Annotated in this window: 47 protein-coding genes (1 of these 47 running past the window's edge); 22 read left to right on the top strand and 25 right to left on the bottom strand. The window is 62.8% G+C overall.

All coding sequences use genetic code 11. From position 1 onward, the window contains the following. Nucleotides 1–128 precede the first annotated feature (128 nt). On the top strand, nt 129–932 hold the full coding sequence (locus AAGS40_RS25870) for an FCD domain-containing protein (RefSeq protein WP_345817332.1): 804 nt from the start codon (nt 129–131) through the stop codon (nt 930–932). Between the two features lie 269 nt (nt 933–1201). Here the strand turns inward: AAGS40_RS25870 and AAGS40_RS25865 are convergent, their stop codons facing one another. From AAGS40_RS25865 to AAGS40_RS25840, 6 genes are all read right to left on the bottom strand, one after another. Next, a complete protein-coding gene (locus AAGS40_RS25865; protein ID WP_345817330.1) occupies nt 1202–2662 on the bottom strand; it encodes an FAD-dependent oxidoreductase in 1461 nt (486 codons plus the stop codon). Between the two features lie 18 nt (nt 2663–2680). Beyond that, nucleotides 2681–3391: an ABC transporter ATP-binding protein gene (locus tag AAGS40_RS25860; RefSeq protein ID WP_345817328.1), complete on the bottom strand. Its 711-nt coding sequence runs from the start codon at nt 3389–3391 to the stop codon at nt 2681–2683. After that, a complete protein-coding gene (locus AAGS40_RS25855; protein WP_345817327.1) occupies nt 3378–4199 on the bottom strand; it encodes an ABC transporter ATP-binding protein in 822 nt (273 codons plus the stop codon). The genes AAGS40_RS25860 and AAGS40_RS25855 overlap by 14 nt, the downstream gene beginning before the upstream one ends. Continuing rightward, nucleotides 4196–5218 carry a branched-chain amino acid ABC transporter permease gene (locus AAGS40_RS25850; protein WP_345817326.1) on the bottom strand — a complete coding sequence of 341 codons (1023 nt, stop codon included), beginning with the start codon at nt 5216–5218 and terminating at the stop codon, nt 4196–4198. The genes AAGS40_RS25855 and AAGS40_RS25850 overlap by 4 nt, the downstream gene beginning before the upstream one ends. Continuing rightward, entirely contained in the window at nt 5215–6096 is an 882-nt protein-coding gene (locus tag AAGS40_RS25845) for a branched-chain amino acid ABC transporter permease (RefSeq protein WP_345817325.1), read from the bottom strand. Before AAGS40_RS25845 ends, AAGS40_RS25850 begins: the two co-directional genes overlap by 4 nt. 89 nt (nt 6097–6185) lie before the next feature. Further along, on the bottom strand, nt 6186–7421 hold the full coding sequence (locus AAGS40_RS25840; protein ID WP_345817324.1) for an ABC transporter substrate-binding protein: 1236 nt from the start codon (nt 7419–7421) through the stop codon (nt 6186–6188). A 227-nt stretch (nt 7422–7648) separates the two neighbouring features. On the opposite strand from AAGS40_RS25840, the gene AAGS40_RS25835 reads away from it, so the two are divergent. Then, the gene (locus AAGS40_RS25835) at nt 7649–8734 is read left to right on the top strand and encodes an alcohol dehydrogenase catalytic domain-containing protein (protein WP_345817323.1); all 1086 of its coding nucleotides are present in this window, start codon (nt 7649–7651) and stop codon (nt 8732–8734) included. Between the two features lie 56 nt (nt 8735–8790). On the opposite strand, the gene AAGS40_RS25830 is transcribed toward AAGS40_RS25835, so the two are convergent. The 7 genes from AAGS40_RS25830 to AAGS40_RS25800 all read right to left on the bottom strand — a co-directional run bounded on the left by AAGS40_RS25830 (nt 8791) and on the right by AAGS40_RS25800 (nt 17480). After that, the gene (locus tag AAGS40_RS25830; protein ID WP_345817321.1) at nt 8791–10521 is read right to left on the bottom strand and encodes a GMC oxidoreductase; all 1731 of its coding nucleotides are present in this window, start codon (nt 10519–10521) and stop codon (nt 8791–8793) included. Nucleotides 10522–10604: 83 nt separating this feature from the next. After that, nucleotides 10605–12101 carry an aldehyde dehydrogenase family protein gene (locus AAGS40_RS25825; RefSeq protein WP_345817319.1) on the bottom strand — a complete coding sequence of 499 codons (1497 nt, stop codon included), beginning with the start codon at nt 12099–12101 and terminating at the stop codon, nt 10605–10607. A 32-nt stretch (nt 12102–12133) separates the two neighbouring features. Next, a complete protein-coding gene (locus AAGS40_RS25820; RefSeq protein WP_345817318.1) occupies nt 12134–13354 on the bottom strand; it encodes an FAD-dependent oxidoreductase in 1221 nt (406 codons plus the stop codon). A gap of 144 nt (nt 13355–13498) precedes the next feature. Next, nucleotides 13499–13693, bottom strand: a complete 195-nt coding sequence (locus AAGS40_RS25815) for a ferredoxin (protein WP_345817317.1) — start codon at nt 13691–13693, stop codon at nt 13499–13501. A 72-nt stretch (nt 13694–13765) separates the two neighbouring features. Then, a complete protein-coding gene (locus AAGS40_RS25810) occupies nt 13766–14980 on the bottom strand; it encodes a cytochrome P450 (RefSeq protein ID WP_345817316.1) in 1215 nt (404 codons plus the stop codon). A 17-nt stretch (nt 14981–14997) separates the two neighbouring features. Further along, the gene (locus AAGS40_RS25805) at nt 14998–16275 is read right to left on the bottom strand and encodes a CoA transferase (RefSeq protein WP_345817315.1); all 1278 of its coding nucleotides are present in this window, start codon (nt 16273–16275) and stop codon (nt 14998–15000) included. Between the two features lie 8 nt (nt 16276–16283). After that, nucleotides 16284–17480, bottom strand: a complete 1197-nt coding sequence (locus AAGS40_RS25800; protein WP_345817313.1) for a CoA transferase — start codon at nt 17478–17480, stop codon at nt 16284–16286. Nucleotides 17481–17700: 220 nt separating this feature from the next. Between AAGS40_RS25800 and AAGS40_RS25795 the strand changes: the two genes are divergently transcribed. After that, nucleotides 17701–17952, top strand: a complete 252-nt coding sequence (locus tag AAGS40_RS25795) for a hypothetical protein (protein ID WP_345817312.1) — start codon at nt 17701–17703, stop codon at nt 17950–17952. Between the two features lie 98 nt (nt 17953–18050). Here AAGS40_RS25795 and AAGS40_RS25790 read toward each other — a convergent pair whose 3' ends face one another. Then, on the bottom strand, nt 18051–18329 hold the full coding sequence (locus AAGS40_RS25790) for a hypothetical protein (protein ID WP_345817310.1): 279 nt from the start codon (nt 18327–18329) through the stop codon (nt 18051–18053). A 340-nt stretch (nt 18330–18669) separates the two neighbouring features. Here AAGS40_RS25790 and AAGS40_RS25785 point away from each other — a divergent pair, with 340 nt between their 5' ends. Continuing rightward, nucleotides 18670–19329 (top strand): TetR/AcrR family transcriptional regulator, encoded by a 660-nt coding sequence (locus AAGS40_RS25785; RefSeq protein ID WP_345817309.1) that lies wholly within the window; start codon nt 18670–18672, stop codon nt 19327–19329. A 97-nt stretch (nt 19330–19426) separates the two neighbouring features. Here AAGS40_RS25785 and AAGS40_RS25780 read toward each other — a convergent pair whose 3' ends face one another. The 10 genes from AAGS40_RS25780 to AAGS40_RS25735 form a co-directional block, all read right to left on the bottom strand. Then, a complete protein-coding gene (locus AAGS40_RS25780) occupies nt 19427–20758 on the bottom strand; it encodes an MFS transporter (RefSeq protein ID WP_345817308.1) in 1332 nt (443 codons plus the stop codon). An 84-nt stretch (nt 20759–20842) separates the two neighbouring features. Beyond that, nucleotides 20843–21751: a dihydrodipicolinate synthase family protein gene (locus tag AAGS40_RS25775; RefSeq protein WP_345817306.1), complete on the bottom strand. Its 909-nt coding sequence runs from the start codon at nt 21749–21751 to the stop codon at nt 20843–20845. Nucleotides 21752–21777: 26 nt separating this feature from the next. Further along, nucleotides 21778–22875, bottom strand: coding sequence for an Ldh family oxidoreductase (locus tag AAGS40_RS25770; protein WP_345817305.1), 1098 nt, complete (start codon nt 22873–22875; stop codon nt 21778–21780). A 4-nt stretch (nt 22876–22879) separates the two neighbouring features. After that, complete coding sequence (locus tag AAGS40_RS25765; RefSeq protein ID WP_345817303.1) at nt 22880–23842, bottom strand: D-glycerate dehydrogenase; 963 nt, start codon at nt 23840–23842, stop codon at nt 22880–22882. 11 nt (nt 23843–23853) lie between these two features. Further along, on the bottom strand, nt 23854–25224 hold the full coding sequence (locus tag AAGS40_RS25760; protein WP_345817302.1) for an MFS transporter: 1371 nt from the start codon (nt 25222–25224) through the stop codon (nt 23854–23856). Nucleotides 25225–25356: 132 nt separating this feature from the next. Then, the gene (locus tag AAGS40_RS25755; protein ID WP_345817301.1) at nt 25357–26544 is read right to left on the bottom strand and encodes an enolase C-terminal domain-like protein; all 1188 of its coding nucleotides are present in this window, start codon (nt 26542–26544) and stop codon (nt 25357–25359) included. A gap of 130 nt (nt 26545–26674) precedes the next feature. Further along, nucleotides 26675–27616, bottom strand: a complete 942-nt coding sequence (locus AAGS40_RS25750) for a LacI family DNA-binding transcriptional regulator (RefSeq protein ID WP_345817300.1) — start codon at nt 27614–27616, stop codon at nt 26675–26677. A gap of 346 nt (nt 27617–27962) precedes the next feature. After that, nucleotides 27963–28673 carry an MgtC/SapB family protein gene (locus AAGS40_RS25745; RefSeq protein ID WP_345817298.1) on the bottom strand — a complete coding sequence of 237 codons (711 nt, stop codon included), beginning with the start codon at nt 28671–28673 and terminating at the stop codon, nt 27963–27965. Nucleotides 28674–29444: 771 nt separating this feature from the next. Then, the gene (locus tag AAGS40_RS25740; protein WP_345817296.1) at nt 29445–31061 is read right to left on the bottom strand and encodes a methyl-accepting chemotaxis protein; all 1617 of its coding nucleotides are present in this window, start codon (nt 31059–31061) and stop codon (nt 29445–29447) included. A gap of 447 nt (nt 31062–31508) precedes the next feature. Further along, nucleotides 31509–33203, bottom strand: coding sequence for a methyl-accepting chemotaxis protein (locus tag AAGS40_RS25735; RefSeq protein ID WP_345817294.1), 1695 nt, complete (start codon nt 33201–33203; stop codon nt 31509–31511). 388 nt (nt 33204–33591) lie between these two features. Between AAGS40_RS25735 and AAGS40_RS25730 the strand changes: the two genes are divergently transcribed. The 4 genes from AAGS40_RS25730 to AAGS40_RS25715 are packed head-to-tail and all read left to right on the top strand — an operon-like array spanning nt 33592 to nt 40936. Then, nucleotides 33592–35358 (top strand): ATP-binding protein, encoded by a 1767-nt coding sequence (locus tag AAGS40_RS25730; RefSeq protein ID WP_345817292.1) that lies wholly within the window; start codon nt 33592–33594, stop codon nt 35356–35358. Further along, nucleotides 35355–38921, top strand: a complete 3567-nt coding sequence (locus tag AAGS40_RS25725; RefSeq protein WP_345817290.1) for an amino acid permease — start codon at nt 35355–35357, stop codon at nt 38919–38921. The genes AAGS40_RS25730 and AAGS40_RS25725 overlap by 4 nt, the downstream gene beginning before the upstream one ends. Next, nucleotides 38905–40128, top strand: coding sequence for an EAL domain-containing response regulator (locus AAGS40_RS25720; RefSeq protein ID WP_345817288.1), 1224 nt, complete (start codon nt 38905–38907; stop codon nt 40126–40128). The genes AAGS40_RS25725 and AAGS40_RS25720 overlap by 17 nt, the downstream gene beginning before the upstream one ends. Further along, nucleotides 40121–40936, top strand: coding sequence for a response regulator (locus AAGS40_RS25715; protein ID WP_345817287.1), 816 nt, complete (start codon nt 40121–40123; stop codon nt 40934–40936). The genes AAGS40_RS25720 and AAGS40_RS25715 overlap by 8 nt, the downstream gene beginning before the upstream one ends. A 337-nt stretch (nt 40937–41273) precedes the next feature. Here the strand turns inward: AAGS40_RS25715 and AAGS40_RS25710 are convergent, their stop codons facing one another. Beyond that, a complete protein-coding gene (locus AAGS40_RS25710) occupies nt 41274–41984 on the bottom strand; it encodes an IclR family transcriptional regulator (RefSeq protein ID WP_345817285.1) in 711 nt (236 codons plus the stop codon). Between the two features lie 165 nt (nt 41985–42149). Between AAGS40_RS25710 and AAGS40_RS25705 the strand changes: the two genes are divergently transcribed. The 14 genes from AAGS40_RS25705 to AAGS40_RS25640 all read left to right on the top strand — a co-directional run. Beyond that, the gene (locus AAGS40_RS25705) at nt 42150–42848 is read left to right on the top strand and encodes an RraA family protein (protein ID WP_345817284.1); all 699 of its coding nucleotides are present in this window, start codon (nt 42150–42152) and stop codon (nt 42846–42848) included. Then, nucleotides 42848–43795, top strand: a complete 948-nt coding sequence (locus AAGS40_RS25700; protein ID WP_345817283.1) for an NAD(P)-dependent oxidoreductase — start codon at nt 42848–42850, stop codon at nt 43793–43795. The genes AAGS40_RS25705 and AAGS40_RS25700 overlap by 1 nt, the downstream gene beginning before the upstream one ends. Before the next feature lie 22 nt (nt 43796–43817). Beyond that, the gene (locus tag AAGS40_RS25695; RefSeq protein ID WP_345817281.1) at nt 43818–44747 is read left to right on the top strand and encodes an SMP-30/gluconolactonase/LRE family protein; all 930 of its coding nucleotides are present in this window, start codon (nt 43818–43820) and stop codon (nt 44745–44747) included. A 71-nt stretch (nt 44748–44818) separates the two neighbouring features. Further along, nucleotides 44819–46198 carry an MFS transporter gene (locus AAGS40_RS25690; protein ID WP_345817279.1) on the top strand — a complete coding sequence of 460 codons (1380 nt, stop codon included), beginning with the start codon at nt 44819–44821 and terminating at the stop codon, nt 46196–46198. Nucleotides 46199–46290: 92 nt separating this feature from the next. Beyond that, nucleotides 46291–47394, top strand: a complete 1104-nt coding sequence (locus tag AAGS40_RS25685) for a porin (protein WP_345817593.1) — start codon at nt 46291–46293, stop codon at nt 47392–47394. A gap of 12 nt (nt 47395–47406) precedes the next feature. Continuing rightward, the gene (locus tag AAGS40_RS25680; protein ID WP_345817277.1) at nt 47407–48453 is read left to right on the top strand and encodes an amidohydrolase family protein; all 1047 of its coding nucleotides are present in this window, start codon (nt 47407–47409) and stop codon (nt 48451–48453) included. Further along, complete coding sequence (locus AAGS40_RS25675) at nt 48450–49730, top strand: MFS transporter (protein WP_345817276.1); 1281 nt, start codon at nt 48450–48452, stop codon at nt 49728–49730. Before AAGS40_RS25680 ends, AAGS40_RS25675 begins: the two co-directional genes overlap by 4 nt. Next, entirely contained in the window at nt 49727–50965 is a 1239-nt protein-coding gene (locus AAGS40_RS25670) for an MFS transporter (RefSeq protein WP_345817274.1), read from the top strand. The genes AAGS40_RS25675 and AAGS40_RS25670 overlap by 4 nt, the downstream gene beginning before the upstream one ends. A gap of 12 nt (nt 50966–50977) precedes the next feature. Beyond that, nucleotides 50978–52300 carry an MFS transporter gene (locus AAGS40_RS25665; RefSeq protein ID WP_345817272.1) on the top strand — a complete coding sequence of 441 codons (1323 nt, stop codon included), beginning with the start codon at nt 50978–50980 and terminating at the stop codon, nt 52298–52300. A gap of 2 nt (nt 52301–52302) precedes the next feature. Continuing rightward, nucleotides 52303–53235, top strand: coding sequence for an amidohydrolase family protein (locus AAGS40_RS25660; RefSeq protein WP_345817271.1), 933 nt, complete (start codon nt 52303–52305; stop codon nt 53233–53235). 467 nt (nt 53236–53702) lie between these two features. Further along, nucleotides 53703–54605, top strand: coding sequence for a GNAT family N-acetyltransferase (locus tag AAGS40_RS25655; protein ID WP_345817270.1), 903 nt, complete (start codon nt 53703–53705; stop codon nt 54603–54605). A 68-nt stretch (nt 54606–54673) separates the two neighbouring features. Then, the gene (locus AAGS40_RS25650) at nt 54674–55999 is read left to right on the top strand and encodes an FAD-binding oxidoreductase (RefSeq protein WP_345817269.1); all 1326 of its coding nucleotides are present in this window, start codon (nt 54674–54676) and stop codon (nt 55997–55999) included. A 72-nt stretch (nt 56000–56071) separates the two neighbouring features. Further along, a complete protein-coding gene (locus tag AAGS40_RS25645; protein ID WP_345817268.1) occupies nt 56072–57529 on the top strand; it encodes an aldehyde dehydrogenase family protein in 1458 nt (485 codons plus the stop codon). Nucleotides 57530–57596: 67 nt separating this feature from the next. Beyond that, on the top strand, nt 57597–57671 hold the 5' portion of the coding sequence (locus AAGS40_RS25640; protein WP_345817267.1) for a M20 aminoacylase family protein. The gene runs 1140 nt beyond the window's last position; 75 of the gene's 1215 nt are visible here — the first part of the coding sequence; its start codon is at nt 57597–57599; its stop codon lies off the right edge, out of view.

Below are 57671 nucleotides of genomic sequence, written 5' to 3'. Positions count from 1 at the left end.
GGAGAACGAAGCCGATGTCAAGTCAGGAAATCGCCTGGAAAATCACACGTGATGGACGCGGGTATTGCTCACTTGAAGAATTGGCCGCCGGGGGTTAGCATTCCGGCAAACTGTGAATGGATTAATCATTGAAAACCGCCAAAACTACCGCCCAGACGCCGAAAGCGCAGGCTGCCGTCAGTGCGGCTGACGCACCGCTCGCTCGCGTGCGTCCCACGCCTGCTTACGCGCCGGTGCAGACCCGGCGGGCATTCGAGGCCGTTGCCGACCAGATTCGCGAGCAACTGCAAAGCGGCGCGCTGCAACCGGGTGACCGTCTGCCGCCGGAGCGTGATCTGGCCGAACAGTTCAGCCTGAGCCGCAACACGGTGCGCGAAGCGCTGCGTTCGCTGGAAATGGCTGGCGTGCTCGAATTCCGCAAAGGGGCGACGGGCGGTGCGTTTGTCCGTGAAGGCCGCGGCGACGCCGTCATTGCCGGTTTCGCCGACCTGTTTCGCCTCGGCGCAATCCAGCCGGCCGATCTGACTGAAGCGCGCCTGATCGTCGGCGTGGCCGCCACCCGCCTCGCCTGCGAGCGCGGCACAGAGGAAGACTTCGCCGCGTTGCGCGAAAACGTTCGCGAGAGCGAACTGGCTGTGGCGAATGGCGACGTCCAGGCGCGACTGCGCATCAATCTGGAGTTTCATCGGCTGGTGGCACGCGCCGCCCGCAATCCGGTGCTCGTCATCCTGACAGACGCGCTGGTCGAAATTCATGAGCAGATGCTCGAACTCGTCTCGCCCGCGCCCGATAGCGCGGTAATGCCATCACGCCGCCGTCTGCTGAAATACTTCGCCGCACGCGATGAAGAAAAGGCCGCGGGGGAAATGGAGACGCATCTGCGTTCGTTGCAAAAGCACTATCTCGCGCATCAGAGCGAGTTAAAGCGCTGAAGGTAGCCGCGCCGTGTGAGCTGGCAAGTCCACACAAGGCTTTATGGATTGCCTAGTGAGCGCGACCGTAAGGCGAAGCCGTGGGCGTCATGCGGCCGGGCCACACGGGCGGCCCGGGCCGCTCGTGTCGTCGCCGGGCGCGGCGCGAAGCGCGATGCCGCATGATGGTCGAGCAGAAGCCGCTTGCCAACCTGTTACAGGCGTTTGAGGTTGCAGGCGTTTGAGGTTGCAGGCGTTCGAGGTTGCAGGCGTTTGAGGTTGCAGGCGTTTCAGGTTGCAGCCGGCAACGCCCGCGCCACCGCCTCCGCAGAGCGCAGCCCAAACACCGCGGCTTTCATCAGCCCGCCCACGTACCCTGAATTCGCGCCGCCTTCGATCCCGCCCGTCGTCGCGCCTGCTGCGTACAGTCCGGCAATCGGACGGCCTTCAGTATCGAGCGCGGCGCCGTCGGCGTCGATTGCGATGCCGCCCATCGTGTAGGTGATGCCCGCGCATAGCGGAATCGCGAGAAAGCCCGGACCGGTGAGCGGTGCCGCGCCGGTGGCGAGCGTGGCGGGCTTGACCGTGCGCGGTGGCGACAGGCTGGCAAGACGCCCCTCGGCCAATGCGGCGTTGTATTGGCTGACGGTGTCGCTCAGCACCGCTTCATTCATCCCGATCCGCCCGGCGAGGCTGACGAGGTCCGGCGCCCGGTGAAGGGTCGCCCCGAGCTGTTCCAGTGCCGGATTCGGCGGCAGCAGGAACGCGCGGCCCGCACTTTCCCAGATCGTTTCGTCGATGATCACGAACGAGGACAACGGCTCCTCCAACCTCGCGATCGCATTGGCTACCGCCACGCCGCCGAGCCCTTCGTCGGCGAAACGGCGGCCCGCGCCATCCACCACGATGCCCGACGAGGCCGCGATATCCAGCACCGGATAAGGCCACAGCGACTCATCCGCGAGCGCCTGCGCGTGCTGAACGTGCCCATAGAACCGGTCCATCCCGATGAGCTGTGCGCCAACGGCTTGTGCCATGCGAATCCCGTCACCCTTGCCGGTGCCCGCGCCGCGTTTGCATAGCTGCTCGGGACGCCGCGAGATGAACTGCCTGACCATTTCCGCGTTGCCCGAGAAGCCGCCGTCGGCGAGCAACACGGCGCGCGCTTCGATCATGCGGGGGGCGCCATCCTCGCCTGCCTCACCGTCGTCCGCCTGCACCCACACGCCCGTGCAACGACCGTCGTCCATCCGTAACGCCACGGCGCGCGCGCCCCGCCACAGCCGGCCGCCGGCCGCCAGCAACGACGCTTCCAGCCGCTGGAGCAACAGATCGCCGCCCTTCCCGCGCCAATGATTCTGAAACCCGGTCTCGCGCAGACTATAGGGCTTCAGCATGTGTCCCATGAACGGATATGCTCCGCCGCTGCCGAACTCCGCGCCGTGCTGGCTCAGCCATTCGACGACACGCGGCCCGTCGACCGCCAGCGCGTCCGCAAGCGCTTCGTCCCGCAACCCCGCGCTCGCCTCGACGATCGCGCGCCGCAACGCCTCCGTACCCGCCGACACATCGAGAAATGCGAGGTGCAGCACGCCTCCCGCATAACGCGAGTTGGCGGCGTAACGCTCGTCGCGTCCCGCTTCCAGCAGCGTGACAAACAGCCCCGCCTCGGCAGCCCGGCTAGCCGCCACGAGGCCTGCCAACCCGCCGCCTACGACCACGAAATCCACGCTCGATGTTGCACTCGACATGCCCTTGCCTCCGCAGGCCTAGCCCAGATAAGACTGATGGATGGCTTCGTGCCCGCGCAACGATTCGCCGGTGCCTTGCGCTGCAATGTTCCCGACCGAAAGCACATAGCCGTAGTCGGACAGCGCCAATGCTTCGTCCGCATGCTGCTCGACGAGCAGGATCGTGAGCCCTGTCTGACGCAAGACCTGCAACACGCCGAACAACCGCTCGACCACCAGCGGCGCCAGCCCCAACGACGGTTCGTCGAGCAGCAGCAGCCTCGGGTCCGCCATAAGGGCGCGGCCCATCGCCACCATCTGCTGTTCGCCGCCGCTCAGGCTGATCGTGCGCTGATCGGCGCGCTCCTTCAGTTTGGGAAAAAGCTCGTAGACATACTCGAGCCGGTCGCGATAAAGCGATGCCTCGCGCCGATGGCGCAGTCGATGAAAGCCGAGCCGCAGGTTCTCCGTCACGGTCAGCGCGGTGAACAGTTGCCGTCCTTCGGGTACCTGAACGATGCCTAGCTCCACCACCTCCGGCGCCGAGAGTCTGACGATATCCTCGCCGTCGAACGTGATCGACCCCGCGTTCACGTCCACCAGCCGGGAAATGGCGTTGATCAGCGTGGACTTGCCCGCCCCGTTGGCGCCGACGGCCGACACGATCGACCCTTGTTTGATCTCGAGCGAGAGACCGTGCAAAGCCTCAGTGCCTTTATAGCCGGCCCGCAACCCTTCAATTTTTAGCATGTGCGCCTCCGGTGCCCAGATACGCCTCGATCACTTTAGGATTGCTCTGGATCGACGCGGCATCGCCCTCGGCAATCTTCGCGCCGTGATCGAGCACGACGATGCGATGGCACAAGCCCATGATGAAACCGATGTCGTGCTCGACGATCAGGATCGTCAAGCCGTCGTCGTTCAATTGACGCAGCATGCGCCCGAGGCCGGCGGTTTCCTGATCGTTCAGGCCCGCGGCCGGTTCATCGAGCAGCAGAATGCCGGGCTCGCTCGCCAATGCCCGGGCAATTTCCACCAGACGCTGCTGCCCATGCGGCAAATGCGCGATCAGGTCATGCGCGCGCTGCGCGAGCCCCACGAACTCGAGCAATTCCATCGCGCGATTCGCGCAGCGCCGCTCGTCGGCCGCGACTTTGCGAAAGCGCAGCAGCGAGGGCAGAAAGCCGTCCACCAGTTGCGGATGGAAACCAAGCATGACGTTTTCCAGCACGCTCAGTCCGCCGAACAGCCTGACAATCTGGAACGTGCGCGCCATACCCATGCCGCTGCGCTTATGCAGCGGCTGACGCGTGATGTTCTGCTGCTTGAACACGATCTCACCGGAGGTGGGCGTGTCCACACCGGTGATCAGATTGAACGTCGTCGACTTGCCCGCGCCATTCGGACCGATCAGGCCGATCGCTTCGCCCTGACGCACCTCGAACGACACCTGGTCGACGGCCACGAGGCCGCCGAAGCGCTTCATGCAAGCTTCGACCGCCATGAGTTGCGGCGTGCCGACGAGCGGCGTACGTTGCTGCGAGCTCTGGCCTCTCATTGCCCCACTCCTTTCTTGACGGTCGGATTGGCCGGCACGCGCGGCGGCGTCCGATGGAACAGCCGCAAGCGCGGCAAGCGGCTCTGCGAACCCAGCAGGCCGGACAGACCGTTGGGCAGGAAGATCAGAAATAGCAGCAGGCACAGGCCGTACACCAGCGTCTGCAACTCGCCGAAGCGCGTGAGCAGTTGCGGCGCCGCGACCACCACGATCGAGCCGAGCACTGGCCCATAGCGCGTGCCGAGCCCGCCCACCACCGCGATCGTCAGCATCGACACCAGCACTGGGAACTCGCCCATGCTCGGGCTCACCTGCTGACTGACGACGGAGAAGCCGATGCCGGCCAGGCCCGCGAGCACCGCGCTCAGTACGAACACCCGCAGCTTCTGCACGGACACGTTGACGCCCAGCGCGGCGGCCGCCCGTTCGTCATCGCGAATGGCCTGCAGCGAACGTCCCAGATGGCTCGACACAATGAAGTTCTGCAGGATCAGCACGAGCGCCGTGACGATCACGATCACGTAATAGAGCGTTTGCCGGTCGACGGATTTGTCGCCGATACTCAGCGCGGGTATCAACAGCCCCGCCGTGCCGCCTGTCACGTCGATCCAGCGATTCGCCACGCCCGCGATCACGATGCCGAAGCACAAGGTCGCCATCGCCAGGTAGTGGGTGCGCAGCCGCAAAAGCGGCACGCCGATCAGGAGCGCCACCAGCGCGCAGATCACGAGACTTGCGGGCAACGCGGCCAGCGCGGAAAATTTTGCGTTCAATTGGAGCAACGCATATCCATAGGCGCCGATGGCGAAGAAGCCCTGATGTCCCATTGCGATCTGCCCGGCGTAGCCGTACAGCAGATTAAAGCCCACGCTCAGGATCGCGTAAATGCAGATGAGTGAAATCAGACGCAGCTGGAAGCCCGTGCTCAGCAGCATCGGCGCGACCAGTGCGGCGACGAGCAGGACGAGGAACGGTGCCTTGACCGACCAGAACGTGGATTGAACGGATGCTGTCTTCATCGCCGGACTGCCTCAAAATCGCCCAGCAGTCCATACGGCCGGATCAGCAGGACGAGCAGGATTAACACAAAGATGATCGGCTCCGAGTAGAGGCTGCTGCCATACCCCGCCACGAACGCCTCGAGAATGCCGATGACGATGCCACCGGCCGCCGCCGCGAACGGACTGCCCAGTCCGCCGAGAATCGCCGCCATGAAGCCCTTGACGGTGAGGTCGACGCCCATCGACGCCTGGCCGCCGAGCAGCGGTCCGATCAGCACGCCGGCGATTCCGCTCACGAGCGCGCTGAACAGAAACCCGAAGCGCACGATGCGCGACGAGCGGATGCCCATCAGTTGCGCGATGCGCGGTTGCGCGCCGGTCGCCCGCACGCACAGGCCGAAACTCGTGCGATAGAGCAGGAACCACGTCGCCACGAGAAACACCACGAACGCGACCACGATCGCCAGTTGCTGCTGGTTGGTGGTGAGCGGTCCGAGCATGATCGGTTTCATCGACAGGATGTTGGGCACGAACAGCTGATCCGCGCCCCAGATCAGCAACGCCACACCGCTCGCGATGATCGCCGCGGCGAGCGTGCCGATCATGATCGTGAGCGGTGGCGCACCGCGTTTGACGAGCGGCCGGTAGACGGCGAATTCGAGTATCAGCGCGCACACCAGCACGACAGCGATCACTGCGGCCAGCGCCACCGGCGTCGGCAGATTGCAGGTGACCATGAAGAAGATCGCCGACATCGTGCCGATCATCACAAAATCGCCCTGGGCGAAATTGATGACGCGGTTGGTGCCGTAGATCAGCGACAACGACAGACCGATCAGACCATAGACACTGCCATTGGTCAGTCCGGCCAGCAACAGGACACAGATTTTGTCCATGAGCATGGTCCTCATTCAAACTCAGGTGAAGCATCGGGATACGCGCCCGGCTGCCGCGCGTATCGGCGTCGTCAAAGCGGCATAGGGCGTCAATGTGGCTTGAACTTGCTCAGGTCCGGTTTCACCAGATGCGTACCGTTGTCAGCGACCTGGATGAACACGTACCAGTGCTCATCGGGTGAACCGTGATGCTGTTTCGGAGCGAAGCGATACGACGCGCTCTGCTCGCCCTGCAGACCCTTGAAGCCGTTCAGCTTCTCCGTCTCGTCGCGAAAGGCGGTACGCGCCTGCGCGAGGTTGCCGCCGTCGATCGCCTTCAGCACGGCCGGCGTGGCGATGACCTTTAACGCCGCCTTGCCCGCGTCGTAACCGATCACCGGATAGAGCGTCGGCTGATGCGGCCCGAAGCGCGCGTCGAACGTCTTGAAAAAGGCCTGCACGTCGGGACGCGACGGGTCCACTGTGTTCGGAATCAGCACGCCGTCGCTGGCCGGCCCGGCGAGCTTGCGCAAGGTATCGAGCAGCGCGCTGCGCGAGACGATGATCGGCACGTCGATGTTCAGTTGACGCAGCGTACGCAGCACGCGCGCGCCGTCGGCCGCATACGGGAACACGATCACTACGTCGGGCTTGGCGTCGTGCAGATTAGTCACCTGCGGCGAAAGGTCCGTGGCGTTAATGTCGTAGGTTTGCTGCGCAATGACCGTGATGTTCTTTTTCTTTAACGCGGCCGTGGTGGCCCGCGCGCCGTCGATGCCGAACGGCACCGAGTTGTTGATGATGGCCGGCCGCTTGAATCCCTGCTGCGCGAGCAGATCCGCAATGGCCGCCGCATCCTGGCGATTGGCCGGCCCAAAGCGGAAGTGATAGAGCGCGGACGCATCGACCAGCGAATCCGTGCCCGCCGAAAGCATGTAGTACGGAATCTTCTCTTCGGTCGCGATCGGGATCATCGCCGCGGCCGGCGCCGACGGGTTGCCGCCGATGATCACGAGCCCCTTGTCGTCTTCGGCGCAGCGCGATGCGAAGGTGGCCGTCAATTGCGGATCGGTCTTGCCGTCGTACGCGACGAGTTGCAGCTTGTGGCCCGCCACGCCGCCCGCCGCGTTCGCTTCGTCGAGCGCCATCTGCAAACCCTGGTAGCCCTGAATGCCAGTCTCGGCAGCGGAGCCACTGCGGTCGTCGATCGAGCAGATGACGATCGGCACGGCGGCTCGCGCCGGCAAGGAAAACGCCATCGCCGTGAGAGCCGCCAGCGTCAGTCCCACGACGCCCGACCAGCTCGAAGTTCTTGTTATGTGTGTGGCGCTGCGCTGTTCCATCATGCCTGTCTCCTGAGCCAAATTTGTAAGTGTCTAGTTATATGTTCATTGGATGAACCTTTGAATTATCATAAGCGTGTCGGATTTCCGATGTCAAGAAAGCTCGGCTCGGGGTTTTACCTCGTATGCATCCGAAGCCAGAGCAAGCTCGACTAGGTGAACCATCGCGCGTTGCGCACACTGCAGGCATGAACAACGCGCGTTCGAATCAATCTATTCAGGAGACCCACGTGGAAGACCAACACTGCAATCATTCGATGCAAGGCGTGCAATTGCGCGAACCCGGCAACGTGCAGCTCGCGACGCTGCAAAAGCCCGAGGCCCGGCCGGGCGACGTGCTGTTGCGCGTGCTGGCCGCCGGCCTGTGCCAGACTGACGTGCATATCCGCTCCGCCGCCGATTCGCGCACGCCCGACGGGACCATACTCGGCCATGAGATTGCGGGCGAAGTGGTCGAACTCGGCGCGGGCGTCACGCAATGGCGCAAGGGCGATCGCGTGGTGGTTCACCCGTGCTGGTCTTGCGGCGTCTGCGCCGCGTGCCTGGCGGGCCGTCAGAACGCTTGCCGCCGCACCGGCAGCCGTCTCTCGCCACCACCTACGCCCGGCGTCACCCGCAACGGCGGCATGGCGGAATACGTGTGCGCGCCGGCCAGCGCGCTGATGTCGATCGGCGACCTCGACCCGGAGGTGGCCGCCACGCTCACCGACGCGGCGCTCACGCCCTACCACGCCATTCGCACTTGTGCCGAGCAGTTATATCCGGGCTCGACCACCGTGGTCATCGGCGTGGGCGGACTCGGCAATCTGGCCGCGCAGATCCTGCGTGCGACGAGCGCCACGCGAATCGTCGCTGTCGACATTTCGAGCGACGCGCTCGACGCCGCACGCCCGTGGCTCGACGTGGCCATGCTGTCCACCGAGGCCGACCTGATTGAGCGCGTCATGGCCCTCACCGATGGCTGCGGCGCGGACGTCGTGCTCGATTTCGTCGGCAACGATGCGACCTTGCAACTGGACGCCGCGCTCGTTTGTCGCTCTGGCGCGATCCGCGTCGTCGGTCTGTCCGGCGGCACGTATCCCTTCGTGGCTCGTTCGTCGAACAATCCGCTGCCGCGCGGCGCGTCGATGATGTGCCCGTACGGCGGCACCTACGGCGACCTTGCCGCCGTCATTGCGCTCGCGCAACGCGGCGCGATCAAACCGCTCGTCACACGCTTCGCGCTGCACGACGCCCTGCATGCGTTCGACGCGCTGCAAGCCGGCAAGATTCGCGGTCGCGCAGTGCTGATACCCGGCGGAATTCCTGCGGCCTGAGCGACAGCACGACGCGGCATAAGCCGCGGCGCCGGACCTGGTCAGGCGCCGTCGTGCTACGCCGCGGACACCGATGCCACCTTCATCACCTGTCCCACCATGGCGTCTGCGACTTTTTCGGCGGCCATCATGGTCGGGAAATTGATGTTGCCGCTGGGAATGTGCGGAAAGATCGACGCATCCACCACTCGCAAGCCCTGCACGCCGCGCACTCGCGCCTCGGCATCCGTCACCGCGAGCGGGTCATCGTCGGCGCCCATGCGGCACGTACACGACGGGTGCCACACACCCACGCAGGCGCCCCGCACGAACTCGCGCAGTGCGGCATCGTCGGCGAGCACTTCGGCGAGCGTCGCGCCGCCTGCGATCACCCGCGTCATCAGCAGCTTGCGCAACGGCGCGGGACCGTCGAGCAAACCGGCCAGCACGTCGGTGATGAGTTTGTTGCGGCGGCTCAGCATCGCGACCTGGCGCACCTTTTCACTGTAGCTCGCCGGAAACGGCTCGGCCGTTACTGCGCTGACGGCCGCCAGCGCCTGCACGGCGGCCATCTTGCGGAAGCCGTCGACGAGCCGATCCAGATCGCGTTCGTCAGAGAGAAAGTTGAAATCGATCGAAGGCGCTTCGCGCCAGTCCGTCGAGTTCAAACGGACTTGCCCCAGGTTCGAAAACGGTTTGTTCACGTACATCAACATCGTGCCGATGCGCTCGCCGACCGCATGCCACGAAGTGCGTGTGACCACCGACACAAACATATCGCCCGCGGGCGCGCCGCCGATACCGGACGAGTAACGCCAGCCAAGCATGATGTGACGCCGCGTGGTGTCGTTCACACGGGCCCCCTTGTGGATGAACGAAGCCAGTGCGACCGAAGGATGCTCCATCAGATGCTGACCGACTCCGTTCGATTCGGCGACCACTGCAATGCCGTGTTCACGCAGATGCGCAAGCGGTCCGATACCCGAGCGCAATAGAATGGCCGGCGACTGCAACGCGCCCGCCGACAGGATCACCTCGCCAGCGCGCACTTCTGCGGGCCGGCCTCGCACGTCGAGCCGGATGCCGCAGCAGCGTGTGCCCTCGAACAGCAGCCCCGCCACTTCGGTTTCGGTCCAGATGGTCAGATTGGGACGCTGGCGCGTTGCCGTATCCAGATACGCCATCGACGCCGACACGCGGCGCTCGTTCAGATTGGAGATGGCGATCGGAAAGTAGCCGTCCTTGAACTCGCCGTTCTGGTCCGGCAGATACTCGTAGCCGGACTCTTTCAGCGCCTGGGCGATCGCCGTCGCGTGCTTTGGCCACGTCTCGGGGAAAATCCTCCGCACGGGAATGAGCCCGTCCTTGCCGTGCAGCGGGCCATCGAAATCGAGGTCATGTTCGATCTTGCGAAAATACGGCAGCACGTCCTCCCAGCTCCAGCCCTTCACGCCGCGCGCTTCCCAGTCGTCATAATCGCTCGGCGCGCCGCGATTGAAGAACTGACCATTGATCGACGAGCCGCCGCCCAGAATCCGCGCCTGCTCGTATTTGCGCAGCTTACGAGGACCCTGCTCACCATCTTTCGGCGCGACGGTATGGACTTGCAGTTTTGGCCACAGGTAATTCGGATTCAGATACGCGGTGCCGGGATAACTGTCGAGAATCGAGGCGGGCAGATTCTCGTTGGGCAGGTCGGCGCCGGCTTCGCAGAGCAGCACCCGCTTCGCCGAATTGGCCGACAGACGATTGGCAAGCACCGATCCCGCCGAGCCGCCGCCGACGATAATGTAATCAAAGGATGTCATCGTAGTTCTTCGCTTGGGGGTTGCTCGAACGCCTGCACGCCGTGCCGTCTCCTGAACCTGATCGTGCAGTCCACGCGCGCGGCTCAGTCCAGATTGACCGCCACGCTCTTGACCGACGTGTACAGATCGAGCACTTCGCGGCCCCGCTCACGGCCCCAGCCGGATTGCTTGTAACCGCCGAACGGAAGCGCGGGATCGTTCACCATGTGCGCGTTCACCGACACGGAGCCCGCCTTGATGCGCCGCGCGAGCTTGTGCGCAAGGCTCAGGTTTTGCGTCCAGATGCCCGCGAACAGGCCCAGTTCCGTATCGTTCGCCTCGGCGGCGATGCGCTCGATGTCGGCGTCGTCGAACGGCATCGCGCACACCACCGGCCCGAAAATCTCCTCGCGATAGATCGACATGCTGGAGGTGGTGTCCACGAACACGGTGGGCGGCACGAAGTACCCCGCCTCGTCCGTGCGTGAGGGATTCTGACCCACTCGCCGCGCACCTTCTTCGACGCCGTTGCGGATAAACGATTCGACGCGCTTTTTTTGCTGACTCGATATGAGCGGACCGATCTGGCTGTCGGGCGCGAGACCGTGACCCACTTTTAGCTTGTCGCCATACGCGACCACACCTTCCACCACCTGATCGAACACCTTCTTGTGAACGAAGAGGCGTGAACCCGCCGAGCACACCTGGCCGCTGTTGAAGAAGATTGCATTGGCCGCGCCGGCTGTCGCAAGATCGAGTTTGGCGTCGGGAAACACGAATACCGGCGACTTGCCGCCGAGTTCGAGCGACACCTTCTTAAGATTGCCGAGCGCGGCTTGCACGATCCGCTTGCCGGTTTCCGTCGACCCGGTGAAAGCGATCTTGTCGACGTCGGGGTGCGCGGCGAGCGCCGCGCCCGCGGTTGCGCCAAAGCCGGTCACGATGTTGACCACGCCGTCCGGAATGCCTGCTTCCTGAATGATCTGCCCAAGCCGCAATGCGTTCAGCGGGGTCTGTTCCGCGGGCTTTAACACCACCGTGCAGCCGGTGGCGAGCGCCGGCGCGATTTTCCAGATCGCCATGGAGAGCGGAAAATTCCACGGGATGATCTGGCCCACCACGCCGACCGCTTCGCGCGTGGTGTACGCGTGCCATTCGCCCGGCACGGATACGTCGACGGAATCGCCGTTGTTCTTGGTTGCCCAGCCCGCCATATAGCGCAACATTTCGGCTGTGCCGGCAATGCCGCGTTTGGCGAAGGCGAGCGGCTTGCCGTTATCCACCGCCTCGATCTCGGCGAGTTCGTCGCCGTGATGTTCGAGCAGATCGGCGAGGCGGAACATCACGCGCGTGCGGTCCGCCGGCTTCATCTTCGCCCAGTCGCCAGTTTCGAATGCGCGGCGCGCCGCTCGCACGGCCAAGTCGATATCCGCCGCATCGCCTTCGGCCACTCGCGCGACCACCTCGCCCGTGCCCGGATCGAAGACTTCAAAGGTATTGCCCGACTGTGCGTCGACCCAGCGACCGCCGATTAGCAGACGATGCGTGCCGCGGATAAAAGTCGCGCTCGGCGCGCCCAGCGTTTCGTAAATCGTAGACATGATTGAACCTCTCGATGAGTTCCGATCCGCCGCTAGAGCAGCGTACGCAGATCGAATTGCGGATCGGCGGCATGAGCCGGCGAGACCGGGGCGTTGGCGGCGAGCAGCTTGCGGGCCGCGATGTGATCGGCCGGCCGGTTGACCGATTCGACCGCTGCCAGCCGGCCATTGATAAAGCCATACGCGGAAAATTTCAGCCCCGCAGGGTCGCCGCGCAGCACCACCTCGTCAGCCTGATGCATCGCCATGCCCGCTATCTGCAGCTTGACGCCGCCCTGATCGCTCCAGAACCAGGGCACCGCTTCGAATACACGGTTCTGGCCGGTCAGGCGCTGCGCAAGGTAGCGCGCCTGGTCGACGGCGTTCTGCACCGATTCGATCCGGCACTGGCCGAACGCAAAGCGTGACGGGAATGCCGCGCAATCACCGAGCGCGGAGATGCACGGATCGCTGGTGGCGAGATTTGCATCGACCACGATGCCGTTGCCGGTTTCCAGACCCGCCTCTCGCGCAAGTTCCACGTTCGGAATCACACCGATACTCACCACCACCAGATCGGCTTCGTGGACGCGCTCGTCCATGGTCTGCGCGCCGACCACACGGCCCGCCTCGGTACTGATGTTCTTCACGCCGTTATCGAAACTGAAGGTCACGCCGCTCGACTCGTGATGCGAGCGAAACGCGTCGGCCACCGGCGTGCTGACCGCGCGGCTCATCAGATGCGAGCTCGCCTCGATCACGTGCACGGCCACGCCGCGCGCCGCCGCGACGGCGGCAAATTCCAGCCCCAGAAAACCCGCGCCGATGATCAGCACGCGCCTCGCCTCCAGCAGCGCTTCGCGCAGTCGCCGCGCGTCGTCAAGCGTGCGCAGCGTGAGCAGGCCTTCGGTCGCGCTGTTCCAGCCGGGCAACAGACGGTTACGCGCGCCCGTGGCGAGCACCAGATGCTCGTAGTCGAGACGGCGGCCGTCGCCGGTCATCACGCAACGACGTTCGCGGTCGATACGCAGCACCGTCACGCCGAGCATCAGCTCGATGTCCCGTTGCTGATAGAAGGCCTCGGACTGAAACGTCAGTTGCGCGGCGTCGCACGTGCCGCTCTGAAATGCCTTCGACAAGGGGGGCCGCTGATAGGGCAGGTCCGGCTCATCACCCAGCAGCACGACGCGTTTCATGTAACCTGCATCGCGCAGCGACATCGCCAATTGATAGCCGGCCTGCCCCGCGCCGACGATCACGATTCCCGCATCCATATTTCTCGACCTCAAACAGGTGACGACGTGAGCCAGGCCACACGGCGCGGTGGCCGCGCGGCGGCTGCCGGATTCTGGTTGACTGGCTTGATTCCGCCTGCTTCCGACTTGACTGCGTTTATTCTGTTGCGACGATGCGAGCGTCTAGTCGTCCAGCGTGATGACGAGCGCCGGGCACAGGCGTGCCGCTTCACGCACTTTCTCGTGCAGTTCGGGCGGCGGGCTTTCCTGCAACACGATGACAAGACCGTCGTCTTCGTTCTGGCTAAAGACTTCGGGAGCGGCGACGACACACAGTCCCGCGCCGATACATTTCGTGGCATCCACTTTGATTCTCATGCTCGTCTCCAGATGTTGTCTGCGCTCGCGCGCGAGATGCGCGCGGGCGGATTGCTCAGCGAAGCCGGATGTTCACCACGTCACCGGCAACGCGTCGACGCCATAGACAAAAGCGTCGTAACGGAACTTGATTTCGTCGACCGGCACCGTCAAGCGGAGCTTCGGAAGGCGTTGGAACAGCGTCGAGAAAACGATCTGCAACTCGGCGCGAGCCAGCGGTTGGCCGAGGCACTGATGGACGCCGTAACTGAACGCAACGTGATGCCGCGCTTCGCGACGGATGTCGAACGCGTCGGGGTCCGCGAACGAATCCGGGTCGCGATTCGCTGCCGTGATCAGCGCCAGCACGCCTTCGCCCTTGCGGATCAGCGTGCCGTTCACCTCGACGTCTTCGAGTGCCACGCGCGGGCCGTTGTAGTGAACGATGGTGTGATAGCGCAGCATTTCCTCCACTGCGTTGTTCACAAGCGACGGGTCTGCGACCAGCGCATCCTTCTGGTCCGGATGCGTGAGCAGCGACAGCGTGCCGAGCGCGATCATGTTCGCTGTGGTCTCGTGGCCGCCCATCAGAAGCAGTTCGATCGTGGCAAGCGCTTCTTCGCGCGTCATATGGCCCGGCACCACCTGGCTCGTGACAAGACGGCTGATCAGATCGTCGCGATTGCCCGGATGCTTGAGCTTTTCCGTGATCAGACGATCCAGGTACTCGCGCATTTCCGCGCCGGCCTTGATCGGCACTTCAGGATCGGCGGTCAAATCGAGCTTGGCCTTGCTGCGTTCCTGGAAGAAATCGCGGTCTTCGTACGGCACGCCGAGAATCCGCGAAATGACCGTGGTCGGCAGCGCGAGCGCGAAGTCTTCGAACAGATCGGCTGGCGGCCCCTTCTCGATGAGTTCGTCCAGCAGCACGTCGACCGTTTGCTGTAGCTCGCCGCGCATTGCCTCGATGTGGTGAACCATGAACTCCTTGGTCAGCATGCGGCGGTACTTGGTGTGCTCCGGCGCGTCCATCCGGATGATGGTAGGCGGCTTCTCGTTCATCAGCAGTGCGGCGCGCGCCGGCGCAATGAACGGATAGCCCGGCGTGGACGGCACCGTGGAAAAGCGGTTGTCGCCGAGAATCGCGCGCACATCGCGGTAACGGGTGGCGATCCACGCGAGCGAACCGTCTGGCATGGTGACCTTCGACAGGCCTTCTTTCTTGCGGATTTCCGCGTACTCCGGCGGCGGCGCGAACGGACAGCGGCCCATCGGAAACGCCGGCGCGGATGAATCGTGGTTGTGCATGACTATGTCTCCTGATGTCAACTTACGATGCCTGCTGCGCGCAAACCTGCGATGGCAGCGGCGTCCAGCTTGAGGCGCCCGGCGAGGATGCGGTCCGTGTGCTCGCCGAGCAGCGGCGGCGCGACGGGCGGCGCCAGCGTGCTGTCGCGCATTTTCAGCGGCGAGTTCACGAGATCGATGCGGCCGGCCGTGGGGTGATCGACCTCGCAGACCATGCCGCGCGCTTTGGATTCGTCGGACCTGAGCGCTTCGAGGACGTTCTGAACGACGCCTGCCGGCACGCCCGCGCGACGAAACAACGGAATCCATTCGTTGCGGGGCCGCGTCTTGAACCGCTTCGACATCAGTTCGTCGAGCGCATCGCGATTCGCGCGCCGCCCGTCGTTGTCGATGAAACGCGGATCGCCTGCGAGCGACGGCATGTCGAGCACGTCGGCGCAGAAGCGAGCGAACTGTGCGTCGCTGCCGACGTGAAACATGAGCGGCCCGTCGGCCGCGTGATACAGACCCTGCGGAATGATGTCGGCGTGACTGTTGCCGAAGCGTCCGGGCGCGCGGTTCAGCAGCAGCGCATTCGCCGCGACCGAGGTGTGATTGGCGAGCGTGCAGTCGAATAGCGCAATGTCGATCGCTTCACCGTGACCATTGCGCAAACGCCGCACCATCGCGGCGAGAATCGCCTGTGTCGCGTACATGCCGGCCGTGATGTCGCAGATCGGCACGCCCGCTTTCGACGGCTCGCCGCCGGGCTCGCCGGTGATCGACATGAGACCGCTTTCGGCCTGGATCACCGAGTCGTAGCCGGGGCGCTGCGCGCTCGGACCCGTGCGCCCATAGCCGCTCACCGAGCAGTAAATGAGCTTCGGGTTCTCCGCGCGCAACGCTTCGTAGCCGAGCCCGTAACGATCGAGCGCGCCCAGCATGTAGTTTTCGACCAGCACGTCGCTTTCTCGCGCCAGCGCCTTGACGAGCGCCGCGCCCTCCGGCTTTGAGAAATCGATTGCGATGGATTGCTTGGTGCGGTTGATCGCCAGATAGTAGGTTCGCTCGCCGCCCTGGATCGCCGTGCCCCAGTGGCGCGTCTGATCGCCGCCATGGGGGTGCTCCACCTTGATCACCTCGGCGCCGAGGTCGGCCAGCATCATCGCGCAGAACGGCGCGGCGAGAACGCGCGACAGATCGAGCACGCGCACGCCTTTGAGGGGCGGCTCGTGCCGGCCGAGCGGCGGCAGTTCCGCGGGCCCGGCTGGAGGGTTCGCGTGCGTCTCGCTGGTGGTCTGGGTCGTATCGGTCATGGGCCGACTCACTCGCTGCCAAGCGCCGCTGGCGCGACTTGTGTCTGATCGGGCGTCTGCGGCGTGATGCCGAATTCGCGCAGAATCTCCTCGGTGTGCTGGCCCAACGTGGGCGGCGGGCGACGGATAGACGGCGGCGTTTCCGACAGGCGGATCGGGTTGGTCACGACCTTGAATTTGCCAGCCTTCGGATGATCGAGCTCGACCACCAGATCTTCCTGCACCCGCGGATCTTCGAACACTTCCTGAAAATTGAGCACCGGCGAAAACATTGCGTGCGCCTCGCGCAGCTTTTCGTCCCAATGCGCGAGCGACTGTCTGGCGAATGCCTGCGCGAGGCCAGCGTCGACGATCTGGCGGTTTGCGAGCCGGCCGTCCTTGGTCTTCAGACGATCGTCGTCGAGCAGTTCCGTCGCGCCCACCGCCGACGCGAGCACACGCCAGAACTTGTCGGTATGAGCGATCACCATGATGTGGCGATCGTCGGACGTGCGGTAGGTGTTGTACGGCACGATCTGCCAGTGCGCGTTGCCGATACGCCCCGGCGTTTCGCCGGTTGCGAAGTAATACGCATCGCGCGGAATCATGCTGAAGATGGTCGCGTCGATCATCGATAGATCGACACGCTGCCCGCGCCCCGTCTTGTTGCGCGACTGCACGGCGGCCAGCACGCCGATCGTGGAGAGCAACGGCGTAATCAGATCCGCGTACGGCATGCCCGTTTTGAGCGGACCCGTGTTCTCGTCGCCGGTCAACTGCATGATGCCAGACATCGCCTGCACGACCGGATCCATGCCCGGACGGAAGCTGTCCTCGCCTGTGCGCCCGAACGCCGACGTCGAGCAGTAGATCAGGCGCGGATTGAGCGCTGAGAGCGTCTCATAGCTGATGCCCAGCTTCTCGGCCACGCCGGGCCGAAAATTTTCCACGACGATGTCCACCTGCTTCGCCATTTCCTGCGCGACGCGCTGACCTTCCGGCATAGCCAGATCGACGATCACGCTGCGCTTGTTGCGATTCAGCGTGAGGAAATAGACCGCGTCGTCGCCAAGAAACGTCTCGCCCGTCAGCCGCATCGTATCGCCCACCGGCGGCTCGACCTTGATCACATCCGCGCCGAAGTCGGCGAGCAGCATCGTGCCGAAAGGACCGTTCATCATCTGCGTAAAGTCGAGGACCTTCATGCCCTCAAGTGCACTGCTCATCTTCCCCTCCTGGTTTTCCGCATGTCCCGTATGCCTGGCGCGCCGCCGCAACCGCTTCGGCATCCATTCATCTCAATCTATCATTGGATGAACCTTTGAACAATACTGATCCTTTTGGATTTGCCTGTCAAGGATGGGTAAATCCCTGCTGCGAGGTGCGTCGCTTCGGGGCAAAGTTCATCAAAACAGCCCAACCAGTCCGTCATTCGATGGAGGAGACATGAGCACCGACAATCGACATCACTTCCTGCACCCGCGGACCCGCTTTGCACTCGCACGCGTCATGCGGGCCGTTGGCGAATGGCTTTTCGACGGACTGGCCTGGACTTCGGCGGCCTGTCATCTCGCGAATTCATTGGGATTCGTCGCCGACGAGGAACTCGTGCAGCGCTATCTGGCTCTACCTGGCCGGCCCGACGAAACGGCGCCGCCTCGAACCAGTCACACAGACGGCCTGGGCCAGCGGAAGTAAGACCATGCTCGCTGCGCGAACCTTCGCTCACTCACACAATGTAGGAGACCGAACTGTATGGCATGCCGTAGCACGACACCTGGTTCGTTATCCCGCACTCAGCGCATGCGAGCGGCGAGGCCGGGACGGCCGCGGCTAGATTGGCCGGAGTAAAAGGTCGGCCGGTTGGCGGCGGGCGGGAAGACACGCCACGAGCCATCGGCATGGCGGAAAAACAGGAGGGAAAGCGGCCCCGATGCGCGCGACACTTCAATGCGCACGCACCGCATGTCGGGCTTCTGCTGACGACCCACGCGGAACACCCGGGCGGCCGTAGCGGGCGACAGCCCGACCCATTTGTCGACGAGGCCACGTAAGCTTGTGTCACCGTTGTCCATCTGAACGCTCCTCACACGCCGGTACTCGACTCTGCGAAGCGGCGCGGGCACACTGCCGTGCTTGGCATCGCATATTTATTTGGTCTATGGACCAATAATAGTGGTCAAGAGACCAATTAACAAGCCGGGCGATGAAGGGGTAAACGATAAGGACATCATGTCGCAATCCCCATGCTGCAGTGCATCTAGCGCTATCACGGAAGGTCTCGCAACGCGTACATCAGGGCTACTCGCGGCCTCTATAATTGGTTGAGAGACCAATTCTCGTCGTCTTTGCGGCATCGAGTGCGCTGCAATTCGCAAGCTGAGTACCCATGAGTCGCCGAATGGAATTTGTCGTATGAAAGATTTGAAGATCAGCTCTGAAGACCTTGGCGCAAAAAAGCCCGACACCATGCCGAAACGGCGCGGCAACCGGACTACGCGCGTACCCGAGATACTCGAAACGGCGATCCGGCTATTCGCTGCGGAAGGTAACGCTGGGTTCACGCAGCGGCGCGTCGCGGCGGATGCCGGCATCCGCCTCGCCACGCTGCAACATTATTTTGGAAGCCGCGAGTTGCTGCTGCATTCAACCATCGAGGAACTGGCCAAACGTTATCTCGAACGTTATCGCTCGCTCGCCTCGGACCGAAGCATGTCGCCGGAAGCGCGTCTGGAAGCGATACTGGATGAAACCTTCGCCGCGCTCACCGATCCTGAAAACGTGGTCAGTTCGTTCGCGCTGGAGTGCTGGTGTCTCGCCGAACACATGGAGTCGGTGAGTGAGTTGATGGTGCAGGTGAGCGGCGAATTTCAGGACATCTTCAGTGAAGTCGTAGCACAGATCAACACCGAGCTTCCGCGCGACGAGTGCCGCCTGCGCGGCTCGCTGATCTATTCGCACTGGCAAGGACTGATCGTTTTTTTGCGCCGCGCCAAGCGGAACGCGCCCGAGCCGGTTGCGTTTCGCGCCGCCGCTAAAGTGGTGTGGAAGGCATTGAGCAAGGCGCCTCCTTGACGCGTTGCTCCCTGATATGTCTTTGCTTCGGCTGACGCGTAAAGCGTCTCAGAACCGGCTGTCCTCCGCGCGCCGGGCCGGTCGAGGGTCGAACAGCTCATTGATCCAGACGCTGGATCTTGCCGATACAGAACAGATATACGAATGCGCCAATCAGGCCGTGTGCGGCGACGAAATACAGCGCGTCGGTGAAACTGCCGGTCATGCTGACCGCGTAGCCCACCACGATCGGCGTGACAATGCCGGAAAGGCTGCCGAAGAGATTGAACAGGCCGCCCGCGAAACCAACAAGATGCGGCGGCGACGTGTCCGACACCACCGCCCAGTTCACCGCGGCGAGCCCCTTGCCGAAAATGGCGAGCGACATCAACGCGACCACCCCGTACGGCGAATGCACGAAGTTGCAGCAGACGAGGCAGGACGCGAGCAGCATCCCCATGACGAACGGTGTCTTGCGCGCGACGCTCAGACCGAGCCCTTTTCGCAACAATGCGTCGGACAGATAACCGCCCACCAGTCCGCCGACAAAACCGGAGATGGCGGGCAGCGTTGCCAGAAAACCCACTTCGACGATGTTCATGCCGCGGCCCTTCACCAGATAGATCGGGAACCACGTAATGAAGAAATACTGCAACGACGTCAGGCAATACTGGCCGACGTACACGCCGAGCATCAGGCGGCTGCGCATGAAGAAACCGACCATTGCGAGACTCACGCGCGGTCGTGTCGACCTCTTCTTCGCATCGACCTGAACATTCGCGCCGCCTTCGCGCAGGTAGTCGAGTTCGGCGGCGTTCACGCGCGGGTGGGCAAGCGGCGAGCGCATCACCCTGAACCACAGCGCGGCGAGCAGCAGACCGAGCACGCCCATCACGTAGAACACGCTCGGCCAGCCGGCCTTGTGGACCAACAGGCCCATCATCGGCACGAACACCACCACGGCGAGGTACTGCGCGGAGTTGTAGATCGACGTGGCGAGCCCGCGCTCGCGCACCGGAAACCACGCGGCGACGATATAACTGTTGGCGGGCGAAACCGGCGACTCGACGAGCCCGAGGAGAAACCGCAGCACGAACAGCACGACTAGCGCCGCAGCCACCGAAAGCGAGCCGAGCAAGCCCTGCGCGAACGTGCACAACGACCACAGCACGAGGCTGCAGCCGTACACCTTGATCGAGTCGAAGCGGTCGATTAGCCAGCCGGCAGGCAGCTGCGCGAGCACATAAGCCCACGCGAACGCCGAGAACACGTAGCCGAGGCCGACCGAACTGATGCCCAGATCGGCCGACATCGCCGTGCCGGTGATCGACAGATTCGCCCGGTCTCCGAGATTGACAGCGCTGGCGAGCACCAGCATGGCGAGCACGCCGTAGCGCACCGTGGACCGCCGCGCGAGCGTCGCGCCGGCGGCGAGATCTCCGCTCTTCATCTGGACGTCCCCTTCGTTATCGTTGTGCGTGGTTCTTACCGTGGATCCTTGCGTGTAGCCGCTGCTTGTGCGGACGTGGCCGACCTAGCCGCGCCGTTCCGCGAGCCTGCGTTCGAGCCGTGTGGAAAGCCGGTTGAGTTCCGCCATGTCCGCCGCCGACAGTTTTGGCCCCGGCGTGCGCATGGTTGCCGAGCGGATCGCGCCGCGCCGGCGCATCATTTCCTTGCGCGCGCATACGCCCCAGAAGCCCATGGCTTCGTAACGCAACAACGGTAGATAAATGTCGAACACGTCGTCGACTTCATCCACTTTGCCCGCGCGGTACAAACGGTACACCTCGGACAGCATCTCCGGATACGAGAAGCCAGCCATCGGGCCGTCCGCGCCACGGCCGAGTTCGAGCGGCAGGTACATCGCGTTGTTGCCGGTCAGAATCGCAATGCGGCGGCCCGTGCTTTCACGCAGCCGTGAAATCTTGTTCAGGCACGGCAGGTCTTCCTCCTTGATCAGTTCAATTTCCTTATGCGTTTCCACGAGCTTGAGGATGGCCGGCACCGACATCGCAACCTTCGACGCGAACGGGAAATCCTGCAGCACGGTGGGAATGCCCCCGTTGCGGCGAAATACTTCGGCGAAGTAGCCGTGCATTTCTTCGTCGGTCTGAATGCCGGCGGGCGGCGCAATCATCACGCCAGTCGCGCCGAGGTCCATCACGCGAGCGGAGAGGTCGGTCAATTGCGCGAGGCTCGAATGGCTGACGCCCACCACCACCGGACGCGAACCAGCGCGCTTGATGAAGCGCTCGGCCACTTGCACGGTTTCACTCTGGTTGAGCTTGCCCGCTTCGCCGCTCACGCCGAGCACGGTGAAGCCGTCCGCGCCGTGCTTCACGTAGAAATCGACGAGCGTGTCGATACTCTCAAGATCTACCGCGCCGTTTTCGTCGAACGGCGTCTGCGTGACAATGAAAACCCCATCTGTTTTGTGCAACATGGAAGACTCCGGTATGAAGTGTGTAATCAGTGGGCGTGCGCGGCCATGCATTCCGACGGCATCGTCAGATCGAGTGTCGTGGCCCACGCGGCGGTGCGCGCGAGCACGTCCGTGCCGAGCGTGATTCCCTCCGCAAGTTGACGACGGCGCAACGCGAGCGCACGTTCGCCCGGCAAACGCACGGGCGCCGCGCCAGGACGCACGCGGCTCGCGCGGCAGGCGTTCGCGAGATGCGTGGTTTCGTCGAGGAACGCGTCGAGACCGCCGAGCATCGCCGGATTGATTGCCTGAATGAAGACGCCCTGGCCGAATTTGTCGGGATGCGTGCGGCGGCCGGATCCTGGCAGCGCGAGCGTCAACGCTTCCACGGCGAGTCCGAGGCCGAAGCCTTTATAGCCAAACTCCGTGCCGCCGAGCGGTAACACCGTGCCGGGTGGTGTGTCGGCAAGCACATGTGGATTGTCGGTCGGCTCGCCGTTCGCGGCGAGCAGCCATTGGCCCGGCAGTTTGTCGCCGCGCTGCGCGAATGCGGCGAAAAACGTATTGCTGCCGAGCGACGTGCATTGGTCGATGAGCATGGGCTCGCCGCGCGTCGGAATGCCGAACGCGATCGGGTTGGTGGTCAGCACGGGGTCGATCCCGCCGAACGGCGCAACCGACGCAATACCGGCGTTCGTCGCGGACAGCATGACGAGCAGGTTGTCCGCGACGAGCGGCAGCAGGTAGCTTTGCAGACAACCAATGTGCGAGCACTCGGCGATCGTCGCGCAAACAATGGCCTGCGATTGCGCGCGTTGCCGCAGCTGTCCGATCGCCTGCTGCATCACCCACGCGCCCGGCAACCGGTTCGCGTGCCACGCGAAGGCGGCGGGCGAATCGTTGAGCGTGCGCACTTCGCCTTGCGTGGCGATCTGCCCTGCTTCAAGCCGTTCGAGATACGTGGCGAGCAACCAGAAACCGTGACTGCGATGGCCAAGCAGATCAGCGTCGATCAGTCGCCACGCCACCTGTTCGGCGTGGTCGGCGCGCATGCCGCGCGCCTGCAACGCTCTGGTTGCGAACTCCACGAGATCACCGTGCGCGAAGCGCTTTTCGTTTGCCTTACCGTTGTTCGATGCTGTCATGCGTTCAGGTTCTCATTGAAGCGGGACGATTCAGCGCGTCGCGGGGCGTCTGTCCCGCGAGCGCGTCCGCGATGTTGTCGAGTCCGCGAAAGCCGAGGTCGTTGCGCGTTTGCACGGTCGCCGATCCGGTGTGCGGCGTCATGAAGACTTGTGGTAGATCGAGAAAACGCCGGTCGAAATGGGGTTCGCCGCGGAACACGTCCAGACCCGCTGCGGCTATGTGACCGCTATGCAATGCGTCGATCAACGCGTCCTCGTCAATCAACGAGCCGCGCGCGGTGTTCACGACGATCGCGCCGCGCGGCAGCAGCGCCAACTCGTCGCGGCCAATCAGCGGCGCGGCTGCTGGCGTTGCGGGAACGTGCAGTGACAGGATTTGCGCGTGCGGCAGCATGCCGTTCAGGGACGCAAAATAACGTGCGCCCTGCTCGTCCGCTTCGCTCACACGTCTGCGGCTATGGTAGAAAATCGTCATCCCAAAACCACGCGCGCGTTGCGCGACTGCTTGCCCGATTCGCCCCATGCCGACCATGCCGAGCACGCTGCCGCTCACGCGATACCCGAGCAATTCGCTCAGGCCGAGACTGCGGCCCCAGCCATCCTGCAGCACCTGCAAATGTTCGCGCGCGCGGCGGCTTGCGGCCAGCATATGCAGCAGGGTCGCGTCCGCCGTGCATTCGGTGACAACAGGCGCGTTCGTCACGACGATGCCCGCCGCAGCGGCCGCGTCGAGATCGATATGATCGAAGCCGACGCTCGTGGTCGCAGCCACGCGTACGCTGCGTGGCAACTGGGCGACCAGCGCCGCGTTGAGATGCAACGCGCCGGAAAACAGCAAGCCTTCCGCACCGTGTGCCTTTGCGATACACACGAGTTCTTCGGCAGACAACGCGTGATCCGGCACGTACGCGTCAAACCGCTCTGTCGCGCGCGACTCGACGGCGGGCTGCATGGGTCGCGACAACATGATCCGATGCTTCACGCCGCGCCTCCCGTGGCCGCCGCGCGCAGCGCAGGCGGCAATTCGAGCCGCTCCAATTTGCCGACAATGAAGATGTAGGCGAGCGCGCCGACCATCGCGTGTGCGCCCACGAAATACATCGCGCCGATAAACGAATGAGTGAGCGCGAGCAGATAGCCTATGGCGATCGGTGTGATGATCCCGGCGATATTGCCGGCCACGCCGAACAGCCCCGTCGCAAGTCCGACGATCTCCGGCGGCGACGTGTCCACCACGACCGCGAGCCCGACTTGGGCGAGCCCTTTGCCGAACAGCGCGAGCGACATGAGCGCGACGATCACTGCGGTCGAATCCGAGAAATTACACAGCACGAGAAGGCTGGCGAGCAGCATGCCCGAGACAAAGGGAATCTTGCGTGCCATCGTCACGGTGCCGCCGCGCTTGAGCACGCGGTCGGAAATCGCGCCGCCCAGAATGCTGCCGGTGAAACCACAAATAGCCGGCAACGTCGCGACAAATCCGACGTGCAGCAGGTCCATGCCACGGCCTTTGACGAGGTAAATCGGAAACCATGTGATGAAAAAATACTGCAGCGCGGTGATGCAGTACTGGCCGAGGTAGACGCCGGCCATCATGCGGCTTTTCAGCAGCACGACGAGCGAGCCCGCCGGCGCGGCCCCCACTTTGCCTGTGCGCTTGTTCGCTTCGATGTCGATCATTGCGCCGTTTTCACGCAGATACGCGAGTTCGCCCGCGCTCACGCGCGGGTGCCGGTCGGGCGCGCGCATTGCCGCGAGCCAGTACACGGCGAGCAGCATGCCGAAGCCGCCCATGAACCAGAACACCCAGTGCCAGCTCAGGACGTGACTCAACGTACCCATCAACGGCACGAAGAGCACCACGGCCACGTATTGCGCGGAACTGAAGATCGATGTGGCAAGCCCGCGTTCCTGCAACGGAAACCACGCGGCGACGATGTAATTGTTCGCCGGATAAATCGGCGCTTCCACGAGACCGACGAGAAATCGCAACGCGAATAGCGCGGCCACGGCGGTTGCCGTGGAGAGCAGATCGACGTAGCCCTGCAGGAACGTGAAAAAGGACCACATGAACAGCGCGGCGGCATACACCTTGATCGAACTGAACCGGTCGAGCAGCCAGCCGCCCGGCAATTGCCCGATCACGTACGACCACGCGAACGCGGAGAAGACGTAGCCCATCTGTACGCTACCGAGGCCAAGTTCTTTCGCGAGCGGCGCACCCGCGATCGACAGATTGGCGCGGTCGCCGAGATTCACGGCGGTGACGAGAAGAATGAGCGCCAACACGTTGTAACGCACGTAGTGGTGCCGCGCGCGTACCGCGCTGAGAACAGCCTGCGCACTCATCGAAAGTCTCCTGTTTCGAATGACGACGGTATTGCTTCCGACGCGGAGAACGGCATGAGCGCCCCGCCGCCGTGGCTATTTCAGCTCTGCTGACAGCGTGACGGGCGCCCGCTCTTCACCTGGTCGCGCCGATCAGCGCTTATTCAGTTCGAACACGTGATGCTGCTTCGTGTGATGACGGATGTAGTCCCAGTCATACGTGACGCCGAGACCGGGACCGGTCGGGACCGGCACCGTGCCGTTCGAATCGATGCAATCGATCTGGTCGTTGTAGTCGCACGCGTAGACGGTCGGGATATTGTTCGCGCAGTCGGGACCGACGAGCGCCACTTCGTAGTAGTTCGAATTGCGGATCGCGCCCATCACATGACGATGCGCGGGACCCACCGCGTGCACTTCCACGTCGAGGCCGAACGCTTCGGCCAGATGCGCCGTCTTGATCGCGCCGGTGATGCCCATGTCGTACTCGGGATCGACGCGCACGAAGTCCGTGCCGCCCGCCATGATGAAATCCGCTTTTGGCTCAAGACTGCGCACGTGTTCGCCGATCAGGAAGGGCGTCTTCAGCATCTCGCGCAGTTTCTTGTGCGAGAACGCGGAGAGACCGGCGTCGCGATACGGGTCCTCAAACCAGAAGTAGTTGGCTTCATCGCACGCTCGACCAACGTATAGCGCGTCGGCAAAAGTTTTCAGGTCGCACGCGCCGTCGTACATCAGGTCCATTTCGTTGCCGACAGCCTTGCGCGTCGCCAGAATCGCAGCCGCCTCCTCGCGCGGATTGCCGTCGAACCAGCCGTGAATCTTGTAGCCGCGATAACCCATTTCCCGGCAACGCACGGCAAATTCACCATACGCCTGCGGGCTGTCGAGACCGCCCGCGCGATCGCCGTGGAACGTGCTGGCGTAAGCCTTCAGACGCGTGCGGTAGCTGCCGAGCATTGTGCTGATCGACGCGTTCAACTGCTTGCCCGCGAGATCCCACAGTGCGATGTCCACGGGGCCGTGACCCATGTGATCGAAGTGATGCAGCTTGCGCTTGAACTCGTCGTAGATTTCCTCGCGCATGGACGGGTCGCGGCCGAGCAGGTCCGGCGCGAGCATGATCGACTGAGCCAGCGCCGGGCGCGTGCCGCCCCACATGGCGACGTACTCGCCGCGCGCGCCGTCGTCTGTTTCGAGCACGATCGCGTATTTCGACAGCTTCATCCTGCCGCCCTTCCTGTACGCCACGTGGTTGTGCGTGTTCTCCGTCGTGGCCGCGAGGTTCTGCACTTCGTACTCGAAATCAAAGATATCGACCTTGGAAATCTTGCTCATCAAACGTCTCCTGGTTCGAACATGTCGCTACGCAGCTATGAGGTAGCGCTACCTGACGGTTAAGATAGCGCTATCTCAAGCGTTTGACAAGCGGGATTTCCCAGGCGGAGGCGTGACATCTGTTAAGGGTTGGTCAGGCGGATTGACGGCGAACGATGGAGAAGCCGACGTCCACGACGGTTTGTACGCGCGGCGCGTGGCCGGCGCGTTCGAGAATCAGGCGGGCTGCTTCGTGACCGATGGTCTTGCCGTCCGCGCGGATAGTGGTGAGCGGGGGATCGGTGTCGCACGCGAAATTGAGATCCCCGAAACCCATCACGGCGACGTCAGCGGGAATTTGCATGCCGCGCGCTTTCGCTTCGGTCAACACGCCGAGCGCGACCATGTCGGACGTGCAGAATACCGCGTCCATTTTCGGGTAGAGGTCGAGCAGTTCCACGAACGCGCGACGGCCGGCACCGAGCGTACTGGGTGCAGGGATCAGGACCGAGCGTACGTTGACGGCGGGTTGGCAGTCGCGCAGGCGTGAGAGGAAACCTTCGGCGCGCATGGCCGCGCGATCGTCGCTCGCGCTGATGATGGCCGGATGGCGGCGGCCCCCTGCGAGGAAGAACTCAGCCGCCGCACGGCCGACGCCCTCCTGGGAGAATCCGACGAGCATATCGATCGGCTCGCTCGTCATATCCCAAGTTTCGATAACAGGTATTTCGGATGCGATAAGACGCTTGCGGCCTTCGGCGGACCGCACTGCGCCGACCGTGACGATGGCGTCGGGGCGTCGTGCAATCAAGGCCTCGAGCAGAACGGGTTCCGACTGATGCGTGTAATCGCTTTCGCCGAGGATCACCTGATAGCCCTTGCTCGCGAGCGCGCCACGTAGCGCCTGAACGAACTCGAGATAAATCGTCGATGCGATGCTTGGCACGATGACGGCGATCAGCAGGCTGCGCGCAGAGGCAAGCGCACCTGCCAGCAGGTTTGGCACGTAGCCTGTTTCGAGCACCGCACGACGCACGCGCTCGACCATCTCGGGATTGACGATTTCGGGCGTGTTCAGCGCGCGCGACGCGGTCATCGGCGCGACACCTGCGGCGCGCGCGACATCGGCCAACGTAATGCGCCCGCTGCTACGACGGGCTCGCGGTTTAGTTCGCGCTGGCGAAATCGTCACTTCTTCTCCTAGTATTCTCGTCAGGTCGCCCCCTGGTCGAGTGGCTTAGCTCACTGAACACTCTGCCAGAAAGCTAAGGTCGACCCGCTTCAGTCCGTAGCTCGGCGGATTGGCGACATGCCGTTGATGGCTTGCGTTTGCGGCCGGCAACCCCGTTGAGATAATTCTACTCGACGGCGGCTTCGCCAAGTGGCAGGCGGAGACGCGTCAATTCCTCACGCGCTCCCATCTAACAACATCGACTCAACCTTCACTCCGGCGCGACCTCCGCCTCGGCCGCCGTCCAGCTGATACTCGATACACCCCGCTCCATGCTCATGCGGCTCGCCATGCGTTCGAGCTTCGCCTGGTCCTTCGGGTGCATCCGCACAGTCGCGCTCACCCGTATGCGCGGAGGAACGCCATCGATATCTTCGCTCGTCAGGCTTTGAAACGACAGAGGGTGCGTGTCCATCGCGTTCGACATCAACGTGCGAATATGAATCTCGTCCTCCTGCCGTCCAACGACGGTCAGAACGTACTCCCGGACGATGTCCGCGCTTGATACGGGCGTCGCGTTGATCGCCCGGCTCACTTCACGCAAGACCGTGTTCGTGATGAGCACGACAAACGTGCCGGCAAGCGCCGGCCCATAATGTCCGCTGCCACACAGAACACCAACGGCGGCGGAGCACCAGAGCGTCGCCGCCGTGTTGATGCCCTGGATCGAACCCTTGTCGCGCATAATCACGCCGCCGCCGAGGAAGCCCACGCCCGACACCACATAAGCGGCAATCTGCGTGACGCCCGACTGGCCATTGGCCACCGTCAGCACGCCGAGTGTGACAAACAGACACGCACCGCACGCGACCAGTGTGATCGTGCGCAGTCCGGCCGTGCGCTGGCGCATCTGTCGCTCGAGGCCGATAGCGACGCCGCAGGCGAACGCGGCGAAGAGGCGCAGCAGGAAGTCTGATGTCATTAGATCGGTGCTAAACATTGATAAAAAAACCGATTACGGTGTCATTCCATTGTGTCGTGCTCGTGACCGCTCGAAAAGACCGCGTCGTTGAAGACAAGCGACAAATGTACGCGATCATCGACGGATGACGGTTGCCCATGCTGCATGTGAACTGCACGACCTGAGCTGCGCGATCTTCGACGTAGCGGCTCCCGTCAAATTGCGCTTCGGCAAGCGGCGCGGACGAGCAGCTTCGGACGTCGCGTCGGCATAGCGTGATGAAATGCCGGGAGTGCCGGATTATCGCCGTGACAGCGCTTCTGTGCCACGGGCGATGCGCAATTTCGTGTCGGCAACGGGTAGAACGGCCGCATCGTGCTTGTCGCGGATGTGGAACGCGTCAACGAATTTCGCAGGCACGAACTTCACCCTGCGGCCCATTTCAACCAATTACCGCACCTGGTGCCGGAATCCGCTGCGTGACTCCATACCGAAGGCAGGCCAGGCGGTTTGCAAAGTATTTGAGGAATGCCCCGCTTGACGGGCTTGTCCACGATCTCACCAGTGTCTGTGTCGACCCGATGCCTGCATTATATTTTTTTCGACGTCTACGCCCACCATCGCATGCGTCGTGATCGAGTCTCGAGGTAAGTAGACCGGTCACGCTGGGGTGACCGGGCATCATGTACTGCCTGCAATCCCGGAAGAAGGAATGATGCCTTCATCGCTGTTCATCTCGGCGCCGATTGCGCGCTCGACGATTGACCGGCACGATGGTCTCGATACCAGCGACTACGCAAGATCCAGCGATCCGACGCGCGCGCTCCGCACCGCCTCCGCATCACTGTTGCGGAAAAACGCAATGGCTTGCGTCAACTGCCGCCCCTGCTCCTCAAGGGAGGCGGAAGCTGCGGCCGCCTCCTCGACGAGCGCGGCATTCTGCTGGGTGACTCCGTCCATCTGCGTGACCGCCAGATTGACCTGCTCGATTCCTCGGCTTTGCTCCCCCGACGCGGTAGCGATCTCGCCGATGATATCGGTCACCCGGGTGACCGCCTGCGTGACCTCTGCCATCGTCTTGCCTGCGTCACCCGCCAGCGTCGAACCATCATGGATCTTCCGCACCGACGAACTGATCAGATCCTTGATTTCCTTCGCTGCGCTCGACGACCGTTGTGCCAGACTTCTTACTTCACTCGCCACGACCGCAAACCCGCGCCCCTGCTCGCCCGCTCGTGCAGCCTCCACGGCCGCATTAAGCGCCAGTATGTTTGTCTGGAATGCAATGCCTTCGATAATCCCGGTGATGTCCGCGACTTTCGTCGAACTCTCGCTTATGTCGGCCATCGTCGCGACGACTTCTCCAACCACCCTGCTACCTCTTTGTGCAACCTCGGAAGCGTTCGCGGCCAGCTCACTCGCCTGCCGCGCATTCTCCGCGTTCTGTCTCACGGTCGATGTCAGTTCTTCCATGCTCGACGCAGTCTCCTGGAGAGACGAAGCCTGTTGCTCGGTACGGCAAGACAGGTCCTGGTTGCCTGCGGCGATCTCGCTTGACCCGGTCGCGATGTTGTTAGCGGACGACCTGACCTTGCCGATCAGATCAACGAGACTAGCCTGCATTTCGCCCATCGACGCGAGCACGCTGCCTGTGGAAGCATCCTTCGCACCAGCAATGGGGCCGATGTCGCCCGATGCGACCCGTCGGGTCGCTTGAGCGAGGGCTGCCGGTTCAGCGCCTAACGCGCGCAGCAGATCACGGGTGATCAGAACGCCTGCGAGCACCGCTATCGCCAGCGCACCTAGACAGATGGCGATCAACAGATTGCGCTGACGTGTGAAGTGGTGTTCGGCGTCCTGAACCATTTCCGCCGCGCGGGCGCGGGTCGCGTCTGCATATTCGTTCGTCGCCCTGATCAGGGCGGAAAGCAGCGGTCGGCATTTTGTATCGATTTCAGCGATCGCCTCTTCCTTCTGACCGGCCAGTGCCAGCCGGTCGATGTCCAATGCAACCGGTTTATAAAGCGACTCGATGCGTCCAATCTCGTGCGCCAGGCTGCGCGCCTCCGGGCTCATGTCGTTGGCGGCAGCGACGACCGCGTTGAATTTCGCCAGCCGGCTTTCGACCGCCTCTTCAGCATCGGAGACAGCATTCTTTTCCTTTTCGATGTCGGCAGGCGTAGTGACGAGAACCAGATTGCGAACTGCCATGGCGCGATCGTCGACGGCTGCGCGAATTGACGCGGCCATTTCCGCGCGAGCGTTGATGCCGCTGACGTAATCGGCGAACCGGTCGTTAGAATTGTTCAATGCGCTCAGGGCGACGAGGGAACTCGTCAGTACGACGAGGACAAGTAACCCGAACGAAACCATAAGCTTCACTTTTACCGACATATTGCGCAGATTCATCAACGGGCTCTCTTACAAGGTCTGGATGATCAATTCACACTGCGAGTCGCTACAGTCTGGCAAAGAAGTCATTCGATTTGCCGGCAACTCGCCGTGTGATCCATATTGCATAACGGCTAAAGAGGAGATCGCTGAAGAGGCGCAAATGCACCTCCTTTGAGGTGCGCGCGAGTACGCGCTTTTCCACCGCACGCCTAAATATCTGGGTGCTTGATTCGCCATTTAGCGTTTCATGATGAATTGGAAAACGCCGACCCTTGCGCGTAAAAACGCGTAAGTCCCCTTTCGTGGCCGGTGAAGTAACAGTCTGGAAAGAGTAAGCGCCGCACTATCTGCCGGTTTGAACGCTAGATGTTTTAATCGGCCCGCCTCGTGACCGTTCATGTTCCCGCGAATCTTTAGTAAAACCCTCCGCCCGAAGACTTTCACAGGCGGAGGGTCCGAGTATTAAAACGCGTGCCATTCAGTCTCAGCCTTAGCAATAGATTTCTTTGCCAAGACCATTCGTCCGGTATTGATCTTCGTTTGCTTCTGCTGGCGATGCTGCATCGTCTCTCTCGCCGGTGCCACGTTTCGCTCGCTGCCTGACTGCTTCAGCCTGAAGGTCGCGACCAGTTCCTTTAACGTCGAGGATTGAGCCGCCATAGATTGAGCCGCTGCCGACGCTTCTTCGACAAGTGCAGCGTTCTGTTGCGTTACCTCATCCATCTGCATCACAGCCTGATTGACCTGCTCGATACCCGTGTGCTGTTCACTGGACGCCGCGGTGATCTCACCCATCAGGTCCGTGACACGCTTTACCGAGACGACGACCTCACTGATCGTCGTGCCCGCTTCGCCCACTAGCGCGGATCCCGCCCTAACACGCTCGACCGAGTGTCCAATCAAATCTTTGATCTCTTTGGCAGCAGAAGCACTCCGTTGTGCAAGCGTGCGAACTTCACCCGCGACAACCGCAAATCCCCGCCCTTGCTCGCCTGCCCTTGCAGCTTCAACTGCCGCATTCAACGCAAGGATATTCGTCTGAAACGCAATGCCTTCAATGACAGTGATAATGTCAGCAACCTTTTCAGAACTCGTCGTAATTTCACGCATTGTGTCCACAACGCGGCCGACCACTTCGCCGCCACGCATAGCGACATCCGAAGCGCTTAACGCAAGACGATTTCCCTGGGCGGCATTCTCCGCATTTTGCCGAACGGTTGCGGTCAATTCTTCCATACTCGCTGCAGTTTCTTCGAGCGACGCGGCTTGCTCTTCAGTGCGTCGGCTTAGGTCCGTATTGCCTTCAGCGATCTCGGCAGATCCGGTTGCAATGCTTTCGCTACTGGCACGCACCTGTCCTACAACATTAGCCAGGCCATCATTCATTTCACCCAGGGCAGTGAGCAATTGACCTGTCTCATCTTGACTCCCGGCAACGACATGTGAGGTAAGGTCACCGCTTGCAACAGCTTGGGCGATGAGGACGGCTTGACGGATAGGAAGCACGATCGAGCGCGTGATGAGAAATGCGATGACTGCGCCAAGCGCTACAGCGACGGTGGCCACACTCACAGAAAGAGTAATCGCAGAGCGGTAGCTTGCTGCGGCCATTGCGCTGGATTCTTCTGCACCTTTTGCGTTGAGCCGGATGTCTTCTTCGATGAGATTCATCGTGTCAAGGTAAAGCTTTGCTCCCTTGCGAACGGCCAAGGACCGAGCCTCTTTTTCACCTTCCTCTCCTGATTCAGCGAGGTTCAGCATTTTCACCTGGTCCGCATCAGCGAGCGTCCAAGCAGCTTTGATGCTATCTGCAAGATGCTGCTCCTCCGGTGAGGAAATGAGCTTCTCGTATTTACTCCATTCAACGGCGTATTTCGACGTCGCAGCATCATGCGTCGCGCGTTGCGCTTTTCTACCCTGCTCGTCGAACTCCAATAAAGCACGTAAGGTCGCGCGCCGCGACGTATTCGCTGCTGCCTGTATTTCGCCTAATACCTGGACGCTTGGGAGCCAATTATCTGCGAGGTCAACAGTGCCGGCGTAGATACGACTACTCTGGTAAATCGCTAGAGTGCCGAGCAGGCACAATAAAACCAGTACCGCCCCAAATCCGGCTGCTAAGCGAGCTCCAATCTTCCAGTTCGTTACAGCATTCATTTAATTCTCCGTTCAGTTGAGTAATAACTTCTTAACGGACGGGACAAACGTTACCGAAGCGAATTTTCTGGATTTTTTGCCGGGCTTTGACGGGCGGTAAAAAGCCTCGGTCGGCGTCACACGCCGAGTAACGCGGAGCTCATTAATTCCTCGCTGCGCCAGAACGTGCGCCGGCCATACTGCGAGCCGCTTAGTGGTCGCCGATCGATTAAGTCATTATTGACTTCATCGCGGCGAGCGGCGTCACTTTACTCTTTCGCGCAATCCAGGCGCACACGAACTCGATCTGCCATATAAAAAACGCGAATTTCTTTTCAAAGCATCTACATCAACGGTCGGACGTGCCGATAAGGTGAGTGAAGCCCACACGTCTGGAGGCAACGAGTATATGGCGGAGCAATTTACCTGCGATCTGGCGATCTGTCCTGTCGATTCCCCAACGCCCGCGTTGTGTCCAATCGATCCGGCGGAGCATCAGCGGCTTGCAACACTGGAATCGTTGCAGATCCTGAACACTTTGCCCGAGGCGGCCTATGACCGAATCGTCCGACGGGTTAGCGAATTTTTTCGCGCGCCGATCTGCCTGATTTCGCTGGCTACGCGAGAGGACCAGTGGTTCAAGGCCAAGATAGGCGTCGACATCGATTCAGCGCCACGCGAGGCCTCTTTCTGCCAGGCGGCGCTTCGGCAGGACGACGTACTGGTTATCCCGGATGCAACGCGCAGCGAGGAGTTCCACAGTCACCCTTTTGTGCTCGGACCTCCCTATATGCGGTTTTATGCCGGCATGCCGCTCGTGATCGAAGGCGGGCAGAAAGTAGGTACGTTATGCATCATCGATACGATTCCGCGTGTCATGAGCGCTTCGGAATCGGCCGCGTTGAAGGACTTCGCCGCTCTGGTCGTCGACGAATTGCATCTACGCCTGCGCACGATCCGTCTTGAAGCCGAACTGAACCGGCGGCGCGACATCGAGGCTGCCGCTTTGGCTTCGCAGCGGGCGCGCGCCGACTTCCTTGCAATGGTGACGCACGAGGTGCGAGCGCCTTTGAACGCAATCGCCGGGATGGTCGAAGTGATCTGCGCGCGCAACGAATCGGCAGCCCAGGAATCCGACATCGACACTTTGCGTGATTCGACCGCCCAACTCGTGCGCATGATCAACGAGGTGCTCGATCTTGCCCAACTTGAAGCGACCGGTTTCACTTTCAATCTGCAACCCTTCGATCTGCGCCGCGAATTGCGCCGCGCGCTTGCCGTGGTCAGGCCGCAAGCTGCAAACAAGGGACTCGAACTGACACTGGAGGTTGACCCGGCTGTACCTGAGCGTCTATCAGGCGATCGCACGCGCGTTTCCCAGATAGTGCTCAACCTGCTCACGAACGCAATCAAGTTCACGTCCCAAGGCTGGGTACGCATGACGCTCAATGCGCAGCCGGATGGTGACGCCCGAACACGGGTAGCCCTCTGCGTGATGGATAGCGGCATCGGCATGAGTACCGAGGTCGCGCGCGGGCTCTTCGAAAGTTTCTCTCAAGGCGCGCCTGAGATGAAGGCGCGTTACGGCGGCACCGGACTTGGTCTGGCGATCTGTCAGAAGCTGGTGCAGGCGATGGGCGGAACCATCGCCTGCACCAGTTCCCCGCATGTCGGCACGGCCTTTACGTGTTTGATACCGTTCGACGTTCCGCCGCCGGATGCGCTCACGGAAACGCCCGCGCCGGACGCGCGCCGTGGCGTTCATCGGGCCGATCAAGTCATCCTGATTGCCGATGACGACGACGTCAGCAGGAAGATCAGCACGGCGTTGCTCACCCGACTGGGCTATCGGGTTGAGGCGGTGGCAAGCGGCCGTGAAGCCCTCGCGATGTTGCGAACGCAGCCCATCGATCTCGCGGTCGTGGACATCAACATGCCTGATCTGAACGGGCTGGAACTGGCTCGCGAGTTGCACGAGCAGACTGAATTCGGACTTCCTGCGCCGCTGGTCGCCGTCACCGGCCAGTCGAAACCGGTCGACGATCCGCGCGTCGATCTGTTCGACGGCTATCTCGTCAAACCCGTCAGTGCCACGATGCTCGATCGCGCCATCATGGAAATCCTGTCGCGCCGCGATCCGGTTGTCATTGCCCCCGATCACGAAGGCGCCCTATGAAACACTTCCTGACAACGAGCCCCGGCAGCGGGTCACCCCGGCCTTTCCGACGCAGCATTGGCTGGGTCGGAACGACTGCGCTGGCAATGGGCGGCAGCAACCAGAGCCTGTTTCTGATCGCCGCACTCTTCGCCGGTCAGGGAGACATTCCGGGGCAAGGCAGCGCGGCTGTTCCATTGCTCATCCTCGGGCTGCTCCTCAGTTATGCAGCGTTGCCCGGCTGGATCGAACTGGTCATGCTTTCGCCGCAAAAGGTGGGTGGCATCGCTGCGGCTTGCACCGAAGCCTTTAAGCCGTACGGACAGATACTGTCGACGCTGACAGGCATGTGCTACTGGTGGGGTTGGGTGCCAACCTGTGGGCTGACCGCCATCCTGTCGGCCACCGCGATCAACCAATGGTTCCTGCCAGCCGTTCCGGTCCCGCTGATGGCTTGCGCCCTGGTGTGTTTCTTCACTGCCGTCAACCTGCTAGGGATCAAATGGGTCACGCGGCTTGCCGTACCGATCGCAACGTGCTCGGCGGTGCTCGCTTTCATCTCCGCGCTGGCGCCGGTCCTGACCGGTTCCGTCGACTGGCATCAGGCAGTGGACTTTCATCTGGTCACCCCGTTTGCGGGCTGGTTCGGCGGAATGACTTCATTGATGGCCGGGCTTTATCTGGTCGGCTTCGCCGCGCCGGCTTTCGAGGCGGCTGCCTGCCATGTCGCCGAAACACGCGATCCAGAAAAGAATGTCCCACGAGCCATGAAGGCGAGCGCAGCGATGGCATCGGTCTACTTCGTCGTGTTGCCGCTGATCTGGCTCGGTACGCTGGGCGCGAAACCGCTCGGCGACGACCTCGGCCAGGTGCTTGGACCGACCTTTGCACCCGTGTTCGGCGCCATGGCGAAGTCCGTGGCCATGTGGTTCATGATGTTCAACATGTTTCACGGCACGATCCAGCCACTCGCTGGCGCCGCGAGAACGCTCTCGCAGCTCGCCGACGACGGTCTTGCGCCGCGCTGCCTGTCGTGGCGCACACGTTCGGACGTCCCGCTAGTCGCAACGCTGGCGACCGCTGCGTTCGCAATCGTCTTCCTGTTGATCGGCGATCCGATCTGGCTGGTCGCGGCGGCGAATTTCACCTACCTGATTGGAATTACGTTGCCGAGTATCGCCGTCTGGCTGATGCGTCGCGACGCGCCGCACGCACTACGGCTATATCGTGCCCCGCGGTACACGATTGGTCTCGGCGTAGTGGCCGCGGCGATTTGGGGCGCGAGCACAGTGCTCGGTTTCCAGCAGTTCGGACTGCCGACGGTCGTGTTCGGTCTGGCCATGGCTTATTCGGGCGCCGCAATCTACGCATGGAGAAAGTGGGAAGACCGGCGGCTGGCGGACTTGCCGGGTTTTGCGCCGACGCTTCACCTGCGTCTTACCGGCGCAATGCTTCTGGTGCTCGCGCTCGATGGCGCGGGCTACATTCTTGCGGTCTCCAAACTACCTCATAACCAGCTGCCGCTTACGACCGCGCTTGAAGACATTTTCGTCGCGGTGGCCATGCTCACCATCACGGTGGGCATCGTGCTGCCGGGCATGATTGCGAATTCGGCGCAGGACGTGAGCAATGCCGCGCGCACGCTGGCAAGCGGCACGCTCCGCGATTTTTCCAGGGCGATGAACGCGCTGGGGCGAGGCGATCTGAACGCCGCCACGGCCGACATCAACATTCGTCGCGTTGAGGTGCGCTCCAACGACGAGCTCGGCCAGATGGCCCGAAGTTTCAATGAACTTCAGGCCGAAGTCGCTTCCGCGGCGAACGGACTGACCGATGCCCGCGAAGGACTGCGCTCCGCGCGCGAACGTCTGACGCTCGCCAACCAGTCCCTGCGCGAGAAGGTCGTCGAGCAACAGCAACTGGCGCAGGCGTTGCTGGCTGCAAAGAATGTCGCTGAAGAAGCCAACGCTGCGAAGAATCAGTTCATGGCGCGTATGAGTCACGAATTGCGTACTCCGTTGAATGGCGTGCTTGGACCTGCCGATCTGTTGCTCGACCTCAATCAGACGGGCCACGAGCACGAAATGCTCATGAGCATTCGCGAATCGGGTTCGGCGCTCAAACGGGTCATCGAGCAGATTCTGGATATCGCGCAAATCGAAGCAGGCTCGCTTGCATTGCACAACGAATCGTTCGATCTGGTCGAGCTGATCGAACGCACTGCGCTGCCGCATCGCCGGAAAGCCGAAGCAAACGGCGTGACTTTCCTGCTCGACATGGGGACCACGGCATCGACGGTCGTCTGGTCAGACCCTGAGCGCTTGCGCCAGATTGTTTATAACCTCCTGTCGAACGCGGTGAAGTTCACGCGCCGCGGCTCGATTGCCGTAAGTGTTCGCCTGATAGCCGGCGAGCAAGCGCAACAAACGCTCGTCGTATCCGTACGGGACACCGGACCGGGCATTGCGGCGCATCTCCACGAGCGCATCTTTGCGTCCTTTTCGCAGGCAGACGAGAGTCGAACACGCGAGCACGACGGCGCGGGCATCGGGCTATTTCTCGTGCGCGAACTGGTCGCCCGACTAGGTGGACACATCGCAGTGGAGAGCGCGCCGGGACACGGCGCGACCTTTACGGTGAGCCTGCCAGTCGTGATCGAGGGTGCCGTGCATAAGGCGCAACAGCCGACGCACGACGCACTCCCCGCAGGCGCGAGGCAGGCTTTGATGGACGGCGCAGCAGTCACGGCGGACGAGGTGGGCGGCGCGTCGCTGCCGCGTGGCGCGGCTCGCGTTCTGGTTGTGGAGGACAATCCGACGAACCAGAAGGTCGCGCTCGCGGCGCTGCGCCGGCTCGGCCTAGCCGCGCAGGTGGCGGGGGATGGACAGGAAGCGCTACGGTTGTATGAGCAAGGCCAATTCGATCTGATTCTGATGGATTGCCATATGCCCCGGATGGACGGGTTGCAGGCCTCGGCCGCCATCCGCACGCGCGAGCGGCAACTTGGCGCTCGCGCCGTGCCGATCGTTGCCGTGACGGCCGACCTGACCTCCGCGAACGTTGCGCAATGCAAGGCGGTCGGGATGAATGAGGTGATGGCGAAGCCTTTCACGTTCGCCGACCTGTCTGCCAGGGTGGAGATGTACATCGATCTGGCATCGGCGCAAGACGCGAAGGGGCACGCGGTGCAGCCTCACACCGTCGAAGATGCCGCTACGATCGATCTGGCCAGCATCCAGGAACTGCGAGCGTTGGCCGACGACGGGATGCCCGACATTCTTGACGATATCGTCACCACGTACCGCGTGAACTCGGAATTGCAGATCGGGGAGCTGTGTCTTGCTCTCGCGGAAGACTCATTGCCGCGCATCGGCCAGATCGCACACGCGCTGAAATCGAGCAGCGCCTATGTCGGCGCCCTTCGTTTCTCCGCCCTGATGAAGGAACTGGAGGCAGCAGCGGCCGATGGCGACCGGACGCGTATTGCGCCGCTTGTCGGCAATGCAAAGCTTGTCTTCACGGCGGTGTCCGCGCGCTTGGGCGGCCTACTCGAGGAGGCTGCGGCCAATGTCCGGTCTGCATAACGATACGAAGGGCAGCGTGCTGATCGTCGAGGACGATCCCCTGCAGTTAAAAATCCTGCTCGCGATGACCAGGAAGCTCGGCATGGCGAGCTTCGCGGCGGCCACGTTGCAACAGGCGACCGCACTACTGTCTGCCGAGTCGATCGGCATGGTGTTGCTCGACCTGCAACTGGGCAGCGAAGTCGGCCTCGACCTGCTGCGGGAGTTGGGACGCGATAACGCAGCCTGCCCGGTGGCGTTCATTAGCGGGTGCGACGAGCGCACACGAACCGCCGCGACGGGCATTGCACAGGCGCACGGCATTCACGTTGCTGGAGCGCTGGGCAAGCCTGTGCGATTCGAACAACTGGCGGCCCTATTGCAGGCAACCCCCGCTTCCGCGTGGCGTCCTGCCCAGCGGGAGGCGCCGCGCGTCACCGCGCAAGATCTCGCCATTGCCATTGGCGCCCGGCAGATCAGGGCCGCGTTTCAGCCGAAAATTGACCTTTCGAGCGGCCTGCCCATCGGAGTCGAGGCCCTCGCGCGGTGGCATTCACCTCTATTGGGCGCAGTACCGCCCGACGTTTTTATTCCGCTTGCGGAAGCCACCGGGCAGATTCGCGCGCTCACGGAAGCCATGCTGACCGCGTCACTAGAGGCCTGCGCCCGTTGGCGGCGCGAATTCCCCAGTTTGACCGTCGCAGTCAACGTGTCGCCGTCCATCGTGGATCACGAGACGCTGGCCGTTATCACACGCCTGCTCGAGACGAGCGGCGTGCCGGCGCAATCGCTCGTGATAGAGATTACGGAAAGCGCCGTGATCGGAGACCGGGCATTGGCCAGCGATGTGCTCACGCGTTTGCGGATCGCTGGTGTGCAGCTTTCCATCGACGACTTCGGCACCGGACATTCTTCGCTCGTCTCGTTGCTGCGTATGCCGTTCAACGAGCTCAAGCTTGATCGCCTGTTTGTGTCGACGTCCGTACAGAATCCGGATGCAGAACGGATTCTCGAATCCGTGATTTCTCTCGCCGCGCAAATGGGCTTGCGTTCAGTCGCAGAGGGTGTCGAAACCGAAGATGTCTACCGGCGTCTGCGCGCATATGGCTGCGACGCTGGCCAGGGCTGGCTGTGGTCGCCCGCGTTGAGTGAGGCGGATCTGACCAACTGGCTTGCCGTGCGCTACGCTCGCACGCACGAAAGTATCACCGGAGGGCGCTATGAATGAACCCCGGCGTCAACTTCACGGCGTGTCAGCCGACACGTTGCAACGCGTCGAGGCGGCCTGCCATGCGGCGGGCGGCGGCAGCTGGGCAGCGACGGTCGAGGCCTGTCGAAGCGGCATGTTGCATCGGGTCGAGTTCGCGGTGCGCCGACCGGTCGATTTCGTCAAGGAATTCGCCGCCCTTGTGAGGCAGGCCGGTCTGAAGCTGGCCGCCGACAGTACACTTGAGCTGTTTCTCGGCATGCCGGCCGCACTGGAATGCCTTTCTCTCCCGCAGTGGTCGTCTGGCGTTGCGTGCAAGATCCGCACGCTACGCGACCTGGGTTTCGTGGAGGAGACCGACACCACGATGCCGGCCCTGTCAGCCGTGCCACGCTCTGCGGGCATCACGCACATACGCCGCGCGCAGCATCGGCCACTTGCCAACATGCGCGTGCTGATTCTCGACGACGACGCGGTCTCGCTCAAGGTGCTGAGCGCGGCGCTTCAACGCGAAGGCTGCGAAATTCGCGCAGCCGCCGAAGCCGAAGCCGCGTTCGGCCTGCTGCGCGCCTCTACGCCGGACGTGATCATCCTGGACATCGTGCTCGGCGGCACCATGGACGGCTTTGACGTTTGCACGGCGATGCGAGCCAACCCGGCTTTCGCCGCGATTCCCGTGCTTTTCGTCACCGGTCATCCGGCCGAAGCGTTCAGGCTCAGAGCTCAGCACATGACGCAGACGCGTTACTTCGAAAAGCCGCTGTCGCCCATCCGACTACGCGACGAAGTGCTGGCGCTATCACGCCACGGCGCGCTCAAACGCGACTGACGCATCAGGCGGCGACTGTCGCGCCGCGTCGATCTGTCTATCGTCTCCGGGATGATCTGCGGCCCATTCGCTGAACCATCTCGACAATCAATTGCGGGCCGAAATGAAGACGAACGGTCGAACGGACCACATTGCGGATGACGGAAAAGCACCGGCTGCCGAATGGCGTTTCACCCTGGAGACCCAGGTGAACAAGCTGCCGGCAACCTTTGCGCAGGCGGCAAGTTTCCAGGTGCGATGCCGCTATCGCGCGACATCCAGTCTGAAAGCGGCCCTTACCGACGGTTCGCACGTCGCACGGCTCGTCGACCGGAACATGCATCTGCCCAGGCGGCGATCAGGTGCCGTAGAGGTACTCACAGAACGCGACGCTCGCCCCCAGCTTGCGTGACAGATCAGCAGCCGCATCCAGTTGCGGCCGATCGAGCTCGCCCGACGTGTGCGCCGCGCTAAGCCGCGACGCAGGCCCGGAAAGCGTCAGCGCCGCCATGAACTTGTCGCCGGCGCCAAAGATCGGTACAGCGAACGCTGCCGTGTGCACATCGCGGGCACCCGCGGTAAAGACGGGCAGCGCTGGCGGCTTGTCGTAGATCGGTTCGCCCAATCCCCAGTAACGGATGACCTGGCTGATGGCCGTATCGTCGAGCGGCAGCGTCGTGCCCGCGAGCCGCGTCTCACGCAGACCTTCGGACGGCTCGACCCGAAACAGGCACAGCCGCTCTCCGTTATGGTGAACGTAGTACGATGCGCTTTCTTTCGTTACCGCGGCGAGCGAGTGCAGCGCCGGTTCCACCACCGTGGAAAGATGAAAGGACTGCTCGTACAGCTTGCCGAGATACAGCACGCGGTGTCCAAGCGAATAGTTGCCGGATTGAGCGCGCACCACATAACCCATGCGCTCCAGCGAGTTCATCAGTCGGTAGACCGTTGTCTTGTGCATGCCGGATGCTTGCGCAAGCATCGCCAGCGATTGAGATTCTGCCCCCGGCTTGAAACAATCCAACAGCGAGAGCGCCTTCTCGACCGCGATGACTCCATCGTTTCCCATTTCTGCCTCCGGTCGTTCGTTTCCAAAGATTGTACACAGTAAAACGCCGGTTTATACCGTAAAAGGGTAAACGAGAGTGGTTTTGCCCGTCTTCGCTAGCTATAGTGATTTCATTCTGTACACCAATGTTGTACACAGTACAACTTCCTGACCGAGGTGAAATCCATGAGCACCCATGCTGCGGCTTCTTCCGCTATCAATCGCACTATCGAACGCGTCTCGCCGGAACTGGTCGAGGCAGCGGCGCGTTACCAGGCCGCTATCCTCGCTGACGTCGCTGGCCGTCGCGGCACGCTCCATGGCCGGGTCAAGCCGTTGTCGCCGACGATGAAAGTCGCGGGTCCGGCCGTCACGGTCGAAGTACGTCCCGGCGACAACCTCGCCATTCACGCCGCGCTGTCCATCGCGAAGCCGGGCGACGTGATCGTCGTCGACGGCAAGGGCGATCTCTCATGCGCGCTGATCGGCGAAATCATGGCAACGCAGGCCAAGGCGAGCGGTATCGCGGGCATCGTCATCGACGGCGCCGTGCGTGATGCGCATGAACTGGCGAGCGGCGGCTACCCGATCTTCGCGGCCGGCCTGAACCCCTGCGGCCCGACCAAAAGTGTCGCAGGCCGCGTGAATGCGCCGATTTCGGCGGGCAACACGGCCATCCACCCGGGCGATCTCATTGTGGGCGACGCGGACGGCGTGGTCGTAATTCCGCGTAACGACGTTGCGCGCATCATCGATCTCGCGCAGAAAAAGCTGGAGATGGAAACGGCGCGCATTGCAGCGATTCACAGGGGTGACGTGCGTCCGGGCTGGATCGAGAAAGAACTGCGTGCAGCGGGCATGCTGGCCGAAGGCGAGGTGCTGTGATGCAGACGGCTTCGCACAAACCCGTCGTCCTCGTGACGGCTGCCGATCTCGCGCCGCAAGCACTTGATATGCTGAGCCACTTCGACGTCGTGTTCGCGGGCAAGCAGCCGACGGAAGACGACATCGTGGCGCTCTGTGAGCAGCACAAGCCGGTGGCGATCATCGTCCGATACGGCAAGGTGAACGCCCGCATCATGGATGCCGCCGAAAACCTCCAGGTGATTTCCAAGCATGGCAGCGGCATCGACGTGATCGATCAGGCAGCGGCGGCCGCACGCGGTATTGCGGTGCGCGCCGCCGTGGGCGCCAACGCGGCGGCCGTCGCGGAGCATGCATGGGCGCTGATTCTCGCGTGCGCGAAGTCCGTGCCGCAACTCGACGCACGCATGCGCGAAGGCCACTGGGACAAATCCACGCACAAGTCCGTCGAGCTGGACGGGCGCACCCTTGGCCTCGTCGGACTGGGCGCGATCGGCCGGCGCGTCGCAGCAATCGGTGCGGCGTTCGGCATGAACGTGCTCGCGTTCGATCCGTACGCGAACGAAGTGCCCGCCGGCGTGAAGCGGGTGTCGCTCGACGAGTTGTACGCCGCTTCCGACATCGTTTCGCTGCATTGCCCGCTGACAGCGGACAACCGCCAGATGCTCAACCGCGACACGCTGGCGCGATTCAGGCGCGGCGCAATTCTCGTCAACACCGCACGCGGCGGTCTGATCGACGAAGCGGCGCTCGCCGAGGCGCTCGCCAGCGGCCAGTTGCGCTTTGCCGGTCTCGACAGCTTCGACGTCGAACCGATGACGCAGCCGCATCCGTTCCAGCAGATCCCGAACACGATCCTGTCGCCGCATATCGGCGGCGTGAGCGATGCCGCGTACGTGAACATGGGTAAGGGCGCCGCCGCCAATGTTCTCGCCGCCGTCGAGGAACACGCCCGCAACGCAGCCTGACGTCCGCACGAGAAGCTTCATCATGTTCTATCTCACCTCGCCCGAAATACGCACCGCCGAAGTCTTCACGCGTATGCCGGACCCATTCCGCAAAGCCGACGTCCAGACCGATTGGGCGCGCGCCAATCGCGGCGGCCTCGCCACGGACTCGTTTCTCGAAGGCCCCGTGTGGGACCCGGCGGGCTATCTGTTCGTCACGGATATTCCGCACGGCCGCGTTTTCCGGATTTCGCTGTCGGGCGAGTGGGAACTCGTCGTGCAATACGACGGCGAGCCGAACGGAATGAAGCGCTTCGACGACGCGCATCTGCTCATCACCGACTATCGCAATGGCCTGATGCTGCTCGACATCGCGCGCGGCGAAGTGCGCCCGTTTCTCGAGCGGCGCAATTCCGAGCGCTTCCGGGGCGTGAACGATCTCACCTTCGATTCGAACGGTAACCTGTACTTCACCGACCAGGGGCAAACGGGACTGCACGATCCGACGGGACGTGTGTACCGGCTGTCGGCGGACGGCAAGCTCGACCTGCTGCTCGGCAATTGCCCGAGCCCCAACGGACTCGTGCTGTCGCCCGACGAAAGGATTCTCTTTGTCGGTATGACGCGCGGCAACTGCGTGTGGCGCGTGCCGCTTCAGGCAGATGGTTCCGTCAGCAAGGTCGGGCAGTTCTTCACGTCGTATGGTCCGAGCGGTCCGGACGGACTGACCATCGACACGCAAGGGCGACTCTTCGTCGCGAATCCGGGACTGGGCCGCGCGTGGGTGCTGAACCATCGCGCCGAACCCGTTGAGATTCTGACGAGCCCGGAAGGCGCTTCGCTCACGAATCTCTGTTTCGGCGGCGCGGACATGAAGACGCTGTTCATGACCGAGTCCGTTTCGGGCACGGTTCTCAAGGCTGAAATGACGATCGCCGGGCCGCTGCCGAAGCAGGCCGGGCGAACCGTCTGATCGGGCGCCGGGCGCGAACGTCCGATACAGCAATACATGTGCGCCGACAGAAGCGCGATGGAGGAGCAAGCATGACCATGTCGCACACCCTGAGCGCCGACGGCGCCGCGCGTCAGACAGAAACGCCACCCGTTGCCGGCATCGCCGGCGAGGACTACGCGGCCAGTGAGCGCACGCTCGCCAAGGCGTTCCGGCGAATCCTGCCATTCATCTTCATCTGCTACGTCATCAGCTATCTCGACCGGACCAATGTCGGCTTCGCTGCGCTGACGATGAACAAGGACCTCGGTCTGACGTCCGAGCAGTTTGGCCTCGGGGCAGGACTTTTCTTTATCGGTTATTTCCTGTTCGAAATTCCGAGCAACCTGATCATGCATAAGGTCGGTGCGCGGGTGTGGATCGCACGCATCATGATCACGTGGGGTCTCTTTTCGATGGCGACTGCGTTCGTCGTCGGCCCGAAGAGCTTTGCCGCCGCGCGCTTTCTGCTTGGACTCGCCGAAGCGGGCTTCACGCCAGGGATCTACCTGTATTTCACGCACTGGTTCCCAGGCAAGTGGCGCGCGAAAGTGACGGCTGCGTTCCTGGTCGGCATCCCCGTCGCGAATATGATCGGCTCGCCCGTGTCGGGCACGTTGCTCGAACTCGGCGGCCTGCATGGACTGCGCAGCTGGCAGTGGTTGCTGCTGATCGAAGGCGGACCGGCCGTGTTGCTCGGCATCGCCTGCCTGTTCGTGCTGGCCGATCGTCCCGAAAAAGCGAAGTGGCTCACCGACGAAGAGAAGTCGTCGCTGGCGAAGCGTCTTGCCCTTGAACAGGGCGACATCGGCGCACGTCACGGCAGCACGCTGCGCGATGCGATGACCAACTGGCGCGTGTTCGTGCTCGCGTTCGTCAACTTCTGCGGCATCGTCGGGTCGCTTGGCGTCGGCCTGTGGATGCCGCAAATCATCAAGCAATTCGGCGTCGCGCACTCGGTCGTGGGCTGGCTCACGGCGATCCCCTATGCAATCGGCGCAGTCGTGATGCTCGGATGGGCGCGCGTCGCGAATCGCTCGCACAACCGCATTCCCTATGTGGCCGGTGCGCTGGTCGTGGCGGCCGCCGCGCTGTGCGCGAGCACGTTCGTCGACGCGCCCGTGCTGAAGCTGATCGCACTCTGCTTCACGGTGAGCGGCATCCTCGCTTTCCAGGCGACCTACTGGGCCATTCCATCCAGCTTTCTCACGGGACGGGCCGCGGCCGGCGGCCTCGCGCTCATCGTTTCGGTGGGCAACCTGGGCGGCTTCGTCGGTCCGTCGATGATCGGCGCGCTCAAGCAGCTCTCAGGCGGGTTCACCGTGCCGTTGCTCGCCGTGTCGGGTGTGCTGCTGCTCGGCGCAGTGACCATCGCCTGGCTCGGTGATCCGGGCGCCGACGCAGGCGAAGCGCCGACGGCCCACGACGTTTGATTCACCCATTCACAACCAATCCTTAAAACTTTACGGGAGACTTCATGCTGTTCAAAAAGGCCAGCCACTGCGTCAACACGAACGTCCGTTTCATGCTCGGTACAGTCGCCGCCGCAGGCGTCGGCCTGACCTGCGGCTCTGCACATGCGCAAAGCAGCGTCACGCTGTACGGCATCGCGGACGTTGGCGTCGAACACATCAACAATACGAGCGCTGGCGGCGCACAAACGCGCGAAGTGTCGGGCAATCTGTCCGGTTCCCGCTGGGGACTGAAGGGCGTCGAAGACCTCGGCGGCGGCATGAAAGCGATTTTCCAGTTGGAAAACGGCTTCAACATCAACGACAGCGCGACCGCTCAATCGACTAAAGGTCTGGGCGCCAACGCTGCAACGACCGCCCGGCTGTTTGGCCGGCAGGCTTGGGTCGGTCTTTCGTACAAAGGCCAGCAACTGACGTTCGGCCGGCAGAACGCGCTGCTCTACGAACAGGCCGTGGCGTTCGATCCGATGGGCGCATCGTCGCGCTACTCCGCGCTGTCGGTCGACTACGCGATGGCCGGACGCATCGACAACTCGGCGAAGTACACGGGCGTGTTCGGGCCGCTGACCGCGCAGGCGATGTACAGCACGCGCTACGACACGGGCTATGGCGCCGAAGTGCCGGGCGCGGAAATCACGGGGCGCTTTTTCAGCGGGGCCTTGACCTACGCGCAAGGCCCGTTCGCGGCGAGCGTGTCGTACGAGCAGCGCAACAGCAACACGGTTGCAACCAGCACGGGCACCGAGCGTCGCGCAACGGCAGCCGCTTCGTATGTGATCGGACCGGTGAAGGGATTCGCGGGCTACCGCTATCTGCGTGCGTCAAATGCTTTCCTGCCCGTGAACCCGATTGTCGTTGCAAACGGCTCGCAAGCCAGCGCTGCGAATCTCTACTGGGCGGGTGCGCAGTACAACGTGACGCCCGCTTTCATCTTGACGGCCACCGGTTACTACCAGGACGTGCATTCGACGGGCGCCGACCCGTGGCTCGCGGTGCTCTGCGCAGACTATTTCCTGTCGAAGCGCACGGATCTTTACGCCTCCGCGGGCTTTGCTCACAACAAGGACAAATCCACGTTGGGCGTCAATGGCTATGGTACGGTCGCGCCCGGATATAACCAGACGGGCATCACGATTGGCATGCGCCAGAAGTTCTGACGGGAGGGCGTCGTGCAGATAGTCCATGCGCCCCATCTTCCGGTTCGAGAGAAGTGGCTTGCCCGGCGAAAAGAGCCTGTTCTCGAGCCTGAGTTGCCGATTGTCGACGCGCATCATCATCTGTGGGACCGCCAGACCGGGCGGTATCTCGCGGACGAGTTTCGCCAGGACGTGGCAAGCGGGCACCGGGTCGTGTCGACGGTCTACGTGCAATGCCGCTCGATGTTGCGCGAGGACGGTCCCGAGTCGATGAAGCCCGTTGGTGAAGTGGAGTTCGCCAACGGCATCGCCGCGATGTTCGCGAGCGGCGCGTGCGGACGGGCGCGCTGCTGCGAGGCGATCGTCGGCGGTGCGGATCTGATGCTGGGCGCGGAACTCGATGCGGTGCTCGAAGCCATGTTGCAGGTATCCGGCGGACGCCTGCGCGGCATCCGCAATCCGCTCGCGTGGCATGCGAGCCCAGAAGTGAGTTCGAGCCCCGTGACGCCGCCGCGCGACCTGATGACGAATCCGGCTTACGCGCAAGGTGTGAGGGCGCTCGGCCGCTATAGGCTGTCGCTCGACGCATGGGTTTATCACACGCAACTCGACGACTTGTACGAACTCGCGCGAGTCGCGGATCACGTGACGGTCGTCATCGATCATTTCGGCGGTCCGCTCGGTGTGGGTCCACACACCGGTCAACGCGCGGCGGTTCACGCCGAATGGCGGCAAAAACTCGCGCGCCTCGCGAGTTTGCCCAACACGCGCATCAAGCTCGGCGGTGCGGGCATGAACGTATTCGGCTTCGACTTCGCCGCGCGCGACGTGCCGCCTTCGTCCGAGGAACTCGCTTTCGCGTGGCGCCCGTATTTCGACACCTGCGTCGAACTGTTCGGCGTGAATCGCTGCATGTTCGAAAGCAACTTTCCCGTCGATAAAGGGATGTTCAGTTACGGCGTGCTGTGGAACGCCTTCAAACGACTCGCGTTCGCGATGTCCGCCCATGAAAAAGCCGCCCTGTTCAGCCGGACTGCGGCGGCAACCTATCGCCTCGCGATTGCCGGAGACAACACATGAAGACGAGTGCAACGGTTGCAGCAAGCGAATTCCAGGACGGTGCCGAAGCCCGAGGATTGAGGAACATCACGCGCATCGAGTGGCGCTCGCTAACACTTGCCGGCCTCGGCTGGACATTCGAAAGCTACGACTCGTTCCTGCTGTCGCTTCTGCTGCCGACGCTCGCCCTTCAGTTCGGCTTGAGCAAGGCGCAACTCGGTCTGTTCACGAGCATCACGGCAGCCGGGCAGATCGTCGGCGGAATTCTGTTCGGATATGTGTCGGACCGGCTGGGGCGCGTGCGAACCGCGTTGCTCTGCGTCGGCATTTATTCGCTGTTCTCGGGTCTGCTTGCATTTGCGCCGAACGAGCACTGGTTTGCGACTTTGCGCTTCTTCGGCGCGTTGGGCATGGGCGGCACGTGGACGGCGGGCGCCGCGCTGATCGCCGAGACATGGCACGCGAGCCGGCGCGGCAAAGGCGGCGCGCTGATGCAGATGGGATTGCCCATCGGCGCGATCCTCGCCATCACGATTTCGGGCGTCGTCAGCGGCGTGAACAATGGGCTCGGTGGCAATAGCTGGCGCCTGCTCTTTCTGCTCGGTGCGTTGCCGTTCTTTATCCTCTTCTGGGTCGCGCGAAAAACGCCCGAGTCGCCGATCTGGCTGGAGCGCAAGCACGCGAAGGCATCGGTCCAGCGCGCTGCCGCAGCCAGCGGCGACGTGCTCAAAGTACGGGGACTGCTGACGGCATTCGGTTTCATCTTTTTTCTGCAATATCTGTACTGGGGCGTCTTTACGTGGACACCGACATTCCTCGTGACGGTGAAGCATCTCGACTTCGTGCATAGCCTGAAGTTCGTGCTTGCGCTGCAGTTCGGCGCGATCACCGGCTTCCTGCTGTTCTCGGCTTTCGTCGACCGGCTTGGCCGACGGCCCATGTTCCTCGCCTACCTGCTCGTTGGCGCTGCCGCCGTGGGCGTGTACATCGTGTCGTCGAATGCACTGCTGCTGATGGCCGCGATCTTCCTGACCGGCTTCAGCGTGAACGGCATTTTTGCGGGAGCGGGTCCATTTCTCGCAGAGATCATCGGCAATACGGCGTCGCGCGGATTTCTGATGGGCCTCGCGTATAACGGCGGCCGTCTGGGCGGCTTCATCGCGCCGTTGATCATCGGCACGCTCGCGTCGACCTCCGGCGGATTCGTGCTGGGACTCGCGACGACCATCGTCGCCTTCGTCGCCGCCGCCGTCGTCGTGTTCTTCGCGCCTGAAACGCGCGGCAAGGCGTTGTCATGAGCATCGCCGCGCCAACCGGCTTCGTCAGCAGACTGTTCCCGGCGCTCGCCGAGGCGTCGCTGCGACGCTATCTGAGCGGACAGGTCGCATCCGTGCTCGGAAGCTGGACGCAGAACGTCACGCTGAACCTGCTCGTCTATCACCTGTCGGGGTCGGCGGCGATACTCGCGCTGCTCAATTTTCTGCTGTACGGACCGCAACTGATCGTCGCGCCGCTCGCCGGCTCGCGAATCAGTTCGGCCAATGCGAAGCGCGCGACGCTCTGCGTGCTCACGGCGTCGCTGGTGCTGACGGCCAGTCTCTTCACGTTGTCGCTGCTCGGCGTGCTCGGCGTGAAGCTGATACTCGCGCATGCGCTCGCCATCGGCGTGTCGAGCGCTGTCGAGACGCCCGCGCGCCAGGTTCTGCTGCTGACGAGTCTCGACGACCCGACGCATACGTCGAACGCCGTGGCGATGAACACGATGGTGTACAACGTCGGCCGGATGGTCGGCCCGACGATTGCGGGTTTCGTCTATCCGACGTTCGGGCCGAGGACGTCGTTTGTCATTTATGCGGTGGCGCTTTGCTTCATGGCGACCTGCGTGCGTTCCATCAGAACGGCCCCGGCCGCTCGGCCCGCGCGCGCGGACAGCAGCCTGCGCGACGCAGTCGGTTACGTGCTGTCCGATGCGTTCTCCGCCCGCTATCTGCCCATTCTTGCGTGCATCGGGTTGTTCGCGGGCAGTTATCAGACACTCGTGCCGTTGCTTGCGGACCAGGGGTTTCACGACGCAGCGCGCTTTACGGGCGTGTTTTTCGCATGCGCGGGCGCCGGTTCGCTGAGCGCGGCAATCCTGCTTTCTTCGGCGATCGGCACGTTGGCATCGCGAAGATGCATCGCGTGGGCGCCGTGGACGGCCGTCGGCGCACTCGCGTTGCTCGCCGCCACATCCGAGGCGGCGGCCACGGTGCCGGCGTTTTACGCACTTGGCTTCAGCCTCACGTTCGCGGCCACGTCAACGAACGCGACCATCCAGCGGCAATGCCCGGAACACGTGCGCGGCGGCCTCGTCGGCATGTACGGGATGGCCTACAACGGCACGATGCCATTCGGCTATCTGCTCGTCGGGACCGCTTCTGAAGCGCTGGGCGTTCGACACACATTTGCAGCCATGGCGGTGGTACTCGCCAGTGGCGTCATCGCCGTCATTGCATGGCAGCGATTCACGAATCAGCGCGCAGGCGCACAATAAACGGAGACGACGATGCAGACTGGATTCATGGACAAGTCCGCGATCGAGCGTAGGACGATGCGAAAGGTCGTCTGGCGGCTCGTTCCCTTTCTGATGGTGTGCTATCTGCTTGCCTTTATCGATCGGGGCAACGTGGGCATGGCGTCGCTGCAGATGAATCATGACCTTGGCATGTCGGCGAAGGTGTTCGGCTTCGGCAGCAGCCTGTTCTTCATTTCCTACTTCCTTTGCGAAGTGCCGAGCAATCTCGCGTTGGAAAGGTACGGCGCGCGTATCTGGATCGCGCGGATCATGATTACGTGGGGCATCGTGTCGGCGGCGACCGCGTTCGTGCATAACGCGACGTCGTTCTATGTGCTGCGCTTTCTGCTCGGCGCCGCCGAAGCGGGCTTTTTCCCCGGCGTGCTGCTGTATCTGTCGTACTGGATTCCGGCCTCGTATCGAGCCCGGATCGTTGCAACGTTCATGGTCGCCATTCCCGCCGCGAGCTTCATCGGCTCACCGATTTCGGCGTTGCTTCTGCAGATGGACGGATTCTGGGGGCTGCGCGGCTGGCACTGGCTGTTTATTCTCGAAGGCCTGCCGACTGCGCTGCTCGGCGTTGCCTGTCTGTTCACGCTGACCAACAAGCCGGAGAATGCGACATGGCTCGACGACGACGAGCGCAGGTGGCTCGTCAATGCGCTCGTCAGCGAACAGAAGGCCCCGAAGACAGTGCCATCGCTTCCGCTCACGCAACTGTTCCGCAACCGCTACGTGTTGTGTCTCGCACTCGTCGATACGTGTGCGTCGGCGGCGGGCAGCACACTGTCTGTGTGGCAGCCGCAACTGCTCAAGTCGTTTGGCTTGTCCGTCATGCAGACGGGCTTGCTGAACTCGGTTCCGTACGCGGTTGCTTCCGTGTTGATGGTCATCTGGGGCCGGCGCTCGGACCGACTCGGCGAACGCCGCTGGCACACCGTCGTGCCGATGCTGCTGATCGGCGTGGGTCTGTTCGCGACGTCGCTGAGCGGCTCGCTCCTGCCGACGATCTGCATGCTGTGCGCGGTGCTCGTCGGAGCGTATTCGTTCAAGGGCCCGTTCTGGGCGCTTGCTACGGACATGCTGTCCAATAGTGCCGTGGCAGCAGGCCTCGCGACGGTCAACGCGATCGCCAATCTGCTTGGCGGCGGACTGATGGTGAACGTATATGGATGGGTAAAAGAGGCGACCGGAAGCTATGCGCTCGCGTTGATGCCGCTCGCCATTCTTACGCTCGTTAGCGTCGCGACCCTGTTGCTGTTGACTCGCAATGGTTCGGCGAACCGCCTGGTCAGCAAAACCGGGACCATCTAAGCATGACGGTTGCCACAAGACGCGAATTCCTTCAGTTCGCCGGCGCTGCACTGATGTCGGCAGCGCTGCCGACGCTGGCCGCCGCTGAAGAAACCTGGTCGAGCGGCACGAACGCACCTGCGTTCAGGTTGCCCGAAGGCGCCATCGACTGTCACATGCATATTTACGACGATCGTTTTCCGGTTGCGCCGGGCACGACGCTGCGTCCGCCGAATGCCACGGTCGCGCAGTACCGGCTTGTGCAGACACGCCTGGGTGTGAAGCGCAATGTGGTCGTCACGCCGTCGACGTATGGAACGGATAACCGCTGTACGCTGGAGGCCATCCGGCAATTCGGCGCAAACGCGCGCGGCGTTGCCGTCATCGACAGTTCCGTGACCGATGCGGAACTGCAGAACCTGGATCGAGGCGGCATTCGCGCCATTCGCTTCAACCTGAGCTATCCGGGCGCAACGACGCTCGACATGCTTGCGCCGCTCGCCGCGCGCATCGCCGATCTCGGCTGGCATATCGAACTGGTGGTACAGGGCGCGCGGCTGCCGGAACTCGAGCGGCATCTTTCCGCACTGCCTTGTCCGCTCGTCATCGACCATATCGCGCATGTTCCGCAACCGGGCGGCCTGTCGTCGGACGCTTTGCGCACCGCGCGGCGCCTGGTCGAGAAAGGCAATACGTGGATCACGTTGTCGGGGCCGTACGTCGACAGCAAGGCGGGCGCGCCGGCATACGAAGACGTTGCGCCGGTCGCGAAAGCGCTGATCGGGATGGCCCCGGAGCGGATGCTGTGGGGTACCGACTGGCCGCATCCGACAGAGAAGCTTCGTAAGCCGGATGATGCAAGCCTGCTGGACACGATCGCGAACTGGATCGGGCGGCCGGATTGGCAGCATCAGATTTTCGTCACCAACCCAACGAACTTGTACGGGTTCGCCTGACGCTCTGAAGGCTGCGGACACGGGATCAACGTCGATCAGCCCGACAACGCGGACGTCGGCGAAACCGTTGTCCGGCCGACCGCCCAGGCATGAGCGTGCGTTTCTCCCAATACTGTCTCAGCGCTTGAGATGGCCGCGCCTTTACGGCTGGTGATCCGCCGTTCCCGCGAGCCAGACCGGTGTGCACGCCACATAAAATGCTGCGCAACACACATCAAACACCGCTTTTGTACGCTTTTGAAATTTTTTTGAGCGTCGCGGTGTGACAGTGACCGCGTAACATGAAGTCGCTATCCGCCCTGTTAGCGCCCGTCGAATGTTGCCGATCCGCGCGTTTGTCATGAGCCGGCTGCAGGTATTCCGAGCCTTCGACCGGGTGCTCAGAAGCGACGTGAAATATCGGTTTGTCATTGATCCTGGCTCGGTGAAGTCCGGGATCTGAAACCCAGGATTGGCAAGGGAATACAGTGAACAATATTGATGCCGTGAACGCTACACCCTCAACGCAGGCGCTTCACTATCGAAACTTCACCGAAGCGGACATTCCGACGGCCCAGGCCCTGTCAACGGCTTTCGGCTGGCCCCATCGTCAGGAAGACTGGCAGTTCGCCGCCCGGCAGGGAACAGGATTTGCCGCCGAAGAGAACGGCGTGGTGATCGGTACGGGATTGTGCTGGAAATACGGCACGGACCGCGGCTCGCTGGGTCTCGTCATCGTGTCTCCGGAACATCAGGGACGCGGTATTGGGCGCAAGCTGATGGAGTTGTTGCTCGAAGAACTCGGACCGCGCATCACGTTCCTGCACGCCACGCCGGCAGGTCGTCCGCTTTACGAAAAGCTGGGTTTCAACGTGTGCGATACGCTCCAGCAGTTTCAGGGCAACGTCGGCAACCATTTGCCTGTCGTGTTGCCCGATGGTGAACGGCTGCGTCCGGCGACGTGCGCCGATTTTCCCGCGATCACCGAACTCGCAATCCGCGCTTCGGGCCTTGAACGCAAAGCGATGTTGTCCGCGTTGCTGGAAATGGGCGAAAACGTGGTGCTCGAACGCAGCAGCGAGATCATCGGCTTCTCGAATCTGCGACGCTTTGGCAGAGGCCTCGTGATTGGTCCAATGGTCGCCATGTGCTCGCCCGACGATCTTCGTGCGAAAGCCTTGATCGGCTACTGGCTGAACGGCCGCGAAGGTCAATTCATCCGGATCGACGTGCCCGCGGGCGCGAATCTGTCGGACTGGCTGGCTGCACGAGGGCTGAAATGCGTCGACACCACGGTCAAGATGGTGCGCAACGCGCCCGCCATTGCGCATCGAGGCGCGCCCGATCCGGTCTACCGGCTGTATGGGCTCGTTAGCCAGGCGATGTTCTAGGCGTGGCGACCGGCCCGCTTGCCGACCGACTTTCACCCGACACGCGACTCACGAAGGAGCTTGCACAGATGCGCGTACCGTTGACCCGCATTGTTACCACCCCGACGCTGCCCGATAGCGCCGACGTCGTCGTGATAGGCGCGGGCATTGTCGGCGTATTCACCGCATGGTTTCTCGCGAAGCGTGGCGTCAAAGTCGCGCTGATCGAAAAAGGCATGGTAGGCGGCGAGCAATCCAGCCGGAACTGGGGCTGGTGCCGGCAACAGAACCGCGATGCGCGCGAATTGCCGATTGCGACCGAAAGCCTGCGACTGTGGCAGCAATTCGAAGACGAATCCGGGGAGTCGACCGGCTTTCGCCGCAGCGGTCTGCTGTATCTCAGCAACGACGACGACGAACTCGGCGGATGGACTCGCTGGTGCGAATTCGCCCGCACGGCCGGCGTCAGAACCGAGGTGCTCGGCAGCAAACAGGCCAACGAGCGGGCGGCCGCCACCGGGCGCACGTGGAAAGGCGGCGTGTTCGCGCCGACCGACGGCACGGCCGACCCGGCCAATGCGGCGCCGGCCGTGGCACGCAGCATCATCAAGCTGGGCGGCACGGTTCATCAGAATTGCGCGGCACGGGGCATCGAAACCGAGGGCGGCCGGGTCAGCGGTGTCGTGACCGAACATGGCGTAATCCGCACGAAGATCGCGGTGCTGTCGGGCGGCGCATGGGCGTCGACGTTTTGCCGGCAACTCGGCATCCGCCTGCCGCAGGCGACCATCCGCTCGTCGGTCGCGTCGGTCTCGCTGCCACGCGGCACCTTGCCCGATGCATTGCACACGAAAGACATCACGATCACGCGACGTGGCGACGAAGCCTATTCGCTCGCCATCAGCGGCCTGGCAAAGTTCGATCCCACGCTGCAAAAAGTCCGCTACGCGAAAGACTTTCTACCGATGTTCGCCCGCCGCTGGCAGAGCCTCAGTCCAGGCGGCCTGGAAGGCGTGCGCTCGGGCCATGAAGGCCTGAACCGCTGGCGGCTCGATCAGCCGACGCCGATGGAAAAGATGCGCGTGCTGGATCCCAGCGCCGATGAAGCCACGCTCACGGAGATTCGCAGGCGTGCCATCGAGCTGTGTCCGGTGATTGCCGAAGCACCCGTAACAGCGTCGTGGGCGGGCTATATCGACATGACGCCTGACGGCATCCCCGCTATCGGCGAAGCGCAGTCGCTGCCCGGCTTCGTGCTGGCTGCGGGCCTGAGCGGCCACGGCTTCGGCATCGGGCCAGGCTGCGGTCATCTCATAGCGGATATGGTCACCGGCGTGACGCCGATCGTCGATCCCGAGCCTTACCGTCCGGAGCGGTTCGACAAATCGGCGTGGGGCAAGGTCGCCGATTTCTGACGACGGCTTCGACTTCCATTCGCGCGCTTTCGCCTGTCGCGAGCGCACGGTACGACGCAAGGACAAGCAGCAATGAAATCACCCGTTCTTCATCTGATGCAGGCTGGCCATCTGGACCGCTTCTTTATTGCCGGAGAATGGCTTGAGCCCGTCGGCACGGAACGCGCCGCCGTGGTCTGTCCTTCCACCGAAGAGACGCTCTGCGACATCCCGCTCGGGAACGCCACCGACGCGGACCGCGCCGTGCAGGCCGCGCGTCGAGCGCTCGCGAGCTGGTCGGCGACTTCGCCCAATGAGCGCGCCGCACTGCTCGACCGCGTTCATGCCTGCTTCCTCGAACGCGCCGAACAGTTCGCGCTTGCGCTGTCGATGGAAATGGGCGCACCGATCAACTACGCGCGCAGTGCCCATGTGCCGCTCGCGGCCGAACATCTGCGCGTCGCCCGCGAAAACCTCGCGACTTATCCGTTCGTCGCGCAGCGTGGCACCACCGCCATCGCCCACGAACCGATCGGCGTATGCGCGCTCATCACGCCGTGGAACTGGCCGATCTATCAGATCACCGCGAAAGTCGGCCCGGCGCTGGCCGCCGGCTGCACCGTCATCCTCAAGCCGAGCGAGTTGTCGCCGTTGAGCGCCCTGCTCTTCGCCGAGGTCATCGCCGAAGCGGGCATTCCGGCGGGCGTGTTCAATCTCGTGAGCGGCACCGGCCCGGAAGTGGGGACGGCGCTGTCGTCCCATCCTCAGGTCGATATGGTGTCGATCACCGGCTCGACGCGAGCGGGCGTGCTGGTCGCCCAGGCAGCCGCGCCGACAGTCAAGCGCGTCGCGCAGGAACTCGGCGGCAAGTCACCCAACATCGTGCTGCCGGATGCCGATTTGCCGCGTGCGGTCACGCTCGGCGTCGCGGCTGCGTTTCGCAATGTGGGCCAGTCATGCAGCGCGCCGACGCGCATGATCGTCCCGCGCAGCGTCATCGCTCAGGTGGATGAACTCGCGATAGCGGCGACGAAACAGATGATCGTCGGCGATCCATTCGCCGAAGCGACGACCCACGGCCCGCTCGCCAATCGCGCGCAGTTCAGCCGCGTGCAGCAGATGATCGAAGCGGGCGTGGACGATGGGATGAAGCTGATCGTGGGCGGTCCTGGCAGACCCGTCGGGCTGAGCCGAGGCTTCTACGCGCGCCCCACAATCTTCTCGGACGTCCATACGGATATGCCGATCGCGCAGCAGGAGGTCTTCGGGCCGGTCCTCGCGATCCTTGCATATGACACAGTAGAAGAAGCGATCACCATCGCGAACGACACCGTGTACGGACTCGGTGCGCATGTGCAGGGCACGGACAGAACGCTGATGCGTCAGGTCGCCGCGCGCATCGAGTCGGGTCAGGTGCATCTGAACTATCCGGCGTGGGACCCGCAGGCTCCGTTCGGCGGGTACAAGCAATCCGGAAATGGCCGCGAATACGGGGTCGAGGGCATGGAAGAGTACATGGAGGTAAAGTCGATCCTCGGGTACTACGATTAGACCATCGCAAGACGTCACGCCGTGACGCCGCCGACTTCAAGCTGCCCGTTTCAGAGAGGTGCCGAGATTGGAAACCACTCATATTGCCGAGTCATCGTTAGCCGGGCATCAACCGCATTGGGCGAAGTTGCGACGCGACCTC

Source organism: Paraburkholderia sp. PREW-6R, from assembly GCF_039621805.1.
Classification (GTDB): Bacteria; Pseudomonadota; Gammaproteobacteria; order Burkholderiales; family Burkholderiaceae; genus Paraburkholderia.
The sequence above is the reverse complement of the archived record's forward strand: the minus strand, read 5'-3'. Positions and strand labels throughout refer to the sequence as shown.

What these genes read in the sequence shown, in the direction of transcription:
- AAGS40_RS25760 (WP_345817302.1), bottom strand. Translation starts at nt 25,224, where the DNA reads ATGAGTGCGCAGGCTGTTCTCAGCGCGGTACGCGCGCGGCACCACTAC.
- AAGS40_RS25670 (WP_345817274.1), top strand. Translation starts at nt 49,727, where the DNA reads ATGAGCATCGCCGCGCCAACCGGCTTCGTCAGCAGACTGTTCCCGGCG.
- AAGS40_RS25840 (WP_345817324.1), bottom strand. Translation starts at nt 7,421, where the DNA reads ATGATGGAACAGCGCAGCGCCACACACATAACAAGAACTTCGAGCTGG.
- AAGS40_RS25850 (WP_345817326.1), bottom strand. Translation starts at nt 5,218, where the DNA reads ATGAAGACAGCATCCGTTCAATCCACGTTCTGGTCGGTCAAGGCACCG.
- AAGS40_RS25735 (WP_345817294.1), bottom strand. Translation starts at nt 33,203, where the DNA reads ATGAATGCTGTAACGAACTGGAAGATTGGAGCTCGCTTAGCAGCCGGA.
- AAGS40_RS25675 (WP_345817276.1), top strand. Translation starts at nt 48,450, where the DNA reads ATGAAGACGAGTGCAACGGTTGCAGCAAGCGAATTCCAGGACGGTGCC.
- AAGS40_RS25645 (WP_345817268.1), top strand. Translation starts at nt 56,072, where the DNA reads ATGAAATCACCCGTTCTTCATCTGATGCAGGCTGGCCATCTGGACCGC.
- AAGS40_RS25710 (WP_345817285.1), bottom strand. Translation starts at nt 41,984, where the DNA reads ATGGGAAACGATGGAGTCATCGCGGTCGAGAAGGCGCTCTCGCTGTTG.
- AAGS40_RS25790 (WP_345817310.1), bottom strand. Translation starts at nt 18,329, where the DNA reads ATGGACAACGGTGACACAAGCTTACGTGGCCTCGTCGACAAATGGGTC.
- AAGS40_RS25720 (WP_345817288.1), top strand. Translation starts at nt 38,905, where the DNA reads ATGTCCGGTCTGCATAACGATACGAAGGGCAGCGTGCTGATCGTCGAG.
- AAGS40_RS25765 (WP_345817303.1), bottom strand. Translation starts at nt 23,842, where the DNA reads ATGTTGTCGCGACCCATGCAGCCCGCCGTCGAGTCGCGCGCGACAGAG.
- AAGS40_RS25660 (WP_345817271.1), top strand. Translation starts at nt 52,303, where the DNA reads ATGACGGTTGCCACAAGACGCGAATTCCTTCAGTTCGCCGGCGCTGCA.
- AAGS40_RS25650 (WP_345817269.1), top strand. Translation starts at nt 54,674, where the DNA reads ATGCGCGTACCGTTGACCCGCATTGTTACCACCCCGACGCTGCCCGAT.
- AAGS40_RS25695 (WP_345817281.1), top strand. Translation starts at nt 43,818, where the DNA reads ATGTTCTATCTCACCTCGCCCGAAATACGCACCGCCGAAGTCTTCACG.
- AAGS40_RS25860 (WP_345817328.1), bottom strand. Translation starts at nt 3,391, where the DNA reads ATGCTAAAAATTGAAGGGTTGCGGGCCGGCTATAAAGGCACTGAGGCT.
- AAGS40_RS25745 (WP_345817298.1), bottom strand. Translation starts at nt 28,673, where the DNA reads ATGACATCAGACTTCCTGCTGCGCCTCTTCGCCGCGTTCGCCTGCGGC.
- AAGS40_RS25845 (WP_345817325.1), bottom strand. Translation starts at nt 6,096, where the DNA reads ATGGACAAAATCTGTGTCCTGTTGCTGGCCGGACTGACCAATGGCAGT.
- AAGS40_RS25775 (WP_345817306.1), bottom strand. Translation starts at nt 21,751, where the DNA reads ATGTTGCACAAAACAGATGGGGTTTTCATTGTCACGCAGACGCCGTTC.
- AAGS40_RS25855 (WP_345817327.1), bottom strand. Translation starts at nt 4,199, where the DNA reads ATGAGAGGCCAGAGCTCGCAGCAACGTACGCCGCTCGTCGGCACGCCG.
- AAGS40_RS25780 (WP_345817308.1), bottom strand. Translation starts at nt 20,758, where the DNA reads ATGAAGAGCGGAGATCTCGCCGCCGGCGCGACGCTCGCGCGGCGGTCC.
- AAGS40_RS25700 (WP_345817283.1), top strand. Translation starts at nt 42,848, where the DNA reads ATGCAGACGGCTTCGCACAAACCCGTCGTCCTCGTGACGGCTGCCGAT.
- AAGS40_RS25815 (WP_345817317.1), bottom strand. Translation starts at nt 13,693, where the DNA reads ATGAGAATCAAAGTGGATGCCACGAAATGTATCGGCGCGGGACTGTGT.
- AAGS40_RS25825 (WP_345817319.1), bottom strand. Translation starts at nt 12,101, where the DNA reads ATGTCTACGATTTACGAAACGCTGGGCGCGCCGAGCGCGACTTTTATC.
- AAGS40_RS25770 (WP_345817305.1), bottom strand. Translation starts at nt 22,875, where the DNA reads ATGACAGCATCGAACAACGGTAAGGCAAACGAAAAGCGCTTCGCGCAC.
- AAGS40_RS25685 (WP_345817593.1), top strand. Translation starts at nt 46,291, where the DNA reads ATGCTCGGTACAGTCGCCGCCGCAGGCGTCGGCCTGACCTGCGGCTCT.
- AAGS40_RS25725 (WP_345817290.1), top strand. Translation starts at nt 35,355, where the DNA reads ATGAAACACTTCCTGACAACGAGCCCCGGCAGCGGGTCACCCCGGCCT.
- AAGS40_RS25715 (WP_345817287.1), top strand. Translation starts at nt 40,121, where the DNA reads ATGAATGAACCCCGGCGTCAACTTCACGGCGTGTCAGCCGACACGTTG.
- AAGS40_RS25705 (WP_345817284.1), top strand. Translation starts at nt 42,150, where the DNA reads ATGAGCACCCATGCTGCGGCTTCTTCCGCTATCAATCGCACTATCGAA.
- AAGS40_RS25740 (WP_345817296.1), bottom strand. Translation starts at nt 31,061, where the DNA reads ATGAATCTGCGCAATATGTCGGTAAAAGTGAAGCTTATGGTTTCGTTC.
- AAGS40_RS25820 (WP_345817318.1), bottom strand. Translation starts at nt 13,354, where the DNA reads ATGGATGCGGGAATCGTGATCGTCGGCGCGGGGCAGGCCGGCTATCAA.
- AAGS40_RS25665 (WP_345817272.1), top strand. Translation starts at nt 50,978, where the DNA reads ATGCAGACTGGATTCATGGACAAGTCCGCGATCGAGCGTAGGACGATG.
- AAGS40_RS25805 (WP_345817315.1), bottom strand. Translation starts at nt 16,275, where the DNA reads ATGACCGATACGACCCAGACCACCAGCGAGACGCACGCGAACCCTCCA.
- AAGS40_RS25810 (WP_345817316.1), bottom strand. Translation starts at nt 14,980, where the DNA reads ATGCACAACCACGATTCATCCGCGCCGGCGTTTCCGATGGGCCGCTGT.
- AAGS40_RS25795 (WP_345817312.1), top strand. Translation starts at nt 17,701, where the DNA reads ATGAGCACCGACAATCGACATCACTTCCTGCACCCGCGGACCCGCTTT.
- AAGS40_RS25830 (WP_345817321.1), bottom strand. Translation starts at nt 10,521, where the DNA reads ATGACATCCTTTGATTACATTATCGTCGGCGGCGGCTCGGCGGGATCG.
- AAGS40_RS25800 (WP_345817313.1), bottom strand. Translation starts at nt 17,480, where the DNA reads ATGAGCAGTGCACTTGAGGGCATGAAGGTCCTCGACTTTACGCAGATG.
- AAGS40_RS25750 (WP_345817300.1), bottom strand. Translation starts at nt 27,616, where the DNA reads ATGACCGCGTCGCGCGCGCTGAACACGCCCGAAATCGTCAATCCCGAG.
- AAGS40_RS25865 (WP_345817330.1), bottom strand. Translation starts at nt 2,662, where the DNA reads ATGTCGAGTGCAACATCGAGCGTGGATTTCGTGGTCGTAGGCGGCGGG.
- AAGS40_RS25785 (WP_345817309.1), top strand. Translation starts at nt 18,670, where the DNA reads ATGAAAGATTTGAAGATCAGCTCTGAAGACCTTGGCGCAAAAAAGCCC.
- AAGS40_RS25730 (WP_345817292.1), top strand. Translation starts at nt 33,592, where the DNA reads ATGGCGGAGCAATTTACCTGCGATCTGGCGATCTGTCCTGTCGATTCC.
- AAGS40_RS25690 (WP_345817279.1), top strand. Translation starts at nt 44,819, where the DNA reads ATGACCATGTCGCACACCCTGAGCGCCGACGGCGCCGCGCGTCAGACA.